Here is a 57525-nt window from a genome sequence, read left to right on the forward strand (position 1 = left end):
CTACGCGAAGCCCCGCCCGACCGACGAGTTCGGGCAGGCGGATCCGCGGTCCAAGGCTGAGCGTCAGGGTGATGCGTGGGCCGAGCTGCTCGATCTGGCGATCGCGTGCCCGGACCAGCCCGGCACCAGCGGCTACCGAACCCTGGTGCACGTCACCATCGGCCTGGAAGAGCTCAAGTCCGGGATCGGGAAAGCCTGCCTCGACTTCGTCGGCACCATGACCGCCCGCGAGGCACGGATGGCCGCCTGCGACTGCCTCATGCTTCCCGTGGTGATGAACGCGCCCGGTGAGCCGCTGGACGTGGGACGACTGAGACGATTTGTCACCCCCGGCCAGCGGCGAGCGTTGAATATTCGGGATCGGGGTTGTGCGCTCCCGGGGTGTCATCGACGACCCGAGAACTGTCACGTCCCCCATATTCATCACTGGGCAGACGGCGGACCCACAGATCTCCGGAATCTGACCCTGCTCTGCGGTTTTCATCACCGGCTGATCCACCACGGCGACTGGCAAGTCCGCATGGCAGCCGACGGGCTACCGGAGTTCATCCCGCCCCAGTACTTGGATCCGCTACAACGGATCCGGCGCAACACCCTCCAACGCGCCTGAACCCCCGCATGACCCGAGGAGCCCGCCAGCCAACACGGCGACGGGCCCCTCGGCGTGCCTGCAGGCGGGACAGCACCGGCGCAGGAACGGTTACGGGAGCGCGGGACAAACCAACTCCCGATCACCTCGGCACCGCTGTTGATCCATCGAACAGGGGGACGGTTCGCCATTCCCTCCCCGCGGGCAGTCGCGCTGGGTTGGCAACATCGTTCCGCTCGGAACTGTTCAGTACCGGCGAAAAATCGAAGATCGACTGCGCCATTCGGGCGTATTCGCACGGAAGCTCTCGTTCCCTTCTCCTCGCCCGGAGCAAGATCTTCCGTTCCGGACTTGGGAGGGGACGGAACGCATCATGGTGAATCAGCCACGTGGACCGGACGGTCGTTGGGTCAAGTACAAGTTCGGGGCGGGCGCGGTGGCCACGGTGGGAGTGGTCATGGCCGCGACGAGCGGGCTCGGTGGAGGCGGCGCCGCCTCCCTGGATTCCGCCGCGGGTCAAGCTCTCAAAGGCAAGAGCTCCAGTAAGAAATCCGCGCAGAAGGGCCACCATTCCGAGACATGGCAACGTCTGGGCTGGCGCCAGCTCAGGAAAAACGCGAATCGGGAATTGAACTGCGGACCGCATTCCTTCGGTGAAGTCCAGCGGTTCTTCCTGCGTCATCCCTGCGTCGATCTCGATCGCATGATCGTCACCGTCGACGACGGAGCCGGGAACACCATCGCCGTATCCGTCGCGTGGGTGAAGATGCCGAAAGCGAGCGAGGCCGGCGAGCTCAAAAGGCTCATCGACAAGGACGGCACCGGCAATGTCGCGCTCTACGGTGAAGTGCGCCACGGAACTCGTTCACCGGCAAGAACTACGACTCCCGCCTGGCCAAGAAACTGCTCGTGATCGCCGAGTCCGCACCCGCCTCCGGACGACCGAGCGAAGCGACGTTGGAGACCGCCGTCGAAGTCGCCGTCGAGTTTCCCGCACCTTAGATCCCGCCACCGACGGAACGGACCACCGTGAGCAGGAGCGAACACGCCAGAAGGCGGCTCGAAACCCAAGCGAGGCAGCTGCTCGAGAACGCCTTCGACGGCCTGGACTCGCTGCACCGCAATGTCCTCACCGCCCTGCTCAGCCGGACCGGCGTGGGCTGGCGGCTCCTGGTCAAAACAGCGCTGCCGTCGGACGACGGCCGGAGCGCGGACGCGTTCCTGATCGGGCGCACCGGCGTCCTCGCGCTCCTGATCACCGACAGGGGCCCGGACGGCGAGACCGCGAACCAGGTCTTGCGCCACGCGAAGGAACGCTTCGCTGGGATACCCGGTCCGCAGGGCCGTTCCTTGGCCGAGAGCGCGATCCATCTCGTGGTGATCGGCTCGGGCGCGGGCAATCCCCGCCAGGACGGCGTCTACTGGTCGATCACCGAAGCCAGCCTCGACCGGATCTTCCGGCGCGACGCGCTCCACCTCGACAAGCGGCTGGTCGCGCTCATCGCGGAGCAGGCGGAACGACGGCTGCGCGGATACCGTCCGCTGGCCGTCCAGCAGCCGGATCGTGCCCCGGACTCGGCGGGACTGCTGGACGCCGGCGAACTGATCGAAGACCAGCTCGGCGCGGCTCAGCGACGGCCGTTCGATTCCTGGCTCACTTTCCTGCATCCGCAGCAGAACGCGATCGTCAAACGTGACTACTCGGGTCCCGCGCGGATCAGTGGTCCGGCGGGCACCGGCAAGACCGTCGTCGCCCTGCACCGGCTCAGGCATCTGGCCCGGATCAGCACCGGTCCACTGCTGTACACCACCTATGTCCGCTCGCTGCCGCCGGTGATCAAGACGTCCTTCGACCGGCTGGCCCCGGAACTGGACCGGGTGATCAAGGGCCGCGGGATCACGACGTTCGACGGCTACCTCGCGGTCGCCCGCCGGGGCCGGATCCTGCCGCTCACCGCGAGCCAGAAAGAACCCGCCTGGGGCTTGTACGAGCACTACCAGCGAGGACTCGCGAACAAGGACGCGCACGACTACAACGATCTGATTGAACTGGGCCGCGCCGAACTCGTGAAGCGGCCGCTCGAAACGCCGTACGCGGCGGTCGTCGTCGACGAGGTCCAGGACATCCCGCTGTGCGGCCTGCGGCTGCTGCGTGAACTTGCCGGCGACGGCCCGAACAAGCTCTTGCTGGTCGGCGACGGGCAGCAGCAGGTCTACCCCGGTGGGTGGCGGCTGTCCGACGCCGGCATCCCGATCCAGGGCCGCGGAGAGATCCTGAAGGTCAACTACCGCAACCGCGCCGAGGTGCTGGGCTTCGCACAGCGCTTCGACGCGACGAACCGGGTGGACGACCTCGACGGCGCCGACGGGGTCGCCCTGCGCGCGGCCGAATCGGCCAGCGCGGGCGGAACCACCGACACTTGGCGTGGCTCCTCGCGCGCTCTCCCCGGCGCACTGGTCGACGCGGTCCGCGGCCTGCCGGTCCGCCGCGACCATTCGGCGCTGATCGTCTTCCAGCACAAGGATCTGAGCCGGTGCACCGAAATCCTGCGCGAGGCGGGGATCCCCACGCTGGCGCTGGAAAAGTACACCGGCGAGGCCGACGGCAAGCTCAAGGTCGGGACCGTGCACCGCGCCAAGGGACTCGACTTCCAGGCCGTGCTGGCGCTGGAGAGCACCCACGAGAACGTGACCGGGACGCAGGCCGACGAGGAAACCCGTGAGCTGCGCGGCAGGCAGCACCTGGTCGCGGCGACCCGGGCCCGCGACTTCCTCTGGTGGGGCGTGCTCGACGACGGGAACGACAACACAGCCACCGAATAATTTTTTTGTCTTGACAACTTGAACCTTCGGACGGTTAGCTGAGCGCACACCGATCGAAGGGAAACAAGTCATGGCCAAGTTCGCGAACGTCGACGACTACCTCGCCGCCCTGCCCGAGGACCTGCGTGAGGTCGCCACCGCACTGCGCCCGATCGTCAACGCCGCCCTGCCGGGCTCCATCGAGGCGATGTACCACGGCTCCCCCACCTGGAGCGCGGGCGAAGCCGCGGGCAAGAACCTCGTCTGCCTGGTGAAGGCGTACTCCTCCTACGTCACTTTCGCGCTTTGGAAGGGACAGGTCGTCGACGACGAGTCCGGCAGGCTCGAGCCGAGCGCACGGGAGATGGCGCACGTCAAGCTGCGCTCGGTCGAAGACATCGACGCCGACCTGTTCACCGGCTGGCTCAAGCAGGCACGGGACCTCGAAGTCCCCACGACGGCGCGGTGACAGAAGAAGCGGTGACACAATCGGCGGCGTGCCTGCGATCACCGACGAATCCCGTTGCCCATGCGGCCTCGGCGAGCCCTACGGCGCTTGCTGCGGCCGTTTCCACCGGGGAACCGCGGCGGCGCCGACCGCCGAACTCCTGATGCGGTCGCGGTTCAGCGCGTTCGCCGTCGGCGACACCGCGTACCTCACCGAGACCTGGCATCCGAAGACCAGGCCCGCGGACCTCGAACTCGACCCGGGGCAGCGCTGGACGTTTTTGGAGATCCTCGGCAAGACCGGCGGCGGCCTGCTGGAGAACGAGGGCACCGTGGAGTTCCGGGCGCACTACCGGCAGGATCGCCGGCCCGGCAGCATGCACGAGAACAGTGCTTTCGTCCGCGCCGGCGGACAGTGGATCTACGTGGCACCCGTCAGCTGACCGGGCGACCGCGCGCACCGGCCACCGCTGACGAACCCGGTGCAAGGGTCTGGTCCTGACGAGAAGTGGCGGCTACCATCTCCCCCAACATTGTTAGGGAACTTTCTTAACGATTTCCGCCCAGGTCCGCCGCCGTGTGCCCAAGGAGGCGCGCTCGTGAGTTTTCGGCAGAAGAGAACCCGGATCCCATTACTGGCCATGACCGTCACCGCGCTGGCCGCCGCGGTCTGCGGGGTGACCACCGCTCCCGCCGCCACCGGCGCGGAAGTGGCCGTGCCGCTGTCCGTCGGCGCCGCCGCGGGCAACACCAGCCCGATCCCCGGCTTCGCGATCCAGTCCTCGGCACAGGTCAGCGACGACTCGGCGGTGTCGAAGCCGGGCTTCCCCGCCACCGGCTGGTACCCGGTGTCGTCGCGCTCGACGGTCTACGCCGGATTGCTGCAGAACGGCAAGTACGCCGACCCGTTCTACTCGACGAACATGAAGAACGTCCCGACGGCGCAGTTCACCGTGCCGTGGTGGTACCGCACCGACCTGAACCTCGAGGACACCTCGTCGCGGACATATCTCGACTTCAGCGGCGTCCTTTCGAAGGCCGACGTGTGGGTCAACGGCACCAAGATCGCGACGAAGGACCAGGTCAACGGCGCCTACACCCGCCACGACCTGGACATCACCGAGCACGTCCGCCAGGGCGCCAACAGCATCGCGTTCAAGGTCTACCCCAACGATCCCAACAACGACCTCTCGATGGGCTGGATCGACTGGGCGCAGACCCCGCCGGACCAGAACATGGGCATCGTGCGTGACGTCCTCGTCCGGCGCGGCGGCCCGGTGGCGCTGCGCAGCGCCCACGTGGTCCAGAAGCTGAACCCGTCGCTCAGCCACGCCGACCTCACGGTGAAGGCCGACGTCCGCAACGACTCGGCGAACGCGGTGCAGACCACCGTCGCCGGCACGGTCGCGGGCAAGCCGGTCAGCCAGACGGTTTCGCTGGCCGCGAAGGAACGCAAGACCGTCACCTTCCCGGTGGTCGGCCTGGACAACCCGAACCTGTGGTGGCCCGCCGGCATGGGCGGCCAGAACCGGTACGAACTCGACCTGACCGCGAGTGCCGGCGGTACGGCGTCCGACGCCTCGAAGTCGAAGTTCGGTGTCCGTGACGTCAAGGCGACGCTGAACTCCAGCGGCGGACGACAGTACAGCGTCAACGGCAAACCGCTGCTGATCCGCGGCGGCGGCTACACACCGGACCTGTTCCTGCGCTGGAACGAGACCGCGGCGGCCGACAAGCTCAAGTACGTGCTGAACCTCGGGCTCAACACGGTCCGGCTGGAAGGCCACATCGAGCCGGACGAGTTCTTCGACATCGCCGACGACCTGGGCGTGCTGACCATGCCCGGCTGGGAATGCTGCGACAAGTGGGAAGGCCAGGTCAACGGCTCCGAGAAGGGCGAGCCGTGGGTCGAGTCGGACTACCCGATCGCCAAGGCGTCGATGTTCTCGGAGGCCGAGCGCCTGCGTGACCACCCGAGCGTCATCTCCTTCCACATCGGCAGTGACTTCGCGCCGGACAAGCGGATCGAGCAGGGCTACCTCGACGCGATGAAGGCCGCCGACTTCCAGCCGCCGGTGATCCCGGCGGCGTCGGCGAGGCCGTCCCCGATCACCGGCGCGTCCGGGATGAAGATGAACGGCCCGTACGACTACGTGCCGCCGGTGTACTGGTACGACAAGTCGCAAAAGGACCGTGGCGGCGCGTGGAGCTTCAACTCCGAGACCAGCGCCGGCGTCGACATCCCGACGATGGACACCCTGAAGCGGATGATGTCGGCCAGTGAACTCGAAACGATGTGGAAGAACCCGTCTGCCGCGCAGTACCACCGCTCGTCCTCCGAGACCTTCGGCAACCTGAAGCTGTTCGGCAACGCCCTCACCAAGCGCTACGGCGCTCCGGCGGACCTGACCGACTTCGTGCGGAAGTCGCAGCTCGCGCAGTACGAGAACGTCCGGGCGGAATTCGAGTCCCACTCCCGCAACTACACGGACTCGACCAACCCGTCGACCGGGTTGATCTACTGGATGCTCAACAGCCCGTGGACTTCGCTGCACTGGCAGCTGTTCGACGCCTACATGGACCAGAACGGCGCGTACTACGGTGCGAAGAAGGCCAACGAGCCGCTGCACATCCAGTACTCGCACGACAATCGCTCGGTCGTGGTGATCAACCAGACGTCGAACGCGGCGAGCGGGCTGACCGCGACCACGAAGCTGTACAACCTCGACGGAACCGAGAAGTACAGCAACACCAAGACCGGGCTTTCGGTCGGCGCGCTGGGTGCCAAGTCCACCGCGGTCACCGTCCCGGCGGTGAGCGGGCTTTCGACGACCTACCTGGCGAAGCTGGTGCTCACCGACTCGTCCGGCAAGGAGGTCAGCCGGAACGTGTACTGGCTGTCCACCAAGGCGGACACGCTGAACTGGGGCGGCAGCGACTGGTACTACACGCCGCAGTCGGCCTACGCCGATCTGTCCGGGCTTAAGAACCTTGGCCAGTCCACCGTCAGCGCGACGGCGAAGTCGGCCGCCGGGTCCGACGGCACCACCACGACGACGGTGACGCTGAAGAACACCTCGAGCGGCAAGCTCCCGGCGTTCTACGTCGACTCGAAGGTCGTGGACGCCGCTGGAAAGCCGGTGCTCCCGGTGGAGTGGAACGACAACGCGGTGAGCCTTTGGCCGGGTGAAACGACCACGCTGACCGCGAAGTACCGCACGGCCGACCTCAAGGGTTCCAAGCCTTCGGTGCGGGTCTCGGGCTGGAACACCGGCACGCAGACCGTTCCGGCCGACGGCTCGGGCCCCGGTCCGAACAACCCGGTCGACTACCAGGCTGAAGACGCCACGGTCGTCCAGGGCGCGGTGGAGTCCAACCACGCCGGGTTCACCGGCAGCGGGTTCGTCAACTACGACAACGTGGCGGGCAGCTCGGTCGAGTGGACGGTCAACGTCCCGGCGGCGGGCACCTACGACGTCGTCGTCCGGTACGCCAACGGGACGACGGCCGACCGGCCGCTGGACTTCTCCGTCAACGGCTCGATCAGCGCGTCGGGTGTCGGCTTCGGCGGCACCGGCGCCTGGCCGAACTGGACGACCAGGACCGTCAAGATGGCCTTGGCGGCGGGGGCGAACAAGATCAAGGCGGTCGCCACCACGGCGAACGGCGGCCCCAACGTCGACAAGATCACCGTCTAGCACGCGAGAGAGGCCCCTTCGTCACCCGGCGAAGGGGCCTTTTCCCGTTCCGGCGTGGGTTACGCTTTCCGGGTGACCGGACAGCGTGACCCAGGCCCGCGCCTGCGCGACCTCGCGATGCTGCGACGTGTCCGCGACCGGATCGATCGCGACTACGCGCAACCGCTGGACGTCGAGGCGCTTGCACGCGGCGTGCACGTCTCGGCCGGGCACCTGAGCCGCGAGTTCCGCGCCGCGTACGGCGAATCGCCCTACAGCTACCTGATGACCCGCCGGATCGAGCGGGCCATGATGCTGCTGCGGCGCGGGGACATGTCGGTCACCGAGGTCTGCTTCGACGTCGGTTTCTCGTCGCTGGGCACCTTCAGCACACGGTTCTCCGAGCTGGTCGGCATCTCGCCGAGCACCTACCGCAAGCAAGCGGCGGAAGAGGGCCGCGGCATGCCCGGCTGCGTCGTCAAACAGGTCATGCGACCGATCAGGAATAGAGAAGCGGCCTCCCCGCGCCCCGACCTACCTTGAGTCGCATGATCCTCTCGATTCACGCGTCCTTCCTCCCCGCCGACGATCTCGAGGCTTCCCTTTCCTTCTATCGCGACATCCTGGGCTTCGAGATACGTGACGACGGCCCGCACCGGGCCACCGTCGGACCGCCCGGGCAGCCGGGGACGTCGCTCGTGCTCCATTCCCCGGCCGCCGGTCCGGAGATCACCGACGAGGAACGCGCCACGGTCGCCGAACTGATGACCAAAGGCACCTACGGGGCCATCTTGCTGTCCACTTCGGACCTGATCGAGACCTTCGACCGGATCCAGGCGACCGGCGCCGACGTCGTCCAGGAGCCGCTCAAGCAGCCTTACGGCGCCTTCGACTGCGCGTTCCGCGACCCGGCGGGCAACCTGGTGCGGATCGAACAGCGCTAGCCGGGCCTCGGTGCGCGCGCACCGGGGCTCTCGGGTGATGATGAGCGGCGTGGAGATCGCGGTAGAACTCGTGGCACTGGTGGTGGCCGTCCTCCTGGTCACCGCCGCGGCGCGGAAACTCGACTGGTCGGCGCCCCTGTGCCTGATCGCGGTCGGGGTCGTCGCCTCGTACATCCCGGGGGTCCCGGAGTACGAACTGGACCCGGAGGTCGTCCTGCTGGGGTTGCTGCCCCCGCTGTTGTACGCGACCGCGATCCGCACGTCGCTGATCGACTTCCGCCGCAATCGCGGGCCGATCCTGCTGCTGTCGGTGGGGCTCGTCATCTTCACCACGGCCGCGGTCGGCGTCGTGGCGTGGCTGGTGATCCCCGGTCTGCCGCTCGCCGCCGGGCTCGCGATCGGCGCGGTGGTGGCCCCGCCCGACGCGGTCGCGGCCACCGCCGTCGCCCGCAAGGTCGGGATGCCGCGCAAGCTGACCAGGCTGCTGGAGGGCGAAAGCCTGTTCAACGACGCGGCCGCGCTGGTCGCGTTGCGGACCGCCATCGCGGCCATCGCGGGCTCGGTGAGCCTGCTGCAGGTGGGCGGGGACTTCCTGCTGGCCGCGGGCGGCGGCCTGGTGATCGGCTTCGCCGTCGGCGCGCTCGGCGCGCTGATCCGCACCCGCCTCGAAGATCCGGTCACCGACACCGCGCTTTCGCTGGTGGTCCCGTTCGTCGCCTATCTGGCCGCCGAAGCCATCCACGGTTCCGGCGTGATCTCCGTGGTCGTCGCGGGGCTGATCCTCGGGCACAAGGCGCCGAGCATGCTCTCGGGCCGCTCGCGGCTGGCCAGCAGGCTGAACTGGCAGACCATCCAGTTCCTGCTGGAGAACATCGTCTTCCTGCTGATCGGCCTGCAGGTCCGCCGGATCATGACCGAGGTCGGCGACAGCGGGCTGAGCGCGCTCGAACTGGTCCTGATCTGCGCCGCCACCCTGGCCGCGACCATCGTCTCCCGGATCATCTGGATGGTGGGTATCGGCCTGGCGCGGCGGACTTTCCGCCGTCACGCCTGGCCGTGGCGGTACTCGGCGGTGATCGCCTGGGCGGGGATGCGCGGGGTGGTCACGCTCGCGGCGGCGTTCGTGCTGCCCGCGGACACTCCGCAGCGGGCCGTGCTGGTGCTGGTCGCGTTCGTCGTGGTGGCGGGAACGCTGCTGCTGCACGGGACGACGCTGCCGGTCCTGGTCCGGCGGCTGAAACTGCCGCCGCCCGACCCCGCCGAGGACGCGCTGCAGGAGGCGGCCGTGCTCAACAACATGACCCGGGCCGCGCTCGACGAACTGGAGAAGATCCGGACCGCCGACGATCCGGACGACATCGTCGAACGCCTGCGCAGCCGGCTCCAGCACCGCTCGGACTCGGCTTGGGAGGAGCTCGGCAGGCAGAGCGCCCTGACCGAAACGCCGAGCGACGCCTACCGGCGCCTGCGGATGAGACTGCTCGAAGTCGAACGGGAGAAGTTTCTGGAGGCGCGCGACTCCGGGATGGCCGATGATGATGTCCTGCGCCGGATCCTCGAACGCCTCGACATCGAGGAATCCATGCTGGACAGGGAGGAGGAGACCGTGCCGGACTCCGATCGGGAACTGCGCACCCCCGCCGCGACGGCGGGATCCTGCAAGCATCTGACCAAGGACTGGCCCGCTGTCGAGATCGGTTCGCCCGACGTCTGCGCCGTCTGCGTCGAGAACGGGATGACCTGGGTGCACCTGCGCGAATGCGTCAAATGCGGGAACGTCGCCTGCTGCGACTCCTCACCGGGCAAGCACGCGACCGAGCATTTCCACGAGACCCTGCACCCGGTGATGCGCAGCCACGAGCCCGGTGAGACCTGGCGCTGGTGTTTCGTGGACAAACAGCTGGGCTAGCTGGGTATCGTCGGCGGTCATGAGCACCCCTGAGCAGGAAGTCGAATACCGTCAGCACCGGTTCTCTCCCCCGCCCGGCGCGACCGAGATCTTCCTTGTCCGCCACGGCGAATCGGCCCCGGCGAAGGGCGACGCACCGTTCGACCTCGTCGACGGGCAGGCCGATCCGGACCTCGCGCCGGACGGCCGCGACCACGCCGAGCGGGTCGGCCGCCGGCTGGCGGACGAGCGGATCGCCGCCCTGTACGTGACGACGCTGCGCCGGACGTCGCAGACAGCGGCACCGCTGGCGGCGAAGCTCGGGCTCACGCCGGAGGTCGAAGCCGACCTACGGGAGATCCATCTCGGGGATTGGGAGAACGGGCTCTTCCGGCGCTACACCCACGAAGGTCACCCGATCGTCGAGCGGCTTTGGCGGGAACAGCGCTGGGACGTCATCCCGAGCGCGGAGTCGATGGAGTCGTTCGGCGGCCGGATCAAGGCGGCCATCGGCAGGCTCGCGGCGGCCAACCCGGACCGGCGGATCGCGGTGTTCACCCACGGCGGCGTCATCGGTGAGGTCTTCGCGCAGGCCGGCGCCGCGGGGAACCGGTTCGCGTTCCTCGGGGCGGACAACGGCTCGATCTCCCACCTGGTGGTTTCGGGCGAAGACTGGATGGTGCGACGGTTCAACGACACGTCACATCTTCAGTCGCCTTTCGGCTGATCCGGCCCGCCGCGACCAGGTGCACGGCGACCAAGACCGCGACGGCCTCCGCGGCCAGCAGCCCGATGAGCACGAGCACCTGGGTCACCCCGGCCTGCAGCGGCCCGGCGCCACCGAGGAGGACACCGACGTAGGCGCCGGGCAGGGTCACCAGGCCGACCGTCCGCGTCTGGTCGAGCGCGGGGATCAGCGCGTGCCCCGCCGAGGGGCGGCAGATCTCCAGCGCGGCCGGGCGGCGGAGGAATCCCAGCGCCAGCGCGGCTTCGTACTCGCCGTGCCGGGACACGAGTTCGTCCAGCGCTCGCCTCGCCGCCTGGGAGGTCGCGGACATCGCGCCACCGATGACGATCCCGGCGATCGGCACGATCGCGATGGGCCGCCACGGGACCACCCCGGTCGCGAGCACGAGCGTCAGCACCGGCACCACACCGGACGCGATGGCGAGCGCGACCCACGCCAGATCCTTCGCCACGCCGATCCGGCGCGCGGAAGTGACCGTGGCGATCGTGAACATCAGCAGCACGAACCCGCCGGTCAGCCAGCCCGACTTCAGGATCCCGACGATCACCAGCGAGACGGCGGCGAGCTGCACGACGGCGCGCGCGGCCGCGAACAGCACTGCCTTGCCCTGCCCCAGCTGCCCGAACTGCACCACCGCCGCGCCGAAGATCGCCAGCACGGCGAGGACAACGGCGAGCACCGGGCCGAAAGCGATCGCACCATCCGTCACGCGGATGATCCTGCCGCAGACCCACTAGGAAGTGCAGGTCACCGGCGCGCCCGGGGCGGGGGCTGCGCGGTCGCTGACGACCTCGCCGTCGACGAGGATCCGGCACCGCAGCGCGCCGCTACCCGAGCCCTGCGCGGAGAGGCTGTAGAACTCGTCGCGCCCTTCCTGGCTCGCGCGCTCGAAGGTGGTGCTCCACGGCGCCGTCACCTCGGTCTTCTGCATGAGCTCTGAGCCCTGCGCGACGTAGGTGACGTTCTGAGCGCCCTTCGCACCGGAAAGTTCGTAGACGACCGAGTGCGTCACGGCCCGCACGGCGGCCGCGGCCTGTTCGACCCGCGGGGCGGGCGGACTCTGCACCGGACGGGAGGCCTTCGGCAGTACGTAACCGGTCAGGGTGACGGCGACGGCCATCACCCCCAGCACGACCACGACGGTCCCCAGCGGCTTCAGCCTGCCGGGGGCACCCTGCCCCGGCGCCGATGCCGGAGGGGTCGCGGTGGGAACACCCATGGAGAGGTCTTCTCTCGTCCGAGCGCACTTCCGTCGAGTGCGTCGACTACTTCTCGCTCGAAAGTGACTCCGCGTTAGCCGTTATCGGGAAGAAACCCGATATTCACCCTTTTGGGTGTCCCCGTGACTGCAGAGTGCCTGGTCAAAGGGCGGTTGGCGTAAACACAGTGAGCCGAACAGCTCACTTTGAGTGATCTAATCGACGAGATCCGCGTCGGCGAGCATCCCGAGCATCCGCCGCCCCGCCGGCGGGCAACGATGGGCGTCGGCCGAGGAGAGCCAGGCGGACTCCGCGATCTCCCTGCCCGGCGCGGGCTCGCCGTGATGCTCGGCCGTGTAGCAGGTCATCCGGACGCGGCGGCCGTCCGCGTAGCCGTCGGCCTGCTCGTTCAGCACCGCGAAGAAGCGGAAGCTCCGCGGGTCGAGTTCGACGCCGAGTTCCTCCCTGATCTCCCGGCACAGCCCGCCGACATCGCCTTCCCCTGGCTCGCGTTTGCCTCCGGGCAGGTAGAACTTGGCCTTCCCCTCGGTCCGCACCGACAGCAGACGGCGGTCGCGGACGTGGATCCAGGCCAGTGAATCGATCTCTGCTTCGGACACGGTCCGATTCTGTCGTAGCCCGGGGGCATCATGGCAACCGTGTATCGGGAGACGACGGCACCCGGCGGGTTGCGGGACGTGGTGCGCTGCCTGTGGGAGGACACGGGCCAGGCGCCGAAGCGGATCGTGCCCGACGGCTGTGTCGACCTGGTGGACTGCGGCGGCGAGGTCTTCGTCGCGGGGCCGGACACCACGGCCTGGACCTGGGAGACGCCGCCCGGCGCCCGGGTCCGCGGCGTGCGGTTCGCCCCCGGCGGCGCGGGCGGTGTCCTGGGGCTGGGCGCCGACGAGCTGCGCGATCAGCGTGTCCCCCTCGGCGACCTGTGGGGCAGGGAAGGCGAACTGCTGACCGAGCGGGTGCTCCGCGGCGCCGCCTCGCTGGCGGACGTCGTCGCGGAACGCCGAACCGGACGGCCGGACGGGGAGATCTCGGAGCTGATCGCCAGGCTCGACGGCGGAGTCCCCCGGGTTGCCGCCGCGCTGGAGCGGTTCACGACCGGGGAACGGCAGTTGCGGCGGCGGTTCACCCTAGCGGTCGGCTACGGCCCGGCGACCTACCTGCGCGTCACCCGATTCCAGCGTGCCATCCGCCTCGCGGGGACGGCGCCCGATCTCGCCTCGCTGGCGTTCTCGGCGGGCTACGCCGATCAAGCCCATCTGAGCCGGGATTGCCGGGAATTCGCCGGGGTTCAGGCCAGGGAGTTCTTCCGCGCCAAAAAGTGCGAGATGTCCACTGTGGACCGATAAAGGGCACGGTAGTGCGGATAGAACTCGTCGTAGACATCGGCGTCCGCGCCGGGGCGGACGATCTCGGTGACCGGGTTCCAGGCTTCGATATCCGGTTCCCGCCCCAGGGCGAAGGAGGCGAGAACGGCGTCACCGAACGCGGCACCGATGGTTTCCGCGGGGATCTCCTGCTCGATCCGCGCGACGTCGCTGACGATGCGTGTCCACACGCCGCCCCGCGTCCCGCCACCGACGGCGACGAACCGGCGGGTGCCGCCACCGGCTTCCCGCATGGCCTCGAGGTTGTGCCGCACCCCGAACGCGGTGCCTTCCAGCGCCGCGCGGTACAGCTCGGCACGGCCGTGGGACGTGGTGAGCCCGGCGATGACGCCGCGCGCGTCCGGATCCGGTATCGGTGTCCGCTCTCCGGCGAAGTACGGCAGCATCAGCAAGCCGCGGCTGCCTGCCGGGACGTCGCCCGCCGCCGCGGCCAGTTCCCCGAACTCCCCGCCGAAGAGTTCGCGCAGCCAGTCGGTGATCGCGCCGGACGTGGCCATGCCCGCGGCCAGTGAATAGGTACCGGGGAACGCGCCGCGGGTCGTCCACAACCCCGGGCCGGGGCGAGGATCGGAGAGCGTCTGGATCAGGAACATCGTGGTGCCGTACATGAGCATCGTGTCCCCGGGCGCGACGACACCGACGCTGGTCGCCTCCGCCCAGGCGTCCACCGTGCCCGCCGTCACCGGGATCCCTTGCGGCAGGCCGGTTTCCGCCGCCGCCTCGGCGGTGACCGAGCCGACCACCTCGGTCGGCCACGCGAGCCTGGGCAGCTCGACGCCGGGAGCGACCGCGGCGGCCCGGTCCGGCGCCCACCGGGCCTCGCGCAGGTCGTACATCGGGTCGCACTGGCTCGCGGAATGATGATCGAGGACGTATTCACCGGTCAGCCTCAGCACGAGGAACGAACTCGCCATCAGGAACAGCCGCGACCGTGCGAACACCTCCGGTTCGTTCTTGGCCAGCCAGCGCCATTTCGGCCCGATGGCCTGCGAGCCGAGCGCGCTCCCACCACGTTCCACAATGGATTCTTCGCCGAGTTCCCGGTTCAACTCACGGATTTCGTCATGTGCGCGGGTGTCGACGCCGTAAAGGATCGCCGGGCGCAACGGTTTCCCGGAATCGTCCGCGGGAAGGAGCACCGGACCGATCCCGCTGACCGACACTCCGATGATGGGATGATCCCCGGCTCCTGCCGAGAGTTCCCTTGCCAGTACCAGGAAGTCCCGCCACCACACGGCTTCGGCGTCGTGCTCGAACCAGCCGGGGCGAGGCCGTGAGGTATCGTGCGGACGGGATGCTCGTGCCACCACGGTGCCCTGGGAATCGACGAGGACACCTTTGGAACTCGAGGTGCCGATGTCGATGCCGAGCACCAGACCCGGGTCGCCCACGGCACCCCCGAACTTTCAAGCGCGAGTAGCGCGATCAGCGGATGGTAACGATTGTCGGTCAAGCTATTCTTCCCGTGCGAAGGTGTCAAGACACCTGCAGAAGGGGAGGTCACGGTGGCCACCATCAACGACGTGGCGGCGAAGGCCGGGGTTTCGACGGCGACCGTGTCGAGGACGCTCAACGGTAAGTCCACTGTGGACCCGATTCTCGCGGCACGGGTACAGGCCGCCGCCGCGGAATTGGGATATCACCCGAACGGGCTCGCGCGAAATCTGCGCCGTCAGGAAACCGCGGTTCTCGCGCTCATCATCTCCGACGTGGAGAACCCGTTCTTCACCGCGATCGCCCGCGGTGTGGAGGACATCGCGCAGACCGCGGGCTACTCGGTGGTGCTGTGCAACGCCGACGACAACGAGGAGAAGGAACGGCGCTACATCGACGTCGCCCTCCAGGAACGCGTCGCCGGCGTGGTGCTCTCCCCCACCGGCCGGGCCACCAACGTCGACAGGCTGACCGAACGGGGCACACCCGTGGTCGCCGTCGACAGGCCACTGCTGGAGAACACCGGCGACCAGGTGCTGGTCGACACCCGGCTCGCCGCCCGCGACGCGACGCGGCACCTGCTCGACGGCGGATACCGGCGGGTCGCCTGCGTCAGCGGGCCGCCCGGGGTGCGCACGGCCGAAGACCGGCTGGCGGGCTACACCGACGCCGTCGGCGCGGAGAACGCGCTTACCCGGCGTGCCGAGTTCCGCGCCGAGGGCGGCAGGCTCGCCGCACTCAGCCTGCTCGACGAGCCCGAGCCGCCGGACGCGCTGCTCGTCGGCAACAGCACGATGGCGATCGGTGTCCTGGAGGCGCTGGCCTCGCGTGGCCTGCGGTCGGGACAGGACGTGGGGATCGTGTCGTTCGACGACGCGCCGTGGACGACGCTGATCGATCCGCCGCTGACCGTGGTCGCGCAGCCCGCGAACGAGGTCGGCAGGGTCGCCGCCGAGCTGCTGCTCGCCCGGATCGGCGACAGCAAGCGCAAGGCCACGACGACCACACTGCAGGCGAAGCTGATCGTGCGCCGCAGTTCGCGGCGCGACTGACGGCGTCCGATTTCGGAGATCCCGGATGCACGACGTGCCTGGGCGACCGGTTCGCACCGGCCGCCCAGGAACGCCCCACCCCCTTGTTCCCCCAAGCCGGCCCCATGCCAGCCGGGTTCTCCGAAGCGGTGGGAAGAAATCGATTACCTTTCGGAAGGTAAATTCCCTCCTACGACCTGTCAAGCCGAGTGTCTGGACAAGCTCGCCCGATACGGGCACACTGTTGCGATATTGCCTACTGCGCGTGTGTGATTCCGTGCACTCTGTGTTCGTCTCTGGTGAATTCCCCCACGAAACCGAGATGAGACCGCACGAACCCGCACAAACGCGTTACTCTAGGCGCTATGTCGATAGCGCTCGAGAACGTCCTCGCCAAGGCGGGCCTGAAGGTCGACGCCGACGAGTTCCTGACCCTCGTCGAGGACGCCGCGCGGAGGCTTTCGCCGCCCAACCCCGACCCGTCGCACTACTTCTCGGCGGACCAGCGGGCCGCGCTCACCGACGTCGGCCTGGACCTCTCCCCCCGCAGCGAGGACGAACCGGACTTCCGTGCCCGCACGGTCGCCGCGCACGCCGTGCTCGCCGATTCGGCGCTGAGCGTGCTGGAGGCGGCGAAAGCACTCGGCGTGGACGACAGCCGCATCCGCCACCGCCTGAAGGAGGGCAGGCTCACCGGCTGGAAGGACCAGGGCTGGCGGCTGCCTTCCTGGCAGTTCACCGGCTCCGGGGTGCTGCCCGGCCTGGAGGTCGTGTTGCGCGCCGTCCCCGAGGACCAGCCCGCGCTCGTCGTCGCCGCGTTCATGAGTACTCCGCAGGCCGATCTGGTGATCAACGAGCACCCCGCCACCCCGCGGCAGTGGCTGCTCTCCGGCGGAGATCCCGAACATGTTGCAAGACTGGTGGCCACGCTGGGCTCCCCGTTCTAAGGTGTTCTGCCCGACGACGGAAAATTTCAGTCGGGGGTAGGCCGTAGGCTGACCCCATCGAGCAAGATCACCCGACAAGGACGGACGACTCCCGAGGTATGGCCCGGCTCCCCCTGCCGCCCGCGCGCTCTGTCCTGGTCAAGGAGCTGCACCGCACCAACGACGTGGTGACGGTGCATCCCGGCACCAGGCTGGTCAGGATCTTCACCGCGCACGGCAACCACCCCCAGCAGTGGAACACGTTCCGCTACAGCGGTCCGCTCCCGCACGGCCGTTTCGACCCGCAGACGCCGGGTCGCGGCGGCCGCCCGGTCACCGACCCCGGCAACGGCGTCCTGTACTTCGGCCTCACCGTGCGCACCAGCATCGCGGAGGTCTTCCAGACCACGTCGACGGTCGACCGCAAATCCCGCGGTCCCCGCCTGGTCGTCGTCCGGCCGACCCGCACCCTGCGGCTGCTCGACCTCGCCGGCCTGTGGCCGACCCGCGTCGGCGCCTCGCAGGAGATCTCCAGCGGGCCGAAGAAGATCACGCAAGCCTGGGCTCGCGCCATCCGCGCCGCCTTCGGCGACCTCGACGGTGTCTGGTACCGGTCGTCCATGGACTCCGGCGGCCCCGCGCTCGCGCTGTGGGATCCGCCCGCCGGGAACTCGCTGCCGGTCGCGCCGGACGTACTCCTCCCCCTGGACCACCCGGGGCTCGACGTCCCGCTGGGCCGGGTGTGCGAAGAGCTGAACTACACGCTGCTCAGCTGAGAGATGTTATGAATGGGACTTTCATCGCAAATTTTGCGATGAAAGTCCCCTTCATAACATCCGGTGACCCGAGGGATCAGAGGTGCCGGCCCCACCACTCCAGTACGGCGTCGAATCGCTGCACCCGGTGCCGAGGCTGCCCCGAACGGGTGAGTTCGTGCCCCTCGCCGGGGAACAGCAGGAATTCCGCCGCGACGCCGTTCTGCCGCAGTGCCACGTACATCCGCTGCGCCTGCTCCAGCGGGCATCGCCAGTCCTGCTCGGAGTGCGCGACCATGAACGGGATGTCGATCTTCCCCGCGTAGGTCAGCGGGCTGCGCTTGCGCAGCTCTTCGTGATCGTCGCCGGCGTAGCCTCCCGAGAAGAACCAGCCGATGTCGGAGCTGCCGGTGAACGAGTCCCAGTCGTTGACCGCGCGCTCGCTCCACGCGGCACGGAACCGGCCGCCGTGGTGCGCGGCGAGCCAGCTGGTCATGAAGCCGCCGTACGAGCCGCCCATCACGCCGACGCGGTCGCTGTCCAGATCGGGCAGTTTCAGCGCTTCGTCCAGCAGTGCCAGCAGATCGTCCGCGTCCACGGTGCCGAGGCCGTGGACGATTTCGCGGCCGTGGCTTTCGCCGTAGCCGGCGGAACCGCGAGGGTTCCCCAGGACGACGGCGTAGCCCGCCTCGGCGAGCACCTGCGCCTCGTCGAAGACCTTCCATTCGTAGGCCGCGAACGGTCCGCCGTGGACCATCAGGACCACGGGATGCGGCCCCTCACCCTCGGGCCGGACGATCCAGCCGTGCGCCGGATAGCCGTCGGGCGCGGTCGCGTCCAGCTCCTCCAGCGGCAGGATCCCGATGTCCCGCAACGGCTTCGAGTAGTCGGTGAGGACGCGGGGTTCCTCGTCCGACAGCAGGACGACGTCGCCGGAACTCTCGGGCGTCCCGATCACGGCGGCGATCCGCGCGCCGTCGACGACGAACGACTTCACCGCGGCGTACTCGCCTGCCAGGTATCGCAACGACTTCAGCTCGGCCAGCTCGGCGTCGAGCGGAACGGCGCGCAACTCGGCGGCACCGCGGGTGCGGACCACGACGAGCGCCTCGTCGCCGAGGACGGACGGCGGGCCCGCCGCGTTGTCGCAGTCCACAGTTTCGACGTCGGTCAGCCGCCGTGCGGCCGAGGGCTCGTCACCGGACGGCCACGGCGCGTGCCAGAGCCCGGTGTTGCGGGCGATCTCCTCCAGCGCCGGGAATTCGGTGCCGTAGAACAGGATCGAACCGTCCGGAGTGGAGACCGGTTTGGCCGCGGTGCCCGCGGTCCGGACCAGCAGCCGGGGTTCGCCGCCCCCGGCGGGCACGGCGTAGACGTCCGAGCGGACGGTGTCCTCGACGGCCCAGTCACGGGGCGCGACGATCAGGACGGACTCGCCGTCGACCGTCCACGAAGGATGCTCGACGTCGGCCCGGTCGTCGGTCAGCGGCGTGAGAGCGGCGGGCGCTGTCTCTTCCAGTGCGGCGACGGCGTCCACTACGAACAGACGTTGTGGACGGTCGTTGAGGAAGCCGGCGTCGTCGACCCGGTAGAAGAGGTTCGTGATGTGCCGCGGAGCTTCTTCGCCCGGCTCCAGGGTTTCGCCGTCCGCGTTCTCCGTGCCGTAACGGCCCGGCTCGGGCACGCGGGCGACGAAGGCGATCCGGCGCGAATCGGGCGCCCAAACCGGGGCGCCCGTGCCGAGGGGCAGGTCGGTGATCCGCTTCGCGTCGCCACCGGAGGCGGCGATGAGGTGCACCTGCGGCTTGGCCTGGCGCCCGGAACCCTCCCCCGCGCGGAGGAAGGCGACCCACCGGCCGTCCGGGGAGATGACGGGGGCCGAGTCCTTGGTCCCGTGGGTCCAAGGCCCTTCCCCGGCACCGCCCGGGTCGACCCTGCGCAGGCCGCCACGGTAGCTGTTCGTCTTCAGATCAGGCCTGCTCACCGCGGTGAGCAACAGGTCGCCGCGCAGCGCGGGGAGGCCGGGGACCGTCAGGGCTTCGATGTCAACGGGACGCACGGCCCCGACGGTACCCGATCCTTAGCAGTTCTAACTACTGATCGAAGAGTCCTGCTCAGCGGCTTCCAGCTTCTTCGCCTTCGAGAGGCTGGCCAACGTCGTCACGGTCAGGACCACGATGATGACACCCAGGGAGACCCAGTTGTTGATGTCCAGCCAGTCCGGCACGGCGCCGTACTCGTGCAGCGCGTGCAGGAACAGCTTGGCGCCGATGAAGGCCAGGATCACCGCGAGGCCGTAGGACAGGTACACCAGCTTGGTGACGAGGCCACCGAGCAGGAAGTACAGCTGGCGCAGACCCATCAGCGCGAAGGCGTTGGCGGTGAAGACCAGGAAGGCCTCCTGCGTGATACCGAAGATCGCCGGGATCGAGTCGACGGCGAACAGCAGGTCCGCGCTGCCGATCGCGACGATCACCAGGAACATCGGGGTGATCCAGCGCTTGCCGTCCTTCTTCACGAAGGACTTGTGCCCGTGCCACTCGTTGGTGACCGGGAAGAGCTTGCGCACCCAGCGGGTGAGCGCGTTCTCCTCGTATTCCTCGTCTTCGTCCTTGTTGCGGATCATGCTGACCGCGGTCCAGATGAGGATGGCGCCGAAGAGGAAGAAGACCCAGACGAACTGCGCGATCAGCGCGGCGCCCACGGCGATGAACACGCTGCGCATGGCGAGCGCGAGCAGGATGCCGATCAGCAGCACGCGGTGCTGGTGGATCGCGGGCACCTTGAACGACGTCATGATGATCATGAAGATGAACAGGTTGTCGACGCTCAGCGAGTACTCGGTGATGTACCCGGTGAAGAACTCGACGCCGGGGTCGTGTCCCCCGAAGACCCAGACACCGATGCCGAACGCGACGGCCACGGCGACGTAGAAGACGACCCACCGCGCGGCTTCGCCGGTGGTGACCTCATGCGGCTTGCGATCGACGATGACCAGGTCGAGTGCGATCAGCGCGAGCAGACCGCCGACGGTGGCGATCCATAGCCACAGGGGAACAGACATGTAACCAACCCTCCGGATAGTGCACAGCAGCAACTAACCGGAGGTCTCTTCCGCCGGTGCGAGACCGGCCGACGGTGCCGGGGGCCTGCGAAGACCACCGTGCTGACGACACCGCCGCGAAGGAATACTCCCCTCACAGCTGGTCCAGTTTGACCTCTCTGTACGCATGACGCCAGTTAAGGTTGCCCTTGTCACCAAGATGGTGGCGTAACTCCCGTCACACTCACCTCTTTTCCCACGCCGGATACCCATTCCGGCGACGGCTGACACCACGCTTGTGTGGTCTGTGTGTGCCGGGAAGGCGACTCTCAGGTTCGGTGAAATACGGTCATTCCGTGCCCCGAATCCCGCTCCCTCGCACGCGAGGCGCGAAGCTCACCGCGCTCGCCGCGGTCGTGGTGGTCCTGGCCGCCGCGGCCGTCGTGTGGACGAACAGCGACCCCGCGCCGTCCGCAGTGAAAACCCAGGAAGCGACCCTTGACCTGCCCGAAGTCCCGGGCTCGTCCGCGGTCGTCAAGATCGACACGACCACGTACCTTCCCGAGCGGACCCCGGCGCCCGCCGTCCTGCTCGCCCACGGTTTCGGCGGTGACAAGAACAGTGTCGCCACCGAAGCCCGCGAACTGGCCGAGAAGGGCTTCGTCGTACTCGCCTGGTCCGCGCGTGGCTTCGGCCGCAGCACCGGGAAGATCGCGCTGAACGACCCCGACCGCGAAGTCGCGGACGCCAGGAAGCTGATCGACAACCTGGCCTCGCGGCCCGAAGTCCTCAGCGAGAACGGCGACCCGAAGGTGGCCGTGTCCGGCGCTTCGTACGGCGGCGCGCTTTCCCTGCTGCTCGCCGGGACCGACAAGCGAGTCGACGCGATCGCGCCGGTGATCACCTACAACGACCTCGCTCAGGGGCTCTTCCCGAACGCCGCCTCGGCCGCGCCTTCGACGGCGACCACTCCCGCCGCCGGCGCGTTCACCGCGGACGGCGTCTTCAAGAGGTCGTGGGCCGGCATCTTCTTCTCCGCCGGCTCCGGCGCGGCACAGGGCGGCTCCCCCGCCGACGACGCGCCCGAAGCCGGTGACGAGACGAGCGAATCCGGTGCTTCCCAGGGTACGGGCGCGGCGGGTGCCGCGGCGCAGTCCCTGCCGCTCGGCGGTCCGAACGGCCAGCGGCCCACGCCCGGCCCGGCTGACCCGTGTGGACGGTTCACCGCCGACGTCTGCCAGGCCTACACCGAACTCGCGACCACCGGCAAGGCGAGCCAGAAGACCGTCGACCTGCTCCGCCGCGTCTCCCCCGCGTCCGTGACGGACAAGATCACCGTGCCGACCCTGCTGGTGCAGGGCGAAAGCGACACCTTGTTCGGTTTGGACCAGTCCGACGCGACCGCCCGGCAGATCGCCGCGGCGGGCGGCAAGGTCCGCACGATCTGGTACACCGGCGGCCACGACGGCGGGAAGCCCGGCCAGAAGCTGCGGGCGCAGATCGCCGACTTCCTCAAGTTCTCCCTCACCGGGCAGGGCACCGATCCCGGCACCGGCTTCAGCTACGACATCCAGGGCACGCTGCGGGCCAACGGCGCCCCCTCGGTCCGGACGGTCACCGCCCCGGCGTACCCGGGAGCCACCGGGGACGCCACCGAACGGCGGCGGTTCACGCTGGCGGGCCTGGCCCAGCAGGTCGTCCGGCCCGCGGGCGGCAACCCGGCCGCGGTGAGCGGGATCCCCGGTTTGAACGGGGCGGTGGCGGGTTCGTCCCGGCTGTCCGGACTGTTCAGTGTGGACCCACCGGGTCAAGCCGCGCAGTTCGCGACGCCGCCGCTCGACGCGCAGACGATCGCGGCCGGTTCGTCCACGGTCCGCCTGCGGGTCTCGGCGGATCCGTCCGCCGCCGCCCCGCAGAAGGAAGCCGTTCTGTTCGCGAAGCTCTACGACGTCAACTCGGAGGGTGTCCGCACCCTTCCGGCCAACGCGGTCGCGCCCCTCCGCGTTTCCGGTCTTCCCGCCGACGGCAGCCCGGTCGAGGTGACGGTGACCCTGCCGGGCATCGTGCGGCCCCTGGAGGCCGGGCACACGCTCCGGCTGGTCGTCGGCACGACGGACCAGGCGTTCGCGACGCCGGTGGAACCCGCGGTGTTCCGCGTCGAACTGGCGGACGGCGGGCAGCTCGGCGTCCCGGTCGTCCACGGCACCTCGGTCGGCGCGGGCGCGCCCACCGCGCAACTGCTCGGGATCGCCGGGACACTGCTCGCGGGTATCGCGATCACGGTGATCGCCGCGTTCCGCCGCCGCCGCGCGCACGACGTCGACGAGAGCCTGGCGAAGACGCCGTTGGTGATCGAAGGACTGCGCAAGGCCTACGCGGGCGGGTTCGTCGCGGTGAAGGACCTGTCCTTCCGGGTCGAATCCGGTCAGGTGCTCGGCCTGCTCGGGCCGAACGGCGCGGGCAAGACGACGACCCTGCGCATGCTGATGGGGCTCATCACGCCGACGGCGGGCACCATCCGCGTGTTCGGTCACCTGATCGCGCCCGGCGCGCCGGTGCTGTCCCGGATCGGGTCCTTTGTGGAGGGTTCGGGCTTCCTTCCGCACTTGTCCGGCAAGGAAAACCTGGAACTGTACTGGGCGAGCACGGGCCGCCCGAAGGACAAGGCGCATTTCGCCGAGGCACTGGAGATCGCCGGGCTGGGCGACGCGGTGAACCGGCGGGTCCGCACCTACAGCCAGGGCATGCGGCAACGGCTCGCGATCGCGCAGGCGATGCTCGGCCTGCCGGAGCTCATGGTGCTCGACGAACCGACCAACGGGCTCGACCCGCCACAGATCCACCAGATGCGCGAGGTGCTCCAGCGCTACGCGGCGACCGGACGCACCGTGGTGGTCTCGAGCCACCTGCTGGCCGAGGTCGAGCAGACCTGTACGCACGTGGTCGTGATGCACCGCGGCATGCTGGTCGCCTCGGGCGAGGTCGGCGAGCTGGCCGCGTCCAGCGGCGAGGCCACGTTCCGGGTCGACAAGCCCGACGAAGCGGCCGAAGCACTGCGAAAGGTCGGCGGCGTTTCCGGCGTCGACGTCGACGGTGAACTGGTCCACGCGGATCTCGACGGTCTCGCCCGCGCCGAAGCGGTCGCCGCCCTCGTGCGGGCCGGGGTCGCGGTCGAGCAGGCCGGACCGCGGCGACGGCTGGAAGACGCGTTCCTGCAGCTGGTCGGAGAGGACTCCAAGAGTGAGTAAGACCAATGGTTCTTCCCCGGTGACCCGCGCGGATCACGGCGTGCACACCGACCCGGCGGCACTGCTGGAGCTGACCGAGGTCGCGTCGCACGAGCGGACCGAGGTCGGCCCGGACGGGGCGGTGGCGGGTTATCGCGCCGACCGGACGCTGCGGCTCGGCGTCGAACTGAAGCGGCAGCTCAAGCGGCGGCGGACCCAGCTCATGCTGGGGTTCGTCGCGCTGCTGCCGTTCATCCTGGTGATCGCGTTCGAGATCGGGCAGGCCAACCCGAACCGCCGCAGCGGCGGGTTCGTCGACCTCGCCACCGCGAGCGCGCCGAACTTCGTGGTGCTCGCGCTGTTCGTCTCCGGCACGTTCCTGCTCCCGATGATCGTGGCGCTGTTCTACGGCGACACGATCGCGAGCGAGGCGTCGTGGTCGAGCCTGAAGTACCTGCTCGCGATGCCGGTCCCCCGGCATCGGGTGCTGCGGCAGAAGGCGATCGTCTCCGGCATCCTCTCCGCGGTCGCGCTGATCCTGTTGCCGCTGGTGTCACTGGTGGTGGGCGTCATCTGGTACGGCGCGGGCGACGCCATCAGCCCGACCGGCGACGCGGTGTCGTTCAGCGACAGCCTCGTGGCCATGGGACTGGCGACGATCTACATCATCCTGCAGCTGGCGTGGGTGGCCGGTCTGGCGATGCTGCTCTCGGTCGCCACCGACGCCCCGCTGGGTGCCGTCGGCGGCGCGGTGATCGTCGCGATCGTTTCGCAGATCCTCGACCAGATCACCGCGCTGGAAGGGCTCCGGGACTATCTGCCGACGCATTTCGCGTTCTCGTGGATGGATCTCATCTCCACCGACATCGACTGGACGAACATGGCCAACGGGATGCTGTCGGCCGCGTTGTACGGCACGGTGTTCTTCCTCCTCGCAGGCCGCCGGTTCGCGACGAAGGACATCACCAGCTGAGAGCGTTTCCGCACCCGAAAACCGCCGGGGTCCACCGGGAAGACGAAATCCTCTTCCTTGGTGGGCCCCGGTTTTCACTGGCCGTGGCGACCTTCACCCATTGGCGCCGGTAATCGGTGTTTCATGCGCATGAGACCATTGATTTTTCCGATCATCGACTCATCGGGTGAAAAGTTCGCATTCATCTTCGGAGACCTCCGGGAAATCCTTATCTTCAGGGGAAAGGTGCCGAAGCGAGCAGAAAGCGGGGACGTGACCATGACCCAGTCACTCGAGATCCCGGTCCAGGAATTCTCTCTTGCTTGGACGATGACAGCGGACAAAGGCGGCAGGGTGGGATTCGCCGCCACGGGTCAGGTGACGTTGCTCGACAACAAGCGGTTCTACAAGATCGACGGCGTCCTCTACATCTCCGAGGGCAGCACCTACTGCCGCGACATCGGCAACCCCCATCTGTTCGTCCGCCGCAACGGCGTCGAGGAGAGCGGCAGGCAGTGGGGCTGGGAGACCATCTGCAACCGCAAGTCCTGCAGCAGGCTGTGCGCGATGGACGCGTACTTCGTCCGCACCGGCTACTGGGCGCCCGCCGACAAGGCGATCCAGCTGAGCATCGGCGCCGAGTCCGGCTGGAACCGCAAGCGGTCCTTCAGCCCGACGATCACCGTGCGCCTCCCGGACTGAGCAGTCCACTGTAGATCTCCACCGGCTCGGGTACGGTCGGGCTCATGGCCACCTCTTCGATCCGCGTGGACGACGAAGGCGGGATCGCCGTCGTCACCCTGCAGCACGGCAAGGCGAACACCCTCGACACGGAGTTCTGCCAGGAACTGATCGTCAAGCTCGAAGACGTCCAGCTGGGCGGCTGTCGCGGTGTCGTGCTGACCGGCACCGGCGGCATCTTCTCGGCGGGCGTCGACCTGCGGCGGGTGCACGACGGCGGCGCGGGCTACATCGAGGACTTCCTGCCCGCGCTGTCGGACGCGTTCCTTTCGGTGTTCGGCTTCCCCGGACCGGTGGTCGCGGCCGTCAACGGCCACGCGATCGCCGGCGGGGCGGTGCTGGCCGCCGCCTGCGACCGCCGCGTCCTCGCCGACGGCCCGAGCCGGATCGGGATCACCGAACTGCTCGTCGGCGTGCCGTTCCCGTTGGCGGCGCTGGAGATCCTGCGTTCCGGGTTCGGCGCCGACGTCCTCGCCGAACTCGCGTTCCTCGGCGAGACACACCTGCCGGAAGACGCCCTCCGGCTCGGCCTGGTGAACGAGGTGACCGAGCCCGCGAACGTCGTGGGACGGGCGGTCGAGGTCGCCAGGAAGCTCGCCGAGATCCCCTCCGCCGCGTACGCGCACACGAAGGCACAGCTGCATCGGCCGTTCCACGAGCGGATCGCCGAACACCGCACCGGCGACGACGCCCACGTCCTCGAACTGTGGAGCTCCCCCGAGGCGCTCGCCGCCATCAAGGCCTACGTCGAAAGGGTGCTTCGCGGCGCGAAGTGAGATGTCCCGATGATCGGGACACCGTCCGGATAGGTGATTGCCCACCGGCAGGGACTCTGTGAGTATCCGACCGCTCAACAGGTCCCGATGGGGAGGGCATGGATGCGGAAGCTCACGGCCGCGTGGTCGGTTCTGACGATCACCGTTCTCGCACTGGCCGGGTTGACCCCGGCCGCGCAGGCGGCACCCGAGGACATCAAGGACGCGCTGGGGCGGATCCCCGGCCTGACCGTCGTCTCGGAGAATCCGGCACCGACCGGGTACCGGTTCTTCAAACTCACCTACACCCAGCCCGTCGACCACCGCAGGCCGGGCGCCGGCACCTTCCAGCAGCGATTCACCTTGCTGCACAAGGAATTTCGCTCGCCGACCGTGGTCTACACGAGCGGATACAACGTGTCGGAAGCGGCCAACCGCTCGGAGCCGACGCAGATCGTCGACGGCAATCAGCTGTCGATGGAGTACCGGTTCTTCACCCCTTCGCGGCCCGAGCGGCCGAACTGGGGCAAGCAGCTGACGATCTGGCAGGCCGCCGCCGACCAGCACCGCGCGGTCGAGGCGTTCAAGCGGATCTATCCGGGCAAGTGGCTCGCGACCGGCGGCAGCAAGGGCGGCATGACGGCGACCTACTTCCGTAGGTTCTTCCCGAACGACGTCGACGCGACGATCCCCTACGTCGCGCCCAACGATGTCGTCAACTCGCACGACCGGTACAACCGGTTCCTGGCGAACGTCGGCGACGACCCGGCCTGCCGTTCGGCGTTGAAGGCGATCCAGCGTGACGTGCTGACACGGCGTTCGGAGTTCACGGCGCTCGCCGCCGCCGACGCGGCCAAGAACGGCTACACGTTCACCACCGTCGGCTCGGCCGACGTGTCACTGGAGATCTCGGTGATCGACTCGTACTTCGCCTTCTGGCAGTACCAGAAGCAGGCGGACTGCGCGACGGTCCCGAAGGCCGGTGCCCCGGCGGCCCAGGTCTACGCCTGGTTCGAACGCGTCGAGAGCCTCAACACCTACTCCGACCAGAACCTCGAGATCTATGTCCCCTACTACTTCCAGGCGGCCTACCAGCTCGGCTCCCCCGAGTCCTACGAAAGCTATCTCCGGGACCTGCTGCGCTACCCGGGCCTCAACGTGTCGCGGACGTTCGTGCCGAAGTCGGTCGACATCCCCCGGTTCGACCACCTGGCGATGCCGGACGTCGACTTCTGGGTGAAGTCGCAGGGGAAGCGGCTGCTGTTCGTCTACGGCGGGAACGACCCGTGGGGCGCGGAGCCGTTCCAGCTCGGCTTCGGCACGAAGGACTCCTACAGCTATACCGTGCCCGGCGGTAACCACGGCGCCCGGATCTCGCAGCTTCCCGCGGCCCAGGCCGCCGAAGCGACGAACACCGTGCGGCGATGGGCCGGGCTGCCCCCGGTTTCGCCCGGCGTCGGCACGCGTTCGGTCCCTGCCGGGTTCCCGGACTTCGACGCGGACCTGACGATGGTGGAGCGCCCGCGCCTCTGACGCCCCGGATGTCATGAAAGGGTCGTTCAGGACGTCTTTCGTCCTGAACGACCCTTTCATGACACAAGTGAGCTGCCCGGCGGCTACTTGATGCCGGCCGCGTCCATGCCGCGGAGTTCCTTCTTGAGGTCCGAGACCTCGTCCCGCAGGCGGGCGGCCAGTTCGAACTGCAGGTCGCGCGCGGCCTGCATCATCTGGTCGGTCATCTGCTGGATGAGGTCGGCCAGCTGGGCGCGCGGCATCCCGGAGACGTCCTTGTCGACGAGCATCCCGGAGCTGCGCACCCGGTCACCCTGCTCGGGCTTCTTGCCGCGCGACGCGTTCCGGCCCGAACCGCCGACGGCGACCGTCTCCTCCGAGTCCTCGGCCTCGCTGTACACGCGGTCGAGGATGTCGGCGATCTTCTTCCGCAGCGGCTGCGGGTCGACGCCGCGTTCCTCGTTGTAGGCGACCTGCTTCTCGCGGCGGCGATCGGTCTCGTCGATGGCGTGCCGCATCGAGTCGGTGATCTTGTCCGCGTACATGTGGACTTCGCCCGACACGTTTCGCGCGGCGCGGCCGATCGTCTGGATCAGCGACGTGCCACTGCGGAGGAAGCCTTCCTTGTCCGCGTCGAGGATCGCGACCAGCGAGACCTCGGGCAGGTCGAGACCCTCACGGAGCAGGTTGATGCCGACCAGCACGTCGAAATCGCCCGCGCGCAGCTGCCGCAGCAGCTCGATCCGGCGCAGGGTGTCCACCTCGGAGTGCAGGTACCGCACCCGGATACCCAGCTCCAGCAGGTAGTCGGTGAGGTCCTCGGACATCTTCTTGGTGAGCGTGGTGACGAGGACGCGCTCGTCCTTCTCGGCCCTGTCGCGGATCTCGTGCACCAGATCGTCGATCTGGCCCTCGGTGGGCTTCACGACCACCTTCGGGTCGACAAGACCGGTCGGCCGGATGACCTGCTCGACGAACTCGCCGCCCGCCTGCCCCATCTCGTACGGCCCCGGCGTCGCCGACAGGTACACCGTCTGCCCGATCCGGTCGGTGAACTCCTCCCAGGTCAGCGGCCGGTTGTCGACCGCGCTGGGCAGCCGGAAACCGAACTCGACCAGGTTCCGCTTCCGCGACATGTCGCCTTCGAACATGCCGCCGATCTGCGGGACGGTCTGGTGCGACTCGTCGATGACCAGCAGGAAGTCGTCCGGGAAGTAGTCGATCAGCGTGGCGGGCGCCGTCCCGGCCTCGCGGCCGTCGATATGCCGCGAGTAGTTCTCGATGCCGGAGCAGAATCCGACCTGGCGCATCATCTCGATGTCGTACGCGGTGCGCATCCGCAGCCGCTGGGCCTCGAGCAGCTTGCCCTGCTTCTCCAGCTCGGCCAGCCGCTGCTCCAGCTCGGCCTCGATGCCGTGAATGGCCTTCTCCATCCGCTCCGGGCCCGCGACGTAGTGCGTGGCCGGGAAGATGCGGACCTCGTCGACCTCTTTCACGATGTCGCCGGTGAGCGGGTGCAGGTAGTACAGCTTCTCGATCTCGTCGCCGAAGAACTCGACGCGGATCGCCAGCTCCTCGTACGCCGGGATGATCTCGACCGTGTCGCCGCGGGCACGGAAGGTGCCGCGCGCGAAGGCGATGTCGTTGCGGGTGTACTGCACGTCCACCAGCGCGCGGAGGAAGACGTCCCGGTCGAGCTGCTCGCCGACCTTCAGCTTCGAGGAGCGGTCCAGGTACGACTGCGGGGTGCCGAGGCCGTAGATGCACGAGACACTCGCGACCACGATGACGTCGCGCCGGGACAGCAGGTTCATCGTCGCCGAGTGCCGCAGCCGCTCGACGTCGTCGTTGATCGACGAGTCCTTCTCGATGTAGGTGTCCGTCTGCGCGATGTACGCCTCGGGCTGGTAGTAGTCGTAGTAACTGACGAAGTATTCGACCGCGTTGTGCGGGAACAGCTCCTTCAGCTCGTTCGCCAGCTGCGCGGCGAGCGTCTTGTTCGGTGCCATCACCAGCGTCGGACGCTGGACGCGCTCGATCAGCCAGGCCGTCGTCGCCGACTTGCCGGTACCCGTGGCGCCCAGCAGCACGACGTCCCGTTCACCCGAGTTGACCCGGCGTTCGAGCTCGTCGATGGCCGCCGGCTGGTCACCGGCGGGCTTGTAGTCGCTGACGACCTCGAACCGGCCGCCGGTCCGGGGGATGTCGGTGACGGGCCGGTGGTCCGACTGGGCGAGTACGGGGTGTTCGGATGCGAAAGCCACGACGACCAGAGTAGGCGCTGGGTCCGACAGTTTCCGTTTCGCCTGGTCGGCTCAGCAGGAACAGTCACAGCAGGAACAGCAGTCGCAGCAGTCACAACCGTCACAGTTGTTGCACACGGCCTCGTGCGGCTTCCCGCTCCACGGGCCCGGGAACGGATCACGGCAGCAGAACTGGCACGAGCAGCACATGTAGGTGGCCGCCGCGCAGCCGAAGAAGAACCCCCTCGGCTGGGCGGGCACCCGGAACTTCGGCGTCCAGCAGCAACCACCCTGACCGTCGGTCGGCGGGCCGCCGTGTTTCTTCTTCTTCGGCGGCTCCTGGGGCGGACCTCCGCCACCGGGAGCGCCCGGCGGCGGGGGCGGTGCCTGGTGGCCGCCCTGCGGATAGCCGCCTTGCGGGTACTGCTGGGACGGGTGAGACTGATGGGGCCGGTGGGGATGTTGTTGCGGCAGTGGCCCGGGCCCGATCCAGCCGGGCGGTGGCTGCTGCGGGCCGTGACCGTGACCGATGAGGCCGTGCCCGAACGAACGCCGGACGGCCTGACGCAGTTCGTGCACCAGCAGCGCGTGGACGAGCTTGGGCTGGTCGAACGTCACCTCGCGAAGGGCGAGTTCGACGCCGAGCACGGCGTCGTCGCACAGTCTTCGCGCCTCGGCGAGCCCGGTGCCGGTGGCCGTCAGCGGGTTCCACGCGCCGGCGGCCTCGTCCTCGGCGAGGTCCTCGACCGCGTCGAGCAGATGCGCGGCCCTGCCGAACAGGCGTCCCACTTCAGCCAGCGGCGCGGCGTTCTCCGGGCGTCCGGCCAGCGTGGCGGTGTGCGCGAACGCGGCCGACGTCGCCAGTTCGGCGGGTTCGGTGGCGAGCACGGCCGAATCGCCGAGACGGACGGCGCGTTCGATCTCGCCCTGCCGGTCGACGGCCTCGGTCAGCACCGCCGTGTCGAAGCCGACCCGGATGCCCGTGCGGCTCCCCTGGCCCGCCCAGCGCGTCGCCACCCGCCTCGCGGCGAGAGCGACGGAACGCCGCGCGAAGGCACCGTCACGGTCTTCGACGTGGTCGCTGATCTTCGCCGACGCCAACACCAGCGAGACCGCCGCCGCGAGCTGGGCACCTCCGCCCTTCGCGACCGACGTTCCCTTCATCGCCCGGAGCGGGCAAGGACCGGCGTCGCGCCGTCCCTCCGCACGCGGCGACTGGGCCTCGACGAGCGCGGAAACGATCAAGCCGTCGTAGTTCGTCACCATTCGGGCGAGATGTCCGTGTTCGTCCCGCAACGCCAGGCAGAGCCCGCAGAGATGGGCGAGCCAATCAGCGTGCAGACCTGCGGAAAGCCGGTGACGGCACGGCCTGATGATCCCGAACATACGTCGACTCCCACTCACCCCAATGGCGGAACCAGCGCACCCTATCCGGCCGGGCGGCGCTACTCCTCCGAAACCCTGAAACCGTGATCGTCCACCCGGTTGGGCGGTGGTCGTGGACGCCGGAGCCTTCCAAGATGGGCGCATGACCGCGCTGCATCCGCCCAAGGTCGAGTACTTCGATCCGGCCGCGAAGACCAACACGGATCCCAAAGGGATCGTGAGGGACGTCGAGGAATACCGCGAAGAGCCCTTCGGCCTCTACATGGCGCGGCCGGCCCCAGGGCGGAGGCAGTTCCACTACCTCGAGTCCTGGCTGCTGCCGGACCTCGGCCTGCGGATCACCGACTTCTGGTTCAACCCCGGCCACGAACGCGATCAGGACTTCTACCTCGACGTCGCCGACGTCCGCCGCGAGGACGGCGTCTGGGTCGCCACCGACCTCTACCTCGATCTCGTCCTGAAGGACAAGGAATCCGTCCAGGTGATCGACATCGACGAACTCCTCGCCGCGGTCACCTCCGGCCTGCTCTCCCCCGCCGACGGCGAACGAGCGCTGGACGTCAGTCACCGGACCGTGGACGGACTTGCCGCCCACGGCCACGATCTGCGCGGCTGGCTGTCCACAAAGGACGTCACACTCGGGTGGCGACGGCACTGACGGCCGGTGTGCCGTACTTCACCACGGTCCGCTCGCCACCGACGCGCCACGCCGGTGGCACGTAGGGTGCGAGAGGACCGGCACCCGAGGGATCTGCGAGGAATGGATGGAAGCCGCCAGCGCGGCCGAAACACCGACCGCGTCCAGTGCGGCGTTCGCCCGGCTCCCGGTGGCGCTGCTCGCCGCGGCGGCCGCGGCGCTCCTGCTGGCGACGGCGGGGCGATACGGCTACTTCGGCGACGAACTGTACTTTCTCTCCGCCGGAAAGCGGCTGGCCTGGGGATACGCCGACCAGCCGCCGGTGCTCCCCTTCCTGGCGCTGGCGATGGATTCGCTCGCGCCGGGCAACGTCTTCGTGTTCCGCCTCCCCGCCGTCCTGGCGACGGCGTCCGGTGTCGTGTTCACCGGGCTCATCGCCTACGAGATGGGCGGCGATCGCCGGGCGCAGACCCGCGCCGCCGCCGCGTACGCGATCTGCGGCCAGTTCCTCGGGAGCGGGCACTATCTGGCCACCTCGACGATCGACCCGGCCTTGTGGGCGCTCATCGCGTGGCTGCTGGTGCGGTGGATGCGGACGCGGGACGACAACCTGTTGCTGTGGCTGGGTGTCGCCACCGCCGTCGCGCTGAACGTCAAACTCCTCATCGCGACGTTCTGGGTCGCCGCCGGGGTCGCGCTCCTGCTCTTCGGGCCCCGGGATCTCTTGCGCAGGACCGAACTCTGGATCGGCGCGGGCGTCGCCGCGCTCTCGCTGATACCCACCCTCTGGTGGCAGGCCGCGAACGGCTGGCCGCAACTGGAGATGGGCGACGTCATCGCGCACGAGACCACCGGCGGCTGGAGCGGCCGCGCCGGGTTCCTGCCCGCCCTGCTGACCGGGGCCGGCCTCGGCATCGGCGTCGTCGGCGTCCTTTATGGACTCTGGGTCCTGCTGTTCTCGGCCAGGTTACGGGAGTTCCGGTTCCTCGGCTGGGCCGCCGTCGGCGTGATCGCGCTGTTCATCCTGTCCAACGGCCGGTACTACTACGCGGCGGGCATGTTCGGCGTCCTCTGGGCGGGCGCCGCCGTCCACTTCGGACAGCTGAAGCCGTCCTTGTGGTTCCGCTGGATCCCGACCTGGCCGGTGTTCCTGCTCTCCGCGCTGTACACCCTCCCCTACGCGCTGCCGGTGTGGCCTGTCACATGGATCGCCGAAGGCCGGGACGTCCCGCGTCCGGCGTACGCGTTGGAGGAGATCGGCTGGCCGGATCTCGCCCGATCGGTCGCGGACGCCTATCACCGGCTCCCGCCGGACCAGCAGGCGCGCACCACCCTCGTCACGACCGGGTATTGGCAGGCCGGAGCGCTCGACAGGTACGGCCCCGACTACGGGCTTCCCGCCGCGTACAGCCCGAGCCGCGGGTTCTGGTACTTCGGCAGGCCGCCCGCGACCGCGGACAACGTCCTGTTCGTCGGACCCGATCCGGCGCGGCTGCGGCGTTCGTTCACCGACGCCCGGATCGTTTCCCGGGTCGACAACGCTCTCGGCGTCCGCAACGTGAGCCGCGGGATGCCGATCTGGCTGGTGACCGGCCGGACCGAAACCTGGGAGGCCGCGTGGCCAGGACTGCGGGAATTCCGAGTCTGACCAGGGACTGAAGCCTACGGGGTCCAGCCCGTCGAAGCCGCCCACGCGTCGGCCCGCGCGAACGCGGCGTCGACCCAGACCTGCTTCTCGTCGGTGTACCGCTCGACAGTCCCGTCACCGGCGTGCTTCGCGGCCATGGCGTTCTTGACCGCCGCGTAGGCGTCGCGTTCGTCCTGGTTCCGCCGCAGCCACTCCGGGAACAGCAGCGCGAGCCGCCAGGCCGGCGTCTCCTGCGAGCGGACGTGCAGGTTGACCGGACGGCGCGGGTCGCCACCGAAGTGGAACCGCTTCGGCCAGGTGCCCTCTTCTCCGTGCGCGTCGTCGAACCACTCGCCTTCCGCGCGCGGGAACCCGGCGTCGGAGAGCGCGTCGGCCAGCTCGTCGGCCTTGTCCAAAGTGGACACCGTCAGCTGGAGGTCGAGGATGTCCTTGGCGGGCAGCCCCGGCACGGAGGTCGAACCGATGTGATCGACCCGCACGGCGTTGCCACCCACCACCAAGCGGATCCGCGCGAGCGCCCGTTCGGCCTGCACAGGCCACGTCTGGTCGTACTGCGCGATCTTGGGTGACATCGGCGCACGCGGCTTCCGGAGGCGCACGTTCGCCTCGAACGGGGTCAGCCTGTCCGCCCACAGCGCGTCGACGTCGGCGAGCACGATGTCGGGTGCTCCGCTGTTGTCGAACCAGACGTCGGCCACCGCCCGGCGCTGATCGGTCGTGGCCTGCGCCTTGATCCTGGCGCGCGCGTCGGGCTCGGGCATCCCCCGTGACTCGACCAGACGGCGGACCCGGACCTCTTCCGGCGCGTCGACCATGACGACGAGGTGGTACATCGGCGCGAGGCCGCCTTCGACCAGCAGGGGGATGTCGTGGACGACGATCGCGTCCGGCGCCGCGGCCGCCATCAGCTCGGCCGTCCGCGCGCCGACCCTCGGGTGGACGATCGAGTTCAGCCGTTTGCGGGACTCCTCGTCGGCGAACGCCTTCGCGGCGAGCGCGGCGCGATCGAGCGAACCGTCGGGAGCGAGGATGTCTTCCCCGAACGCCTCGACGAGACCGGCGAGACCGGGTGTCCCCGGCTCGACGACCTCCCTGGCGATCTTGTCGGAGTCGACGATGACGGCGCCGTGCTCGGAAAGCCGGTTCGCCACCGTCGATTTTCCGGCGCCGATCCCGCCGGTCAGGCCCACACGCAGCATGACGATCAGCCTAGTGTCGCGATCAGGGGCGACCGCGCAGGGTCACCGAATGGGTACGTCCGGCACAGAAGGATGCAAAAGGCAAGATCATCGTGACGCGCGACTCAACCATTTCGAGTGACACGCCGGGCGGTTACGCGGATTTGGGAGCTCGGTTGCGTACCGTGCGCGGCGAAGGTAGCCCACACGGAGGAAAGATGGCAGACAGCAAGCACGTCGGAAGGCACCGGCTCGGATCGCCGGGGCTGGTGCACTGTGTCTTCCATCGCCCGGTGTCCGAGGCCCTCGCCGAATACCGGCGCACGTGGCTGAGCGCGCTCCTGGTTCCCGCCAAGCACAGCTTCGCCGGACTCCGCCGCAAGGCCCGCGCCGCGGCCCTCGAACGCATCTGGGTGCCGGCCGTCCGGCCAGCCACTTCCTGACCCGCTTCTCCCCCAACCCCGCGTTCAGTCCTCTGAACGCGGGGTTTCTCGTACGCGTTCAGTCCTCTGGATGCGGACAAAGACAGCGGCCCCGGTCCGAGTGGACCGGGGCCGCTGTCTGTCAGCTACTGGCTGAGCGCTTGGATCACGCGCCGCCCGACAGCTTCTCGCGGAGAGCCGCGAGCTGCTCGTCGCTGGCGAGCGTGCCACCGCTCTTGGCCTCGGCCGGAGCCGAGGAGGTGTAGCTCTGCTCGCCCGAGTCACCGGAGGTGACACCGGTCGCGGCGTCGGCCGCGGCTTCGGCGTCGGCCTCGGCGGCCTTGACGACCTGCTTCATGTGAGCCTCGTAGCGGGTGTGAGCCTCGGCGTACTGACGCTCCCACTCCTCACGCTGCTTGTCGAAGCCTTCCTGCCACTCCTGGGTGTCCGGGTCGAAGCCCTCGGGGTAGATGTAGTTCCCCTCGGTGTCGTACTCGGCGGCCATGCCGTACTGAGTGGGGTCGAACTCGGTCTCCGGCGTGACGCCCTCGTTCGCCTGCTTCAGCGACAGCGAAATGCGACGACGCTCAAGGTCGATGTCGATGACCTTGACCATCACGTCGCCGTTGACCTGGACGACCTGCTCCGGGATCTCCACGTGGCGCTCGGCCAGCTCGGAGATGTGCACCAAGCCCTCGATGCCCTCTTCGACGCGCACGAACGCACCGAACGGAACGAGCTTGGTGACCTTGCCCGGCACGATCTGGCCGATCGCGTGGGTGCGGGCGAACTGACGCCACGGGTCTTCCTGGGTCGCCTTCAGCGACAGCGAGACGCGCTCGCGGTCCATGTCGACGTCCAGAACCTCGACCGTGACCTCCTGGCCGACCTCGACGACCTCGGAGGGGTGATCGATGTGCTTCCAGGACAGCTCGGAGACGTGCACCAGGCCGTCGACGCCACCCAGGTCCACGAAGGCACCGAAGTTGACGATGGACGACACGACGCCCTTGCGGACCTGGCCCTTGGCGAGCGCGTTGAGGAACTCGCTGCGCACCTCGGACTGGGTCTGCTCCAGGTACGCGCGGCGGGACAGGACCACGTTGTTGCGGTTCTTGTCCAGCTCGATGATCTTCGCCTCGAGCTCGCGGCCGACGTACGGCTGCAGGTCGCGCACACGGCGCATCTCGACCAGCGACGCGGGCAGGAAGCCGCGCAGGCCGATGTCCAGGATGAGGCCGCCCTTGACGACCTCGATGACGGTGCCCTTGACGGGCTCGTCCTTCTCCTTGAGCTCCTCGATCGTGCCCCAGGCGCGCTCGTACTGCGCACGCTTCTTGGACAGGATCAGACGGCCTTCCTTGTCCTCCTTCTGGAGAACAAGAGCTTCGACCTCATCGCCGACGGTGACAACCTCAGCCGGGTCGACATCGTGCTTGATGGAGAGCTCACGCGAGGGGATGACACCCTCGGTCTTGTAGCCGATGTCGAGCAGGACCTCGTCACGGTCAACCTTGACGATGGTTCCTTCGACGATGTCGCCATCGTTGAAGTACTTGATCGTCTTGTCGATCGCTGCGAGGAAATCTTCCTCCGACCCGATGTCGTTGATAGCGACCTGCGGGGCCCCAATGGGGGCGGTCGGGGCGGTGGCGGTGTCGGTCGTCATTAGGCGGGTTGCTCCGGTGGATGGGAAGTAGTGGGTTTGCGGTTAGGGCACCATGGGCTCTTCCGGCATGAGGCGACCACATCTGCAAACGTCCACAGGGAACGACCGCGAGCATCACCGCATCCGGTACGCGACCCCCTGACCCGGACGCTGAGCGAACCGGGGGAAAGAGTAGCGCGAACCCACTGCGCTAACAGATATCCTACGCGGCCCCCTGTACACGGCACAATCAGGGTGCCTACCGCGATCACGGCGGGCGGATAAGCTCTCCTCCACAGCCCTGACCTGGGGAAAGGATATCGGTTTGAGTCAGCAGTCCGTCACCGAGCCCGAACGGCACGCACAGGCCGAGGAACGGCTCGGCACCACGGGGGTCGCCTACCGGGCGGTCTCGGCACCGGAGGCGACGGCCGCCAACCTGGCGTGGTGGGACGCCGACGCCGACGACTACCAGGCGACTCACGGCGGCTTCCTCGGCGACGCGGACTTCGTCTGGTGCCCGGAAGGCGTCCGCGAGGCCGACGTCGCACTTCTGGGTGAAGTCGCCGGCAAGCGGATCCTCGAGGTCGGCTGCGGGCAGGCGGCCTGCGCGCGCTGGCTCGCCGCGCAAGGCGCCGAGGCGGTGGCGACCGATCTTTCGGCGGGCATGCTGCGGCACGCGAAGGAGGGCAACGAGCGCACCGGCACCCCCGTCCCGCTCGTGCAGGCGACGGCGGAGTCGCTCCCGTTCGCCGACGCGAGCTTCGACGCGGCGTGCTCGGCGTTCGGCGCCGTCCCGTTCGTGGCGTCGGTCGACGTCGTGTTCGCCGAAGTGCACCGGGTACTCCGGCCGGGCGCCCGCTGGGTGTTCTCGGTGACCCATCCGATGCGCTGGATCTTCCCCGACGACCCCGGACCGCAGGGCCTCACCGTCACCCAGCCGTATTTCGACCGCACGCCCTACGTCGAGGTCGACGAAGAGGGCGTCGCGACCTACGTCGAGTACCACCGCACGATCGGCGACTACGTCCGCGCGCTCGCCGACGCCGGTTTCGCGCTCACGGACCTCATCGAACCCGCTTGGCCGGAGGGCCACTCCCGCACCTGGGGACAGTGGAGCCCGTTGCGCGGCAAGCTCTTCCCCGGCACCGCGATCTTCTGCACCCAACGGGGATGACCTCGGCGGCGGAGTCGCAGCGGGCCCGGTTCGCCGCGCTCGACCCGCTGCTCCCACCGCCGTCCCCGCTCCCGCCCGGAGTGCCCCTCGCGGCGGGCGGCGCCGCCGGGACGATCGCGCACGTGCGGTTCGCGGCGGGTTCCTGGCAACGGCTCTGGAGCCCCGCGCATCTGCAGATCCTCTCCGCGGTCCTCCCTCGCGAGGCCGGCGCGGGGATGAGCGCGCTGCTCTCCGCCTGGCGCGAGCGGATCGGGCGCGCCGACGCCGAACCCGATTCGTCGTGCGTCCTCACCTGGCCCAGCCGTGACGTCGTGGTCGCGCGGGCCCTGCTCGACCACGGGCTCGCGCCGCAACTGGCGCTGGCCGTCCGCGCGCCCGCCGGGGGCGAGGCGTACTCCGTGCCCGGCGTGCTCGTCCGGGAGTCCACCGGCGGCGATCTGGAGGAGATCGTCGCTCTTCGTTTCGAAGAACTTCACTACACCTCGTTCGTCGGCCACGGTGTCGTCCGGCCCGGGGCCAAGGCCCTGCTCGCGGAGGAGGTGCGGCGCGGCCTGCAGTTCGGCGGCCGCGTCTGGATCGCCGAAGAGGAAGGCGTGACGGTGGGGATCGTGACCAGTGGAAAGCGCTCACCGATCCCCGGCGACTCACTGGCCGGACGGCTTCCGCCCGGCGAGTGGGGCTATCTCGGCACGCTCGCGGTCACCGCGGCCGCGCGAGGACGCGGGATCGGGCGCGCGCTGACTTCCGTCGCGCACGACGAGCTGTTCTCGCCGTCGTCGCGCGGTACCTTCGTCTCGTACAATCCGGCCAATCCGCTTTCGCCGGTGTTCTGGCACCGGCAGGGTTATCGTCCTCTGTGGACGACGTGGGCGGCGAGTCCCGCCGCGGCCCTGCGGTAGTGGTGACGGGCGCGGCCGACCCTGGGGACGGGATGGAAATCGAGAAGACGGTGCTCGACGCGCACCGCACACGGTTCGCGACGGTCGACAGACTGCTGCCCGAAGCGGCCCCGCCCCCGGTCGTCGGCGAGCGGGTGGACGCGGCCACGGCGTCGGGCGTCCAGGTCACCGGTGTGGTCCAGCGCCAGTTGCACGGTCCGGACGACATCCCCCTGCTCTGGTCCGCCGCCGACGTGCGCCAGCTGTTCCCCTTCGTCGGGAACACCGGCACCGAGGGCATGGACGTGCTGCTGCGCGCGTGGCGGACGTGGATGGACGCCGAATCACCCGGCGAGGATTCGTCCTGCGTGGTGAATTGGCCGAGCCGGGACGCCGAGGCGATCCGCGCCTTCCTCGACCACGGGCTGGTGCCGATGTCCGCGCTCGCCGTGCGCACCGGATGCCACCGCGAAGACCCCGCCGACGACGGCGCGGCCGTCCGCCGGGCCGGGAAGGAAGACTTCGACGACGTGCTCGCGATGGCCGTGTCGACCCACGACTACATCGGCCAGGTCGCCACCCGGCACCGTCCGAACGCCGCCGAACTGCTCGCCCCGGCACTGGAACGCGCCCTCGACAAGGACACCCCGCTGCTGTGGCTGGCCGAACGGGACGGCGAGATCGCCGCGTTCGCGCACGCCGCCTGGATCACCTCGTCACCGGGGTCCGCCGAGGCCGAACTGCTCCCCCACGGCCGCTGGGGGTACGTCAACAACGTCGTCACCGTGCCGGGCCTGCGCGGGAGCGGGCTCGGCCGGGGCCTGATGGCCGTGGTGCACAAGGAGTTCTCCGCCGACGGCGCCGACGGCACGTACCTCTACTACAACCCGACCAACCCGCTCTCCTCGGTGTTCTGGCACCGGCAGGGTTATCGTCCACTGTGGACGTCCTGGGAGGTCCACCCGGCTTCCGCCCTGCGTTAGCCGAAACGCACAGCTAGCCGAAAGGCACAGTCAGCCGTCCGGTTTGCGGAGGTTTCGTCACTCTTGCGTGTGACGTGGGCCCCCCACGGTTGTGCACCTCCCAGGTCAGGGTTAACTTTTGAACTGACCAGTCAGTTTAAAAGTTCCGCGAGTCACCGACCTGGGAGTTCTTCGTGCGGGTTCAAGCCGACAGGGTGTCCGTGACCGGACCCCACGGCACGTTGCTGTCGCCTACTTCGCTCACCGTTTCGGGCGGTGAGCTGGCGATAGTGCACGGCGAGCCAGGAGTCGGCGTCACCGCCTTCGGGCTGGCGCTGGCGGGCAGATTGAAGCCCGCGACCGGGACGGTGACCGTCGAAGGCGGTGACGCGCACAAGGTCGTCGCGGTCGTCGACGCCCCCGGCGTGAGCGAACCGGACGGCGCGTTGTCGCTGCAGGTCGTCGTCGGGGAGGAACTCGAACTGGCGAAGCGCCCGGCGAACAAGGCCGCCGTCGCGAGCTGGCTGGCCGAGCACGACGCCGCCGCCTTCGCCACCACCCGCTTCGAGAACATCGAGGCGGTGACGCGCACCCGGCTGCTCACCGCGCTCGCCGCGGGCCGCAAGGACGTCGGCGTCCTCGTGCTCGACACCCCGGACAGGCACACCAGCGACGTCGACAGCTGGGCGCGGCTCGCCCGCGAGTACGCCGAACGCGGCCTCGCCGTCATCGTGCTGACCGCCACCACGCCGGTTTCGGCCCTGCCCGAGAAGCCCGCCCTCTGCGGCGCGCTCGAGCAACCCGATCCGGTGCGCTGCGCTCCCGTCGAAACCCCGGCGGAGACGACGCTCGAAGCGACCGTGGCGGACGAAACCGAGAAGACTTCAGGAGACCAGGAATGAACCCCGTCCGGATCGCCGCCAACGAGCTGCGCCGGCTGAGCAGCGGCACCCTGCCGAAGCTCGCCATGGTCGCGCTCGTCCTGGTGCCGCTGCTCTACGCGTCCTTCTACCTCTACGCGAACTACGACCCGTACTCGCGCCTGGACAAGCTGCCCGCCGCGGTCTTCACCTCCGACGCCGGCGCGAAGGATTCAGCGGGCGTGGAACGCAACGTCGGCCGCGAGGTCACCGACGAACTGGTCAAGTCCGGCACGTTCCAGTGGCACCAGGTCTCGCAGGACGAGGCCCTCAAGGGTGTCCGCGACGACAACTACTCGTTCGCCATCGGCATCCCGCGTGACTTCTCCACGGCGCTGCTCTCCTCGGGCAACCTCCAGCCCCAGCAGGCGACGATCACGCTGACCACCAACGACGCCAACAACTATCTGTCGGGCACCATCGCGAAACAGGTGGCCGAACAGGTCCGCAAGACGATCGCGGAGAAGGTCGGCAGCGAGGCCGCGGACAAGTTCCTGGTCGGTTTCTCCACGATCTACGGCAAGATCCAGGAGGCCTCGACAGGCGCTTCGCAGCTCGCGGACGGCGCGGGCAAGCTCAAGACGGGCCAGCAGCAGCTGGCCGACGGCGCCAATCAGCTCGCGTCCGGCAGCTCCCAGCTCGCGACCGGGCTCGGCACCCTGAAATCCAGTACCGCCCAGCTCCCCGCCCAGACGCAGAAACTCGCCGACGGCGCCGGTCAGGTCGCCGACGGGAACCAGAAGGTCTCCGACGCGGCCTCGCTCGCGGCGACGGCGTCCGGGGACATCCAGGGCAAACTCGACGGCTACCGCACCCAGCTCGCGCAGGACCTGCGCGCCGCCGAAGTCCCCGAGGCGAAGGTCCAGGAGATCCTGAGCCGCCTCGACACCCTCCGATCGCCCGTGGACCAGGCGAACACGAAGATCCAGGGCGCGAACAGCCAGCTCGTCCAGCTCGCTTCCGGCGCGCGGCAGGTGTCCGACGGCGCGCACCAGCTGGCCTCGGCCACGCCGCAGCTGACCAGCGGGATCGCGCAGGCCGCCGACGCTTCGACGCAGATCCGCGACGGCGCCTCGAAGCTGAACGACGGCGAGAAGTCCGCCGTCACCGGGACGACCGAGCTCGCCGACGGCGCGGTGAAACTGCGTGACGGGCTCGCCGCCGGGCTCAAGGAGATCCCGAACCCGGACGACCCCACCCGCGCGGCGACCGCCAACACCATCGCCGACCCGGTCGCGGTCAATTCCTCCGGCGTCGCCTCGGCCGGGACCTACGGCGCGGGCCTCGCCCCGTTCTTCATCTCGCTCGCCACCTGGATCGGCGCGTTCGTGCTGTTCCTGTTGCTGCGCCCGCTCTCCACCCGCGCCCTGACCGCCGGCGCGTCGCCGTTCAAGGTCGCGCTCGGCGGCTGGCTGTCCTCGGCGCTGCTGGGGATCGCGCAGGTGATCGTGCTGTTCGGCGCGGTGACCTGGCTGGTCGGCATCGACGTCGCGCATCCGCTCGGTGCGATCGGGTTCGCCGTACTGGTGTCGCTCACCTTCACCGCCGTGGTGCACGCGCTCAACTCGTTCTTCGGCGCCGTCGGGAAGTTCCTCGGTCTGGTACTGCTGGTGCTGCAACTGGTGAGCGCGGGCGGCACGTTCCCCTGGCAGACCATCCCGGACGCGCTGTACCCGTTGCACATCGTGCTGCCGATGGGTTACGCGATCGACGGGTTCCGGCACCTGCTCTACAGTGGCGCCTCGATGGAGATCCTGGGTGACATCGGTGTCCTGGTGGCGTATCTCGTCGGCGCGATCCTCGTTTCGACCCTGGCGGCGCGGAAACGGCGCACCTGGACGGTTTCGGCGCTGAAACCCGAGCTGGCGTTGTGACCACCCGGGGTGAGGCGACGAAGCAGAAGCTGTTCGAGGCGACGCTGCGACTGTCCGCCAGCCGCGGTCTCGTCGGGCTGACGGTCGACGACATCGCGGCCGAGGCGAAGGTCGCCAAAGGCACCGTCTACTACAACTTCGGCAGCAAAGACGGTCTTGTCGACGCACTGCTGCGCTACGGCGTCGGCGTGCTCGCGGACCGGCTGCGCGCGGCCACCGGCGACGGCGATCCGATGGACGTCATCTCCGCACAGGTGGACGGCACGCTGGAGTTCATCGCCGAATACCCCGGTTTCTCGCAGATCCTGGTGAGCGAGATGTGGCGCACGCCCGGCACCTGGCACGAAACGCTGACGTTGCTGCGCGAGCAGATCATCTCGATCGTGCGGGACCAGCTCCACCGGCTGGACGCCGCCGGGCGGCTGCCCGACGGCGTCCAGATCCCGACGGCAGCGGCCGGGTTGTTCGGCACGATGCTGGTGGTCGCCCTCGACTGGCAGGTGTTCCAGCCGGCGCGGACGCGGGCCGACGTACGGGAATCGGTGATGGTGCTGATCCGGGGCCTCGGCCGCTAACCCGGATCACGCGTGATTAAAGCCGGATCTCGCGGTGCGGCGCGTGTTCCGGCTTTAATCACGCGAGATCCGGCTCCAAGCGCGTGTGTTCCGGCTCCGATCACGTGTCTTCGGTCTCCCGGACCCACTTCAGCTTGACCTCGAAGTCGATCAGGTCGTCGCGCCGGGAGACGCGGGAGGTGCCGCGGACGGGGTCGATCTCGACGATCACCGAACCGCCGCCTTCGAACGGGAACCGCGCCAGGTCGTTCACCGTTGCTCCTTCACTGTCCACACGGGATTTTCAGCCACTCGCCGGGCTGGATGCTGTTCTTGACGTCGTCGAGCTGCTTCAGCAGGATGTCCAGCCGGTCCCGGTTGCTCAGGTACTCCAGGACGGCGCGGCGGAACGCGCCGGTCATCGACGCGGGCATCAGGTCGGAGGCGTCGAAGCACAGGGCCGACGCCGACGTGATCGTGTCCGCGACCCTCCGGCTCACCCGGTCCGGGTAGACGTCGAGACCGAGCTTCCGGTTGGCCGAGAACGCGTTCGCGCGGGGAATCGACGGCCAGATCCGCTGCGCCTTCTCCGAGGCCAGGTATTCGATCAGCTTCCGCGCCTGAGGAGTGTTCTTGAACATCCCCGCCAGGTCGGCCGCGACCTCCGAGACATCACGCCCGGGGAAGAAGAGGAAGTCGAAGTCGATGCCTGGCTGGGGAAACGACACGTCGGAACGCTTGAAGTTCTGGTACCGGCTCATGATGAACGACGCCTGGTGTTCGAGCGCGCAGCCCGGCGGGTCGGTGAACATCGGCTTGCCCGCGTCACCGAAGTCGGTCAGCAGCGCGGCCGCGGAACCACCGCGGATCGCGGCGGGTTCGAGCACGGAACCCCAGTCCAGCCAGGCTTGTTTGACCTCCGGCGAGGTCCACGCCAGGCTGCCGGACGCCTACTGCCAGTACTTCTCGGGCGACGCCGAATGCAGCAGGATGTCCTCGATCCAGTCGGTTCCCGGCCAGCCCGAAGTGGGCGGGGCGCCCATCCCGACACACCAGGGCGTGCCGCCGTGGCGGTCGGCCCAGCGGAGAACGCGCGGAGACCTTCGAACGTCGTCGGGCGGATCCCGGTCAGCCGGGCCGGGTTGTACCAGATCAGGGATGGGCTCCGCCTGCGCGACGATAGTGGCGATTCCGGGCTCAGCACCGGAAGCGCCACGAAATCCACGGTGACGCCGTCGTGGCCTTCGATCACGTGAGCGCAGGTGAGGAGGTGTTCGCCGTCGAGCATGGTCCCGGCGCCCAGGATCCGCCCACGGTGATCGCGCAGCCGCACCCGCCGGCGTCTGCGCTCGGAAGTCACCCGAAGGACCCTGCCGATCGTGAGTGGTAATGACGGTTCTGACCGTCATTACCACTCACGAGGCCTAATGCGCGCTTTAATGTGCGGCGTCGTTCCAAGACCGGCCGTACCCGACCGAGACCTCCAGCGGCACGGCCAGTTCGTACGCCGAGCCCATTCCCTGGCGCACCAACGCTTCCAGCTGCTCACGTTCGCCGTCGGCGACCTCGAGGACGAGTTCGTCGTGGACCTGCAGCAGCACGCGGCTCTTCAGCTTCGCCTCTGTCAGCGCCTTGTGGACGTTCAGCATGGCGACCTTGATGATGTCGGCCGCGCTGCCCTGGATGGGGGCGTTCAGCGCCATCCGCTCGGCCATCTCGCGACGCTGGCGGTTGTCGCTGTTGAGGTCCGGCAGATACCGGCGGCGGCCGAAGATCGTTTCGGTGTAACCGACCTTCGCCGCGTCGCCCACGACCGAATGGAGGTAGTCGCGCACGCCGCCGAAGCGGGAGAAGTACGCCTCCATCTGTTCCTTGGCGTCTTCGGTCGAAATCCGAAGCTGCTGCGAAAGCCCGTACGCCGAAAGCCCGTACGCAAGGCCGTACGACATCGCCTTGACCCGGAACCGCAGTTCCGGCGTGATCTCCTCCGGCGGCAGCGAGAACGCGCGCGACGCCACGAACGTGTGCAGGTCCTCACCGCTGTTGAAGGCCTGGATCAGCCCCTCGTCCTGCGAGAGGTGCGCCATGATCCGCATTTCGATCTGGCTGTAGTCCGCCGTCATCAGCTCGGTGTACCCGTCGCCGACGACGAACGCGTCGCGGATGCGGCGGCCTTCCTCGGTGCGGATCGGGATGTTCTGCAGGTTCGGGTCGACCGAGGAGAGCCGTCCGGTGGCGGCGATCGTCTGCAGCAGCGTGGTGTGGATCCGGCCGTCGTCGGCGACCGCCTTGATCAGGCCTTCGACCGTGGTGCGCAGCCGGGTCGCGTCCCGGTGCTCCAGCAGATGCTGCAGGAACGGGTGCTCGGTCTTCTCGAACAGGCTCTGCAGCGCCTCGGCGTCGGTGGTGTACCCGGTCTTGGTGCGCTTGGTCTTCGGCATGCCGAGCTCGTCGAACAGGATCACCTGGAGCTGCTTCGGCGAACCGAGGTTGACCTGCTTGCCGATGACCGCGTACGCCTCGTCCGCGGCCTGGGTGACCCGGCTGAGGTAGTGCGATTCCAGGTTCGTCAGGTGCTCGATGTCGACGGCGATGCCCGCCGCCTCGAGTCCGGTGATCACCTGCAGCAGCGGCAGTTCCAGCTCGACGAGCAGCTGCGCGCCGCCGAGTTCCTCGAGCTCCTTGGTCAGCGCGCCCGCCAGTTCCGCGACCGCGCGGGCCTTGACCAGCTCGGCCTGGATCTCCTTCAGCTCCAGGTCCTCGGCGCCGCCGCCGTCGAGCAGGGAAAGCTGCCCGTCCCCGGTGTCGGCCTCGGAACGCAGCTCGCGGTGCAGGTACCGCAGGGCCAGGTCGTCGAGCTCGAAGGTGCGCTGGCCCGGACGGACCAGGTACGCCGCGAGCGCGGTGTCCATGACGAGCCCGGCGAACGTCCAGCCCCGCGCCTGGACGGCGTGCAGCGCGACCTTGACCTCGTGGCCGATCTTCTGGATCTTCTCGTCGGCGAGCCAGGCTGTGAGCGCCTTGTCGTCCTCGGCGTCCATCGCGGTGACGTCGACGTACGCGCCTTCGCCGTCCGCCGCCGCGAAGGCGATGGCCCTCAGGTCGGAACGGACCGAGGCGCCGGTGGTGCGGAACGCCAGGCCGACCGGCGCGTCCTGCCCGGTGTGCGCGGACAGCCATTCGGTGAGCGCGCCCGGAGCGAGTTTCGCGCCGCTGACCTCGAAGCCCTCTTCGGCCTCGGGCTCGGCGCTCTGCAGGGTGGCGAAGAGGCGGTCACGCAGGACGCGGAACTCGAGCTCGTCGAACAGCGCGTGGACGGCCTCGCGGTCCCAGGGGCGCAGCTCGAGACCTGTCGGGCCGAGCTCCAGTTCGACGTCGCGGATCAGCTCGGTGAGCTGACGGTTCAGCATCACCGCGCCGAGGTGCTCGCGCAGCGCGTCGCCGACCTTGCCCTTGACCTCGTCGACCCGGTCGATCAGCTCGTTGAAGGAGCCGAACTGCCTGATCCACTTCGCGGCCGTCTTCTCGCCGACACCCGGGATGCTGGGCAGGTTGTCCGAGGGGTCGCCACGCAGCGCGGCGAAATCCGGGTACTGCGCCGGGGTGAGGCCGTACTTCTCCTCGACCGCTTCGGGCGTGAAGCGGGTCATCTCCGACACGCCGCGCTTCGGGTACAGCACGGTGACCTGGTCGGTCACCAGCTGGAGCGCGTCACGGTCACCCGTACAGATGAGGACGTCGAAGCCTTCGGCGGTCGCCTGTGTCGTGAGCGTGGCGATGACGTCGTCGGCCTCGTAGTTCTCCTTGGTCAGCGCGGGGATGCCGAGGACCTTGAGCACGTCCTCGACCAGCCCGACCTGGCCCTTGAACTCGTCCGGCGTGGCACTGCGGTTGGCCTTGTACTCCGCGAACGTCTCCGAGCGGAACGTCTTGCGGGAGAGGTCGAACGCCACCGCGAGGTGGGTCGGCGCCTCGTCGCGCAGCAGGTTGATGAGCATCGAGGTGAACCCGAACACCGCGTTCGTCGTCTGCCCGGTCTTCGTCTTGAAGTTCTCCGCGGGCAGCGCGAAGAACGCGCGATACGCCATCGAGTGGCCGTCGATCAGCAGCAGTTTGGGCCGCTCGGCCTGTGCGGTGGCGGGTGTGGCGTTGGCAACGGTCGTGTTCTCACTCGGGCTCACGGGAGCGAGTCTAGGGTGAGGGTCTGACAGTCCTACCTGTCGTGTCTGTTAAGGAGCTTTGCGTGACCGAACAAGCCCTCGAATCCTTCGCCGGGATCGACCCGGCCTACGCCGGCCAGCAGCTCAACGACAAGCTCGGGCTCGAGATCAGCGAATTCGGGCCCGAACGCGTCGTGGGCAGCATCCCGGTCGAGGGCAACCTCCAGCCGTACGGCCTCCTCCACGGCGGGGCGAACGCCGTCGTGGCCGAGGCGCTCGGCTCGATGGTCTGCGCCCTCAACGCCGGTACCGACAAGGCGACGATGGGGCTCGAACTCTCGTGCACCCACCACCGGGCGGTCCGGTCCGGGCGGGTCACCGGCGTCGCGACCCCGGTGCACGTCGGTCGCGGGACCGTCACCGCCGAGATCGTGCTGACCGACGACCAGGGGCGCCGCTCGTGCACGGCGCGGCTGACCTGCGTGGTGCGGGAGCGTCCGCCGGGCGCCTGATCACAACCCCCCATGGATCTCGACACGGCTCAGGTGCGGGCGTTCGTCGCGACCGCCGACCACAGTCATTTCGGTCGCGCGGCAGAATCCCTGTTCCTCAGCCAGCAAGCACTGTCGAAGCGGATCCGGAAGCTTGAGGACGCCCTGTCGGTGCAGCTCTTCCGGCGCACCAACCGGTCCGTCGAGCTGACCCCCGACGGCGACCGCTTCCTCTCGCACGCGCGCGAGCTGATCCGCGCGGCGGACGCCGCCGTCGCCGCGATGGGCCTGCAGGACCGCCCGCCCCGCCTCGACGTCATCGATCCACGCCTCTCTCCTCTCTACATGCTGCGGCGCATCGCGCGGCGGGAGCCGGCGCTGGTGGTCGAACGCGTCGCCGGTCGCGGGCTGGCCAACGCCCTCGACCCGCTGGTCCGGGGCGAGATCGACCTAGCGTTCGGCCGCGTCGCGGACCTCGGCCGCGAAGTGCCCGCGGAACTCGAACACCGGCTCGTCCGACTCGAACCGCTGGTCGCCCTTCTCGCGCCGGAGCACCCACTGGCGGGTAATGCTGTCCTGAAACTGTCCGATCTCCGGAGGGACGGCATCTGGATTCCGCAATTGGGCGGCCCGGTCGAATGGCTTTCTTATTTGCAACGCCTATGCAAAGAATTCGACGTCCCGATCGACGACTCCGGAGTCAGTTACGACCTCCGGCACACTCTGGAACAGACCCGCTACGGGAAGCAGCGGGTCACTCTCGCCGGCGCCGATATGGACCTCGCCTCGGACCTCAACCTGAGAGTCCTGCCTTTCGAGCCGTCGCCGCTGTTCCCGTGGTCGGTCGTGTGGCGGCGCGGCGAAGGCCCGGCCCTGCGGCGCCTGCTGGCGCTCGCGGGCCGGACCAGCCACGAAGAAGGTTGGTGCACCTACGATCCCGACAGCTCCTGGCTGCCGGACGACGACCTCAGACAGCTAGGTGCCGGGCGAACCAGCGGGTGAGCTCGGCGTCGACCAGCTTCGCGTGCTCCGTCTGCGGAGCGGGTTCGAGCCCCGGAGCCTCGGCGAACCCGTGCGCCATCCCCGGGATCGTCACGAGCTCGGATCGCCCCTCCCCCAGCACCTTGTGCAGCGCCGCGGCCGGTTCGGTGATCGAGACGTCGTCCTCCTCGCCGATGACGAACAGCACCGGCGCGGTCAGTTCCTCCGCCCGCCGCACGTAGTCGTACTCGTTCGCGACCGCGCGGGACCGGTCCGACCAGTGGTAAGTGACGTCGTAGACCCGCTCGTTCGCCGCGATCACCGGCGCCAGCTGGGTCACCGGGTTCACCAGCGCGGCCGCCGCCACGGGGATCTCGGCGTGGGTCAGCATCTGCAGCGCGACAGCGCCGCCCTGCGAACCGCCGACCAGCCCGACCGGACCGTCCTCAATGGACAGGCGCGAGCGCAGCTCCGCCACCGCCGCCGGGAATTCCGCCTCGACCTGCCTGGTCAGCGGCTCGACGACGTTGAGCACGTTGTCCTCGCTCGCGAGGCGGAAGAAGCCCTCGAAACCGCCTTCGGGGAACCGCTTCCCGGTCAGCGGCAACCCGAGATGCACCCGCCACGCGTGCAGTTCCCGCATCGGCAGCGCCGCCGCCATCGCCGCCTCGCTGAACGGCGCGCCCAGCAGATGCCAGGTGAGCACCAGCGGTGCCGGACGCCCTTGGTCCGACGGCGGCAGTGCCACGAACGGGACTCCCGCCGCCACGCCTTCGATCGCTTCGCTCAGTTCGACGCTCATCGTCATGTTCTCCCGGGTCTTTCTCGGTGTTTCCGGCTCTGGGAACAGCTAACCGCGAGGTCAGGGCCGGGATCCAACAGCCGTTCGGACCGCGATGACAACCATCGGTTGTCGTGGCGGAAGAGAAGGCGGGCACGGTTGACGCCCTTTGGGGCAGCATTGCTACGACGAACGGCCGCCCTCGAAGGTGGTGAAAAAGCGCAAGATACGCGCCCGAAACGTGATCCTCACCCAAGAGCATGATCGACGTGGTAGTGGTGAATCCCCAGCGTGACCAGCGAAGACTTGTCAACAGGCAACATTCGCCTTTTCGTGCAATTCGTTCTGGTTTCGACCGTCACGATGTGGACACAGAGTGATGGGCGTCTGTGCAGATCATGGCGGAGGGGGATATCTTCCTGCCCTAACCTAGCCCCTGTGTCGGGGGCAACGCCTACCGGCGGCTGGTTGGTCATGGGAGGTAGTCGGTGTCAGGAGTGCGTTTTGGACGGGTTTTCGCCGTCGCGGCGGCTGCGTCGCTGGCGCTGGCGGGCTGCGCGGGCGGCAGCAGCTCGTCCGGCAGCGGTGACAGCAGCACGCTGAAGATCGGGTTCATGGGTGACCTCACCGGTGAGAACTCCGGGATCGTGATCCCGCCCCGCAACGGCGCGAAGCTCGCTATCGACGAGTACAACAAGACGAACCCGGCGACGAAGCTGGAGCTCAAGGAATACGACAGCCAGGGCAAGCCCGAGCAGGCGACGTCGCTGATCGCGACCGCCGTCGGCCAGGACAAGATCACCGCGCTGATCGGCCCGGCCTTCTCCGGTGAGTCGAAGGCCATCGGCGGTCAGCTGGAGCAGAACAAGATCCCGAGTGTCTCGCCGTCGGCGACGAACGCGGGCCTGGCCGGGAACGGCTGGAAGTACTGGCACCGCGTCGTCGCGAGCGACGCCAGCCAGGGCCCGGCCATCGCCAACTTCCTCATCACGGCGAAGTCGCCCAAGAAGGCCTACGTCATCTCGGACGACCAGGAATACAGTGTCGGCCTGGCCGACAACTTCGAGAAGACCTTGAAGGAAAAGAACGTCCCGACCGAGCGCGACAAGTTCGCCAAGGACGCGTCGGACTACTCCTCGACCGTGCAGAAGGTCAAGGCCTCGAACCCGGACATCATCCTCTTCGGTGGCTACTACGCCCAGGGTGGCCGTCTGCTCAAGCAGCTGCGTGACAGCCAGGTGACCGCCACCTTCGCCACCGGTGACGGTTCGCTCGACGCTCAGCTGGTCAGCGGTGCGGGTGCCGCGGCCGCCGAGAAGGCCGTCGTCGGCTGCCCCTGCAACATCCCGGACCCCGGCTCCAGCGACGAGTTCAGCACCAAGTACAAGGCCGCGTACAAGGTCGACCCGGCGATCTACTCGAGCGAGGGCTACGACGCGGCGACCGCCATCATCAACGCGGTCAAGGCGGGCAACACCACCTCGGAGAAGATCAACGAGGCCCTCAAGACGATCGACTTCAAGGGTGCCTCGAAGCAGATCAAGTTCAAGGAGAACGGCGAACCGTCGACGGACGCGATCAACGTCTACCAGGTCACCGGTGGCGTTCTCAAGAACCTCGGCATCTCGACCGAAGCCAAGCTCAACGGCTGACGGAGCAGGTAGGAACACCTAACGGAAGCGGGGGCGCTGTGCGGGCACAGCTCCCCCGCTTCCCGTAAATGTGGCGAAATAGTCCTCGCCCCGTCCCGTAAGGCATCCACGTCATGCTTCAAGATCTGCAAGCCCAGTTCCTCGGTAGCACCATCGGCGGACTGGTCGCCGGAAGCATCTACGCCCTCATCGCCCTCGGCTACACAATGGTCTACGGCGTACTCCGGCTCATCAACTTCGCACATTCCGAGATCTTCATGATCGGGACGGTCACGTCCCTGTTCGTCCTCATCACCATCGCGGGCGGCACCGCCCCGATCACGCTCGGCGTGTTCGGGATGATCGCCGTGCTGCTGCTGATCATCATCGCTTCGGCCGCCGTGTCCGGCGGCGCGGCGGTCCTGCTGGAGCAAGTGGCGTACCGGCCGCTCCGCAAGAAGGGCGCGACCCGCCTGGCCGCCCTGATCTCCGCCATCGGCGCCTCGCTGTTCCTGCAGGAGCTGTTCGGCCTCGAGATCATCGAATGGATCACCGGGAAATCCGGCCGTGTGCAGCAGAACGCGCCGCGCTTCATCCCGCACGAGGAGCTGTTCCACATCGGCAACGGCGTGGTCCGCACGGACCACGTGTTCGTCGTCGTCGGCGCCGTGATCATGATGATCGCCCTCGACCAGCTGGTCAGCCGCACCCGCATCGGCCGCGGTATCCGTGCCACGGCACAGGATCCCGAAGCAGCCGTGCTGATGGGTGTCAGCATCGACAAGATCGTGCGCCTCACCTTCCTGCTCGGTGGCGCGATGGCCGGCGTCGCCGCCGCGCTGTACGTCATGGAGTACGAGAACACCGATTACCGCATCGGCTTCCTCCTCGGTATCAAGGCGTTCACCGCGGCCGTGCTGGGAGGTATCGGCAACCTGCGCGGCGCTCTACTCGGTGGCATCGTGCTCGGCCTGGTGGAGAACTGGAGTTCCATCTTCTTCGGTTCACAATGGAAGGACGTCACCGCCTTCGTGGTACTGGTGCTGGTCCTGATGTTCCGTCCCACCGGCATCCTCGGTGAATCGCTACAGCGGGCACGCGCATGAAGGGCAACGAAGAAGTGGCTGAAAAGTCCTCAGAGAACGGAACTCCCGCGCGCGCCGGGTTCCACCCCATCGACGGCCTCCGGGACTGGTGGGCTGACGCTCCGCATTGGCAGCGTTATGGCGTTTACCTTCTCCTGATCGTGGGTGCGCTGATCCTGCCCGCACCCGCGATCGGTTCGTTCATGTCTCCGGACGCGGACTGGACCACCGTCCTGATCTTCCCGATCGGGGTCTACATCCTGCTGGCGATCGGCCTCAACATCGTCGTCGGTCACGCGGGCATGCTCGACCTCGGTTTCGTCGCGTTCTTCGCGATCGGCGCCTACACGCTCGCCGTGATGGGCACCAAGTACGGCTGGAGTTTCTGGGGATGCCTCGTGCTCGGCATCTTCCTGGCGGCGATGTCCGGGGTGATCCTCGGCGCTCCGACGCTCCGGTTGCGCGGTGACTATCTGGCCATCGTGACGCTCGGCTTCGGTGAGATCGTCCGGATCACCGCGACCAACACCGACTCCATCGGTGGCGCCCGCGGTATCACCAACGTCCCGCACCCGGACACGATGTTCGGTATCGAGTTCCTGCTCGACCCGGCGCCGTACTACTACCTGATCCTCGCGGCGATCACGATCGCGATCGTGTTCTCGGTGCGGCTGCACCGAAGCCGCGTCGGCCGGGCCTGGGCGGCGATCCGCGAGGACGAGGACGCCGCCGAACTGATGGGCGTCCCGACGTTCAAGTTCAAGCTGCTGGCGTTCGCCATCGGCGCGATGATCGGTGGCATGGCCGGTGTGGTCTACGCCAGCAAGGCCGTCTTCATCGAGCCGAACAACTTCCCGTTCATCCTGTCGGCGACCATTCTCGCGGCCGTCGTGCTCGGTGGCGCGGGAAACCTGCCCGGTGTGGTCCTCGGTGCCTTCCTGGTCGCCTGGCTCCCGGAGCGCTTCCGCTTCCTGTCCGAGTACCGCATCCTGATCTTCGGCGGTGTGCTCGTGCTGATGATGGCGCTGCGGCCGGAGGGTCTGCTGCCGTCGCGGCAGCGCAAGGCGGAACTACGTGAAGGAACAGGCGGGATGGGTGCGATGGGCGCCGAGGTCGCGGGTCCGGATTCCGAGGCTTCGGCGGAGGTGACGAAATGAGCGCACTGCTCGAATTCGACAACGTGACGATGCGCTTCGGCGGTGTCACGGCCTTGAAGGAAGTCAACCTCACCATCAACCAGGGTGAGATCTTCGCCCTGATCGGTCCGAACGGCGCGGGCAAGACCACCGTGTTCAACGTGATCACCGGTGTCTACCAGCCGACCGAGGGCGAGGTGCGCTTCGGCGGCGCCAAGGTCAGCGGGATGAAGCGGTTCAAGATCAACCAGACCGGGATCGCCCGCACGTTCCAGAACATCCGGCTGTTCCACAACATGTCGGCGCTCGAGAACGTGATGGTCGGTGCGGACTCGCACCACAAGACCGGCGCGATCTCGGCGACGCTGGGCCTGCCCGTGCACCGCAAGGAAGAGAAGCGGGGCCGCGAGCTGGCGAGGGATCTGCTGGACTTCGTCGGGATCGGACGGGTCGAGCACAACACCGCGAAGAACCTCTCCTACGGCGACCAGCGCCGTCTGGAGATCGCGCGTGCGCTCGCGACCGACCCGAAGCTGCTGCTGCTCGACGAGCCCGCCGCCGGTATGAACCCGGCGGAGAAGAACTCGCTGCAGCAGCTGATCCGCAAGATCCGTGACGACGGCCGGACCGTGCTGCTCATCGAGCACGACATGGGCTTGGTCATGCAGATCGCCGACCGTCTCGCCGTGCTCGACTTCGGCCAGAAGATCGCAGAAGGGCTCCCCCAAGAGGTGCAGAACAACCAGAAGGTGATCGAGGCTTACCTGGGGGTGGCGGAAGATGCTTCTTGAGGTTCAGGACATCAACGTCCACTACGGGAAGATCGCCGCGCTCAAGGGAATGAGCATCGAGGTCGGCGAGGGCGAGATCGTTTCGCTCATCGGGGCCAACGGCGCCGGCAAGACCACGACGCTGAAGACGATCTCGGGCCTGCGTCCGCTGACCAGCGGCCGGATCCTCTTCGACGGCAAGGACATCTCGAAGACACCCGGGCACAAACGGGTCGAACTCGGGATCGGCCAGTCACCGGAAGGCCGGGGCGTGTTCCCCGGGATGACGGTGCAGGAAAACCTCCTGATGGGTGCGTACACCCGTAAGGACGACCTGAAGGCCGACCTCGACGAGGTCTACGAGCTGTTCCCGCGGCTGAACGAACGCAAGACCCAGTTCGGCGGCACGATGTCCGGTGGCGAGCAGCAGATGATCGCCATCGGCCGCGCGCTGATGACCAAACCCAAGGTGCTGCTGCTCGACGAGCCGTCCATGGGCCTGGCGCCGAAGCTGATCGCGCAGATCTTCGACATCATCCGCGAGATCAACAAGCGCGGGACCACGGTCCTGCTGGTGGAGCAGAACGCGCAGCAGGCGCTGAAGCTCTCCGACCGCGCGTACGTGCTCGAGACCGGTGAAGTGGTCAAGAGCGCACCCGGTGCCGAGCTGCTGGACGACCCGCAGGTGCGGGCCGCCTACCTCGGTGGCGACCTCGGCGTCTGACGCCTTTTGGGAAGGGGCCCCGTCGCGTTTCGCGGCGGGGCCCCTTTCATGTCAGGGGGCGTCTCGGTCGCCCCGGGCATTCACCTCGCCGGGTTCACAGCCGGGCCGAAGGCGTGACTCGCGTGATCAGACGCCGAACTCGCGTGATTGAACGGCGATCTCGCGTGATCAGACGGCGATCACACGACCTGCCACTCAGCCCAGCTTGATGTCGGTGCCGGTGACGTTCTTCATGTCGGTCAGCGTCGGACCGCCGAAAGCCCGCAGTACCAAGGGTTTCGCTTCCTTGGGGAGATCGAAGTAGAGGTCGAACTCGACCCGCACGCCACGCCCGAGCTCGAACTTGTCGGGCTGCCGTTTGATCGTCATCGCCTGGTTGTCGACCGCGATCACGGCACCGGAATCGGTGAGCAGTTGCTGGCGCCGGGTGTCGAAGAGGATCCCGGACACGCCCTTTCCCGTCACCACCAGCCGGATCCGGACGAACTGCCCCTTCGCGTCGAACTCGGTGTGGCTGCCGGTGAGGCTGGGAAGTCCGGCGGCCAGTCCGATGAGGGAGAACTCGGTCTCGCCGTTGAGCGCCGTCGGCAGATGCAGCGCGGTCTCGTCCGGCCGGACCTCCCGCGCGGGAAGGTCGTACGCGGGTTTGGCGGGCGGCGGCTGAGGTTCGCCGCCCGAGCAGCCGGCGAGCAGGAGAACAGTCAGGGCGGCCGTCAGGCTTCTCCTCGCGTCTCTCACCCGGGGATTATCCCAGGTTCGGCGGCTCCCGTGCGGGAGAACCGGTCTACCGCTAGCAGTTGTCGTCGTGGACGGCTTCGACGCAAGCTCCGGCGTCGGCGTGGCCCGCCGCCTGATACAGCAGGTTGTACAGCGCCTCGCGCTGATCGTCGTCGAGCGCGACGAGCACCTCGTCCTCGACGCCGGCGAGGGCGAACTCGGCCTTGACGAGCTGTTTGACTCCGACGTCGGTGAGTTCGACGATATGCCGCCGCCGGTCCTGCGGGGACCGCTTGCGTTCGATCAGGTTCGCGGACTCGAGGTCGTTGAGCAGACCGACGACGTTCGTGCTGTCCATCTCCAGCGTCTTCGCGAGGTCCTGCTGCGAGCAGCCGCCCAGATCGCGCAGCACGGTGAGCGCGACGAGATGCCGAGGGCGCAGGCCGAGCGGGGTCAAGACGCTCTCGCTGCGCAGCCGGATCCGGCGGGTGACGTGGTCGAGCAGCGCGCCGCAGCGGTGCGGGGGCTGGTTCACGACCGGGAGTTCGGACACACGTCAAGTGTACGTTCCCGCATGATGACCACCACAGCACCAATGGTTTGCGTTACGCAAACTATCTGTGCAAGATAATAGACATGACGCATCTGCTGCACATCGACTCGAGCATCACCGGCGAGCACTCGACCAGCCGCGGTCTCACCGCACGGGCCGCCGCGGCCTGGCGCGCCGCGCATCCGGAGGGCACCGTCACCTACCGCGACCTGGGCGCCGAGCCGCTGCCGCATCTGGACGCGGCGACCCACTTCTCCAGGACCTTGCCGCCGGAGCAGCACACGCCGGAGCAGGCCGCGGGCTGGCGGCTCATCAAAGAGCTGGTCGACGAGGTCAAGGCGGCGGACACGGTCCTGCTGGGCCTGCCGCTGTACAACTTCGGCCCGCCGAGCACGGTCAAGGCCTGGGTCGACCACCTGATCGCGCCCGGCCTGTCGATCGACCCCGAGACCAACCAGGGTCTGCTGGGCGGACGCGACTTCATCGTCCTGGCCTCGCGCGGCGGCGGGTACGGCGCGGGCACCCCGCGCGAAGGCTGGGACCACGCGCAGTCGTGGATCCCTCACGGCGTTTCGCTGACCGGCCTCGAACCGCGGTTCGTCACCGCCGAGCTGACCATGGCGAAGGTCAACCCGGCGATGGCGGACCTGATCCCGCTGGCCGACGCCAGCCAGGCCGAGGCCGAGCGCGCCATCGACGCACTCTGGACACCGGTGGCGGCCTGAGCGCGGGCCGCCCATGCGGGGTCGTGAGTGGCAGGGACGGTTAGAACCGTCCCTGCCATTCACGAGGTTAATCTGGGCGGATGGGGTTCAGTGAGCGAGCGCGCAGGGTGCGGGACCAGAGGCTGGCGCACGGCCGCCGGGTCGCGGCGTTGTGTTCGTGCGTGAGCC

At 68.4% G+C, this 57525-nt stretch carries 53 protein-coding genes (1 of these 53 only partly in view); 37 read left to right on the top strand and 16 right to left on the bottom strand.

What is annotated here, in order from left to right:
- The 10 genes from ACFOSH_RS44105 to ACFOSH_RS44150 form a co-directional block, all read left to right on the top strand.
- The coding region (locus ACFOSH_RS44105) for an HNH endonuclease signature motif containing protein (protein ID WP_378247814.1) at nt 1–610 on the top strand (610 nt) is incomplete at its 5' end.
- A 352-nt stretch (nt 611–962) separates the two neighbouring features.
- A complete protein-coding gene (locus ACFOSH_RS44110) occupies nt 963–1502 on the top strand; it encodes a hypothetical protein (protein ID WP_378247816.1) in 540 nt (179 codons plus the stop codon).
- 116 nt (nt 1503–1618) lie between these two features.
- The gene (locus tag ACFOSH_RS44115; protein ID WP_378247818.1) at nt 1619–3412 is read left to right on the top strand and encodes a UvrD-helicase domain-containing protein; all 1794 of its coding nucleotides are present in this window, start codon (nt 1619–1621) and stop codon (nt 3410–3412) included.
- A 70-nt stretch (nt 3413–3482) separates the two neighbouring features.
- Nucleotides 3483–3860 carry a DUF1801 domain-containing protein gene (locus tag ACFOSH_RS44120; protein WP_378247820.1) on the top strand — a complete coding sequence of 126 codons (378 nt, stop codon included), beginning with the start codon at nt 3483–3485 and terminating at the stop codon, nt 3858–3860.
- Nucleotides 3861–3888: 28 nt separating this feature from the next.
- Nucleotides 3889–4281: a YchJ family protein gene (locus ACFOSH_RS44125; RefSeq protein ID WP_378247822.1), complete on the top strand. Its 393-nt coding sequence runs from the start codon at nt 3889–3891 to the stop codon at nt 4279–4281.
- Between the two features lie 156 nt (nt 4282–4437).
- Nucleotides 4438–7536 carry a glycosyl hydrolase 2 galactose-binding domain-containing protein gene (locus ACFOSH_RS44130; RefSeq protein ID WP_378247824.1) on the top strand — a complete coding sequence of 1033 codons (3099 nt, stop codon included), beginning with the start codon at nt 4438–4440 and terminating at the stop codon, nt 7534–7536.
- Between the two features lie 117 nt (nt 7537–7653).
- Entirely contained in the window at nt 7654–8058 is a 405-nt protein-coding gene (locus ACFOSH_RS44135) for a helix-turn-helix transcriptional regulator (RefSeq protein ID WP_378247909.1), read from the top strand.
- 5 nt (nt 8059–8063) lie between these two features.
- A complete protein-coding gene (locus tag ACFOSH_RS44140) occupies nt 8064–8459 on the top strand; it encodes a VOC family protein (protein ID WP_378247826.1) in 396 nt (131 codons plus the stop codon).
- 40 nt (nt 8460–8499) lie between these two features.
- Nucleotides 8500–10368 (top strand): Na+/H+ antiporter, encoded by a 1869-nt coding sequence (locus tag ACFOSH_RS44145; RefSeq protein WP_378247911.1) that lies wholly within the window; start codon nt 8500–8502, stop codon nt 10366–10368.
- Between the two features lie 19 nt (nt 10369–10387).
- Nucleotides 10388–11074 (top strand): histidine phosphatase family protein, encoded by a 687-nt coding sequence (locus tag ACFOSH_RS44150; RefSeq protein ID WP_378247828.1) that lies wholly within the window; start codon nt 10388–10390, stop codon nt 11072–11074.
- Here ACFOSH_RS44150 and ACFOSH_RS44155 read toward each other — a convergent pair.
- The 3 genes from ACFOSH_RS44155 to ACFOSH_RS44165 form a co-directional block, all read right to left on the bottom strand.
- On the bottom strand, nt 11037–11804 hold the full coding sequence (locus tag ACFOSH_RS44155; protein ID WP_378247830.1) for an ABC transporter permease: 768 nt from the start codon (nt 11802–11804) through the stop codon (nt 11037–11039). The genes ACFOSH_RS44150 and ACFOSH_RS44155 overlap by 38 nt on opposite strands.
- Nucleotides 11805–11828: 24 nt before the next feature.
- Nucleotides 11829–12314: an MmpS family transport accessory protein gene (locus tag ACFOSH_RS44160; RefSeq protein WP_378247832.1), complete on the bottom strand. Its 486-nt coding sequence runs from the start codon at nt 12312–12314 to the stop codon at nt 11829–11831.
- A gap of 195 nt (nt 12315–12509) precedes the next feature.
- A complete protein-coding gene (locus ACFOSH_RS44165; RefSeq protein WP_378247834.1) occupies nt 12510–12914 on the bottom strand; it encodes an NUDIX hydrolase in 405 nt (134 codons plus the stop codon).
- A gap of 30 nt (nt 12915–12944) precedes the next feature.
- Here ACFOSH_RS44165 and ACFOSH_RS44170 point away from each other — a divergent pair, with 30 nt between their 5' ends.
- Nucleotides 12945–13661, top strand: a complete 717-nt coding sequence (locus ACFOSH_RS44170) for a DUF6597 domain-containing transcriptional factor (RefSeq protein WP_378247836.1) — start codon at nt 12945–12947, stop codon at nt 13659–13661.
- Here ACFOSH_RS44170 and ACFOSH_RS44175 read toward each other — a convergent pair.
- Nucleotides 13604–15091, bottom strand: a complete 1488-nt coding sequence (locus ACFOSH_RS44175; protein ID WP_378247838.1) for an FGGY-family carbohydrate kinase — start codon at nt 15089–15091, stop codon at nt 13604–13606. The genes ACFOSH_RS44170 and ACFOSH_RS44175 overlap by 58 nt on opposite strands.
- Nucleotides 15092–15205: 114 nt before the next feature.
- Here ACFOSH_RS44175 and ACFOSH_RS44180 point away from each other — a divergent pair, with 114 nt between their 5' ends.
- The 3 genes from ACFOSH_RS44180 (at nt 15206) to ACFOSH_RS44190 (ending at nt 17867) form a co-directional block, all read left to right on the top strand.
- Nucleotides 15206–16186 (top strand): LacI family DNA-binding transcriptional regulator, encoded by a 981-nt coding sequence (locus tag ACFOSH_RS44180; RefSeq protein ID WP_378247840.1) that lies wholly within the window; start codon nt 15206–15208, stop codon nt 16184–16186.
- A 344-nt stretch (nt 16187–16530) separates the two neighbouring features.
- Complete coding sequence (locus ACFOSH_RS44185) at nt 16531–17112, top strand: DNA-binding protein (protein ID WP_378247842.1); 582 nt, start codon at nt 16531–16533, stop codon at nt 17110–17112.
- Nucleotides 17113–17210: 98 nt separating this feature from the next.
- Nucleotides 17211–17867 (top strand): RES family NAD+ phosphorylase, encoded by a 657-nt coding sequence (locus ACFOSH_RS44190; RefSeq protein WP_020629720.1) that lies wholly within the window; start codon nt 17211–17213, stop codon nt 17865–17867.
- A 76-nt stretch (nt 17868–17943) separates the two neighbouring features.
- Here the strand turns inward: ACFOSH_RS44190 and ACFOSH_RS44195 are convergent, their stop codons facing one another.
- Both ACFOSH_RS44195 and ACFOSH_RS44200 read right to left on the bottom strand, forming a co-directional pair.
- The gene (locus tag ACFOSH_RS44195; RefSeq protein WP_378247844.1) at nt 17944–19905 is read right to left on the bottom strand and encodes a S9 family peptidase; all 1962 of its coding nucleotides are present in this window, start codon (nt 19903–19905) and stop codon (nt 17944–17946) included.
- A gap of 30 nt (nt 19906–19935) precedes the next feature.
- Entirely contained in the window at nt 19936–20910 is a 975-nt protein-coding gene (locus tag ACFOSH_RS44200) for a TerC family protein (RefSeq protein ID WP_378247846.1), read from the bottom strand.
- A gap of 317 nt (nt 20911–21227) precedes the next feature.
- Between ACFOSH_RS44200 and ACFOSH_RS44205 the strand changes: the two genes are divergently transcribed.
- From ACFOSH_RS44205 to ACFOSH_RS44225, 5 genes are all read left to right on the top strand, one after another.
- Nucleotides 21228–24137 (top strand): alpha/beta fold hydrolase, encoded by a 2910-nt coding sequence (locus tag ACFOSH_RS44205; protein ID WP_378247848.1) that lies wholly within the window; start codon nt 21228–21230, stop codon nt 24135–24137.
- On the top strand, nt 24130–25089 hold the full coding sequence (locus ACFOSH_RS44210) for an ABC transporter permease (RefSeq protein ID WP_378247850.1): 960 nt from the start codon (nt 24130–24132) through the stop codon (nt 25087–25089). Before ACFOSH_RS44205 ends, ACFOSH_RS44210 begins: the two co-directional genes overlap by 8 nt.
- A gap of 258 nt (nt 25090–25347) precedes the next feature.
- Nucleotides 25348–25770: a hypothetical protein gene (locus ACFOSH_RS44215; RefSeq protein ID WP_378247852.1), complete on the top strand. Its 423-nt coding sequence runs from the start codon at nt 25348–25350 to the stop codon at nt 25768–25770.
- Nucleotides 25771–25814: 44 nt separating this feature from the next.
- Nucleotides 25815–26585, top strand: a complete 771-nt coding sequence (locus tag ACFOSH_RS44220; RefSeq protein WP_378247853.1) for an enoyl-CoA hydratase/isomerase family protein — start codon at nt 25815–25817, stop codon at nt 26583–26585.
- Nucleotides 26586–26687: 102 nt separating this feature from the next.
- The gene (locus tag ACFOSH_RS44225) at nt 26688–28097 is read left to right on the top strand and encodes a S28 family serine protease (protein WP_378247855.1); all 1410 of its coding nucleotides are present in this window, start codon (nt 26688–26690) and stop codon (nt 28095–28097) included.
- 83 nt (nt 28098–28180) lie between these two features.
- Here ACFOSH_RS44225 and uvrB read toward each other — a convergent pair whose 3' ends face one another.
- Nucleotides 28181–30340 carry an excinuclease ABC subunit UvrB gene (gene uvrB / locus ACFOSH_RS44230; protein WP_378247857.1) on the bottom strand — a complete coding sequence of 720 codons (2160 nt, stop codon included), beginning with the start codon at nt 30338–30340 and terminating at the stop codon, nt 28181–28183.
- Between the two features lie 51 nt (nt 30341–30391).
- Nucleotides 30392–31705 (bottom strand): DUF5685 family protein, encoded by a 1314-nt coding sequence (locus ACFOSH_RS44235; RefSeq protein WP_378247859.1) that lies wholly within the window; start codon nt 31703–31705, stop codon nt 30392–30394.
- Nucleotides 31706–31847: 142 nt separating this feature from the next.
- Here ACFOSH_RS44235 and ACFOSH_RS44240 point away from each other — a divergent pair, with 142 nt between their 5' ends.
- Together ACFOSH_RS44240 and ACFOSH_RS44245 are read left to right on the top strand one after the other, a co-directional pair.
- Entirely contained in the window at nt 31848–32363 is a 516-nt protein-coding gene (locus ACFOSH_RS44240) for a DUF402 domain-containing protein (RefSeq protein WP_378247861.1), read from the top strand.
- A 106-nt stretch (nt 32364–32469) separates the two neighbouring features.
- A complete protein-coding gene (locus ACFOSH_RS44245; RefSeq protein WP_378247863.1) occupies nt 32470–33990 on the top strand; it encodes an ArnT family glycosyltransferase in 1521 nt (506 codons plus the stop codon).
- Nucleotides 33991–34004: 14 nt separating this feature from the next.
- Here the strand turns inward: ACFOSH_RS44245 and coaE are convergent, their stop codons facing one another.
- The gene (gene coaE, locus ACFOSH_RS44250; protein WP_378247865.1) at nt 34005–35189 is read right to left on the bottom strand and encodes a dephospho-CoA kinase; all 1185 of its coding nucleotides are present in this window, start codon (nt 35187–35189) and stop codon (nt 34005–34007) included.
- A gap of 197 nt (nt 35190–35386) precedes the next feature.
- On the opposite strand from coaE, the gene ACFOSH_RS44255 reads away from it, so the two are divergent.
- Nucleotides 35387–35611 carry a hypothetical protein gene (locus ACFOSH_RS44255; RefSeq protein ID WP_378247867.1) on the top strand — a complete coding sequence of 75 codons (225 nt, stop codon included), beginning with the start codon at nt 35387–35389 and terminating at the stop codon, nt 35609–35611.
- 145 nt (nt 35612–35756) lie between these two features.
- On the opposite strand, the gene rpsA is transcribed toward ACFOSH_RS44255, so the two are convergent.
- Nucleotides 35757–37259, bottom strand: coding sequence for a 30S ribosomal protein S1 (gene rpsA, locus ACFOSH_RS44260; RefSeq protein WP_378247869.1), 1503 nt, complete (start codon nt 37257–37259; stop codon nt 35757–35759).
- Between the two features lie 304 nt (nt 37260–37563).
- On the opposite strand from rpsA, the gene ACFOSH_RS44265 reads away from it, so the two are divergent.
- From ACFOSH_RS44265 to ACFOSH_RS44290, 6 genes are all read left to right on the top strand, one after another.
- Nucleotides 37564–38415: a class I SAM-dependent methyltransferase gene (locus tag ACFOSH_RS44265; RefSeq protein ID WP_378247871.1), complete on the top strand. Its 852-nt coding sequence runs from the start codon at nt 37564–37566 to the stop codon at nt 38413–38415.
- A complete protein-coding gene (locus tag ACFOSH_RS44270; RefSeq protein ID WP_378247873.1) occupies nt 38412–39314 on the top strand; it encodes a GNAT family N-acetyltransferase in 903 nt (300 codons plus the stop codon). The genes ACFOSH_RS44265 and ACFOSH_RS44270 overlap by 4 nt, the downstream gene beginning before the upstream one ends.
- A 32-nt stretch (nt 39315–39346) precedes the next feature.
- Entirely contained in the window at nt 39347–40276 is a 930-nt protein-coding gene (locus tag ACFOSH_RS44275) for a GNAT family N-acetyltransferase (protein ID WP_378247913.1), read from the top strand.
- A 173-nt stretch (nt 40277–40449) separates the two neighbouring features.
- Complete coding sequence (locus ACFOSH_RS44280; protein WP_378247875.1) at nt 40450–41157, top strand: ATP-binding cassette domain-containing protein; 708 nt, start codon at nt 40450–40452, stop codon at nt 41155–41157.
- Nucleotides 41154–43049: a YhgE/Pip family protein gene (locus ACFOSH_RS44285; protein ID WP_378247877.1), complete on the top strand. Its 1896-nt coding sequence runs from the start codon at nt 41154–41156 to the stop codon at nt 43047–43049. The genes ACFOSH_RS44280 and ACFOSH_RS44285 overlap by 4 nt, the downstream gene beginning before the upstream one ends.
- Nucleotides 43046–43624: a TetR/AcrR family transcriptional regulator gene (locus ACFOSH_RS44290; protein ID WP_378247879.1), complete on the top strand. Its 579-nt coding sequence runs from the start codon at nt 43046–43048 to the stop codon at nt 43622–43624. Before ACFOSH_RS44285 ends, ACFOSH_RS44290 begins: the two co-directional genes overlap by 4 nt.
- Before the next feature lie 100 nt (nt 43625–43724).
- On the opposite strand, the gene ACFOSH_RS44295 is transcribed toward ACFOSH_RS44290, so the two are convergent.
- The 3 genes from ACFOSH_RS44295 to polA all read right to left on the bottom strand — a co-directional run bounded on the left by ACFOSH_RS44295 (nt 43725) and on the right by polA (nt 47784).
- Entirely contained in the window at nt 43725–43877 is a 153-nt protein-coding gene (locus ACFOSH_RS44295; RefSeq protein WP_378247881.1) for a hypothetical protein, read from the bottom strand.
- Between the two features lie 10 nt (nt 43878–43887).
- Nucleotides 43888–44490: a hypothetical protein gene (locus tag ACFOSH_RS44300; RefSeq protein ID WP_378247883.1), complete on the bottom strand. Its 603-nt coding sequence runs from the start codon at nt 44488–44490 to the stop codon at nt 43888–43890.
- 549 nt (nt 44491–45039) lie between these two features.
- Complete coding sequence (gene polA / locus ACFOSH_RS44305; RefSeq protein ID WP_378247885.1) at nt 45040–47784, bottom strand: DNA polymerase I; 2745 nt, start codon at nt 47782–47784, stop codon at nt 45040–45042.
- Nucleotides 47785–47846: 62 nt separating this feature from the next.
- Here polA and ACFOSH_RS44310 point away from each other — a divergent pair, with 62 nt between their 5' ends.
- Both ACFOSH_RS44310 and ACFOSH_RS44315 read left to right on the top strand, forming a co-directional pair.
- On the top strand, nt 47847–48275 hold the full coding sequence (locus tag ACFOSH_RS44310; protein WP_093933444.1) for a PaaI family thioesterase: 429 nt from the start codon (nt 47847–47849) through the stop codon (nt 48273–48275).
- 12 nt (nt 48276–48287) lie between these two features.
- Nucleotides 48288–49256 carry a LysR family transcriptional regulator gene (locus ACFOSH_RS44315; protein WP_378247887.1) on the top strand — a complete coding sequence of 323 codons (969 nt, stop codon included), beginning with the start codon at nt 48288–48290 and terminating at the stop codon, nt 49254–49256.
- Here ACFOSH_RS44315 and ACFOSH_RS44320 read toward each other — a convergent pair.
- Entirely contained in the window at nt 49222–50043 is an 822-nt protein-coding gene (locus ACFOSH_RS44320) for an alpha/beta hydrolase family protein (RefSeq protein WP_378247889.1), read from the bottom strand. The two genes, ACFOSH_RS44315 and ACFOSH_RS44320, sit on opposite strands and share 35 nt — an antisense overlap.
- Before the next feature lie 470 nt (nt 50044–50513).
- Between ACFOSH_RS44320 and ACFOSH_RS44325 the strand changes: the two genes are divergently transcribed.
- From ACFOSH_RS44325 to ACFOSH_RS44345, 5 genes are all read left to right on the top strand, one after another.
- On the top strand, nt 50514–51668 hold the full coding sequence (locus tag ACFOSH_RS44325) for a branched-chain amino acid ABC transporter substrate-binding protein (RefSeq protein WP_378247891.1): 1155 nt from the start codon (nt 50514–50516) through the stop codon (nt 51666–51668).
- A gap of 113 nt (nt 51669–51781) precedes the next feature.
- Nucleotides 51782–52753, top strand: coding sequence for a branched-chain amino acid ABC transporter permease (locus tag ACFOSH_RS44330; protein ID WP_007028137.1), 972 nt, complete (start codon nt 51782–51784; stop codon nt 52751–52753).
- Nucleotides 52750–53889, top strand: coding sequence for a branched-chain amino acid ABC transporter permease (locus ACFOSH_RS44335; protein ID WP_378247893.1), 1140 nt, complete (start codon nt 52750–52752; stop codon nt 53887–53889). Before ACFOSH_RS44330 ends, ACFOSH_RS44335 begins: the two co-directional genes overlap by 4 nt.
- On the top strand, nt 53886–54659 hold the full coding sequence (locus ACFOSH_RS44340) for an ABC transporter ATP-binding protein (RefSeq protein WP_378247895.1): 774 nt from the start codon (nt 53886–53888) through the stop codon (nt 54657–54659). The genes ACFOSH_RS44335 and ACFOSH_RS44340 overlap by 4 nt, the downstream gene beginning before the upstream one ends.
- Nucleotides 54649–55362 (top strand): ABC transporter ATP-binding protein, encoded by a 714-nt coding sequence (locus ACFOSH_RS44345; protein ID WP_378247897.1) that lies wholly within the window; start codon nt 54649–54651, stop codon nt 55360–55362. The genes ACFOSH_RS44340 and ACFOSH_RS44345 overlap by 11 nt, the downstream gene beginning before the upstream one ends.
- A 195-nt stretch (nt 55363–55557) precedes the next feature.
- Here the strand turns inward: ACFOSH_RS44345 and ACFOSH_RS44350 are convergent, their stop codons facing one another.
- Together ACFOSH_RS44350 and ACFOSH_RS44355 are read right to left on the bottom strand one after the other, a co-directional pair.
- Entirely contained in the window at nt 55558–56100 is a 543-nt protein-coding gene (locus ACFOSH_RS44350) for a hypothetical protein (protein ID WP_378247899.1), read from the bottom strand.
- Nucleotides 56101–56152: 52 nt separating this feature from the next.
- On the bottom strand, nt 56153–56632 hold the full coding sequence (locus ACFOSH_RS44355) for a MarR family winged helix-turn-helix transcriptional regulator (protein WP_378247901.1): 480 nt from the start codon (nt 56630–56632) through the stop codon (nt 56153–56155).
- 83 nt (nt 56633–56715) lie between these two features.
- Between ACFOSH_RS44355 and ACFOSH_RS44360 the strand changes: the two genes are divergently transcribed.
- Nucleotides 56716–57357, top strand: coding sequence for an FMN-dependent NADH-azoreductase (locus tag ACFOSH_RS44360; RefSeq protein WP_378247903.1), 642 nt, complete (start codon nt 56716–56718; stop codon nt 57355–57357).
- Between the two features lie 80 nt (nt 57358–57437).
- Nucleotides 57438–57525 carry the 5' end (the start) of a hypothetical protein gene (locus ACFOSH_RS44365; protein ID WP_378247905.1) on the top strand. It continues 467 nt past the right edge of the window, so 88 of the gene's 555 nt are visible here — the first part of the coding sequence; the start codon lies at nt 57438–57440; the stop codon falls past the right edge of the window.

This window comes from Amycolatopsis speibonae, assembly GCF_042647925.1.
In the GTDB taxonomy this organism is placed as follows: Bacteria; Actinomycetota; Actinomycetes; order Mycobacteriales; family Pseudonocardiaceae; genus Amycolatopsis; species Amycolatopsis speibonae.

Excerpts from the sequence above, each read along its gene's own strand:
- ACFOSH_RS44110 (WP_378247816.1), top strand. The coding sequence starts at position 963 with ATGGTGAATCAGCCACGTGGACCGGACGGTCGTTGGGTCAAGTACAAG.
- ACFOSH_RS44120 (WP_378247820.1), top strand. The coding sequence starts at position 3,483 with ATGGCCAAGTTCGCGAACGTCGACGACTACCTCGCCGCCCTGCCCGAG.
- ACFOSH_RS44135 (WP_378247909.1), top strand. The coding sequence starts at position 7,654 with ATGCTGCGACGTGTCCGCGACCGGATCGATCGCGACTACGCGCAACCG.
- ACFOSH_RS44140 (WP_378247826.1), top strand. The coding sequence starts at position 8,064 with ATGATCCTCTCGATTCACGCGTCCTTCCTCCCCGCCGACGATCTCGAG.
- ACFOSH_RS44145 (WP_378247911.1), top strand. The coding sequence starts at position 8,500 with ATGAGCGGCGTGGAGATCGCGGTAGAACTCGTGGCACTGGTGGTGGCC.
- ACFOSH_RS44150 (WP_378247828.1), top strand. The coding sequence starts at position 10,388 with ATGAGCACCCCTGAGCAGGAAGTCGAATACCGTCAGCACCGGTTCTCT.
- ACFOSH_RS44160 (WP_378247832.1), bottom strand. The coding sequence starts at position 12,314 with ATGGGTGTTCCCACCGCGACCCCTCCGGCATCGGCGCCGGGGCAGGGT.
- ACFOSH_RS44170 (WP_378247836.1), top strand. The coding sequence starts at position 12,945 with ATGGCAACCGTGTATCGGGAGACGACGGCACCCGGCGGGTTGCGGGAC.
- ACFOSH_RS44185 (WP_378247842.1), top strand. The coding sequence starts at position 16,531 with ATGTCGATAGCGCTCGAGAACGTCCTCGCCAAGGCGGGCCTGAAGGTC.
- ACFOSH_RS44190 (WP_020629720.1), top strand. The coding sequence starts at position 17,211 with ATGGCCCGGCTCCCCCTGCCGCCCGCGCGCTCTGTCCTGGTCAAGGAG.
- ACFOSH_RS44200 (WP_378247846.1), bottom strand. The coding sequence starts at position 20,910 with ATGTCTGTTCCCCTGTGGCTATGGATCGCCACCGTCGGCGGTCTGCTC.
- ACFOSH_RS44215 (WP_378247852.1), top strand. The coding sequence starts at position 25,348 with ATGACCCAGTCACTCGAGATCCCGGTCCAGGAATTCTCTCTTGCTTGG.
- ACFOSH_RS44220 (WP_378247853.1), top strand. The coding sequence starts at position 25,815 with ATGGCCACCTCTTCGATCCGCGTGGACGACGAAGGCGGGATCGCCGTC.
- ACFOSH_RS44225 (WP_378247855.1), top strand. The coding sequence starts at position 26,688 with ATGCGGAAGCTCACGGCCGCGTGGTCGGTTCTGACGATCACCGTTCTC.
- ACFOSH_RS44235 (WP_378247859.1), bottom strand. The coding sequence starts at position 31,705 with ATGTTCGGGATCATCAGGCCGTGCCGTCACCGGCTTTCCGCAGGTCTG.
- ACFOSH_RS44240 (WP_378247861.1), top strand. The coding sequence starts at position 31,848 with ATGACCGCGCTGCATCCGCCCAAGGTCGAGTACTTCGATCCGGCCGCG.
- ACFOSH_RS44245 (WP_378247863.1), top strand. The coding sequence starts at position 32,470 with ATGGAAGCCGCCAGCGCGGCCGAAACACCGACCGCGTCCAGTGCGGCG.
- coaE (WP_378247865.1), bottom strand. The coding sequence starts at position 35,189 with ATGCTGCGTGTGGGCCTGACCGGCGGGATCGGCGCCGGAAAATCGACG.
- ACFOSH_RS44255 (WP_378247867.1), top strand. The coding sequence starts at position 35,387 with ATGGCAGACAGCAAGCACGTCGGAAGGCACCGGCTCGGATCGCCGGGG.
- rpsA (WP_378247869.1), bottom strand. The coding sequence starts at position 37,259 with ATGACGACCGACACCGCCACCGCCCCGACCGCCCCCATTGGGGCCCCG.
- ACFOSH_RS44270 (WP_378247873.1), top strand. The coding sequence starts at position 38,412 with ATGACCTCGGCGGCGGAGTCGCAGCGGGCCCGGTTCGCCGCGCTCGAC.
- ACFOSH_RS44275 (WP_378247913.1), top strand. The coding sequence starts at position 39,347 with ATGGAAATCGAGAAGACGGTGCTCGACGCGCACCGCACACGGTTCGCG.
- ACFOSH_RS44285 (WP_378247877.1), top strand. The coding sequence starts at position 41,154 with ATGAACCCCGTCCGGATCGCCGCCAACGAGCTGCGCCGGCTGAGCAGC.
- ACFOSH_RS44315 (WP_378247887.1), top strand. The coding sequence starts at position 48,288 with ATGGATCTCGACACGGCTCAGGTGCGGGCGTTCGTCGCGACCGCCGAC.
- ACFOSH_RS44320 (WP_378247889.1), bottom strand. The coding sequence starts at position 50,043 with ATGACGATGAGCGTCGAACTGAGCGAAGCGATCGAAGGCGTGGCGGCG.
- ACFOSH_RS44330 (WP_007028137.1), top strand. The coding sequence starts at position 51,782 with ATGCTTCAAGATCTGCAAGCCCAGTTCCTCGGTAGCACCATCGGCGGA.
- ACFOSH_RS44335 (WP_378247893.1), top strand. The coding sequence starts at position 52,750 with ATGAAGGGCAACGAAGAAGTGGCTGAAAAGTCCTCAGAGAACGGAACT.
- ACFOSH_RS44340 (WP_378247895.1), top strand. The coding sequence starts at position 53,886 with ATGAGCGCACTGCTCGAATTCGACAACGTGACGATGCGCTTCGGCGGT.
- ACFOSH_RS44345 (WP_378247897.1), top strand. The coding sequence starts at position 54,649 with ATGCTTCTTGAGGTTCAGGACATCAACGTCCACTACGGGAAGATCGCC.
- ACFOSH_RS44360 (WP_378247903.1), top strand. The coding sequence starts at position 56,716 with ATGACGCATCTGCTGCACATCGACTCGAGCATCACCGGCGAGCACTCG.